The sequence below is a fragment of the Sphingomonas aracearum genome, from assembly GCF_003345355.1.
Lineage (GTDB): Bacteria > Pseudomonadota > Alphaproteobacteria > Sphingomonadales > Sphingomonadaceae > Sphingomonas > Sphingomonas aracearum.
Genome location: NZ_QQNB01000001.1, coordinates 888415 through 943411, shown reverse-complemented (window position 1 = coordinate 943411; position 54997 = coordinate 888415). Strand labels below are relative to the sequence as shown.

General features: G+C 69.5%; 55 protein-coding genes (2 of these 55 running past the window's edge). 31 read left to right on the top strand and 24 right to left on the bottom strand.

The features are described 5' to 3' along the window. The 6 genes from DVW87_RS04610 to DVW87_RS04585 form a co-directional block, all read left to right on the top strand. Positions 1-911 carry the 3' portion of a cell division protein FtsQ/DivIB gene (locus DVW87_RS04610; protein WP_114686536.1) on the top strand. Its footprint begins 16 nt before the window's first position, so the window shows 911 of its 927 coding nt (coding positions 17-927); its start codon lies beyond the left edge, outside the window; the stop codon is at positions 909-911. 49 nt (positions 912-960) lie between these two features. Then, a complete protein-coding gene (gene ftsA, locus DVW87_RS04605) occupies positions 961-2226 on the top strand; it encodes a cell division protein FtsA (protein ID WP_114686535.1) in 1266 nt (421 codons plus the stop codon). Positions 2227-2341: 115 nt separating this feature from the next. After that, positions 2342-3847 (top strand): cell division protein FtsZ, encoded by a 1506-nt coding sequence (ftsZ, locus tag DVW87_RS04600; protein ID WP_114686534.1) that lies wholly within the window; start codon positions 2342-2344, stop codon positions 3845-3847. Positions 3848-4080: 233 nt separating this feature from the next. Beyond that, on the top strand, positions 4081-6912 hold the full coding sequence (locus DVW87_RS18280) for an SPOR domain-containing protein (protein WP_239017749.1): 2832 nt from the start codon (positions 4081-4083) through the stop codon (positions 6910-6912). A gap of 16 nt (positions 6913-6928) precedes the next feature. After that, positions 6929-8095: a deoxyguanosinetriphosphate triphosphohydrolase gene (locus DVW87_RS04590; RefSeq protein WP_114686533.1), complete on the top strand. Its 1167-nt coding sequence runs from the start codon at positions 6929-6931 to the stop codon at positions 8093-8095. 302 nt (positions 8096-8397) lie between these two features. Continuing rightward, a complete protein-coding gene (locus DVW87_RS04585) occupies positions 8398-8589 on the top strand; it encodes a hypothetical protein (RefSeq protein WP_114686532.1) in 192 nt (63 codons plus the stop codon). A 72-nt stretch (positions 8590-8661) separates the two neighbouring features. Here DVW87_RS04585 and DVW87_RS04580 read toward each other — a convergent pair whose 3' ends face one another. Then, complete coding sequence (locus DVW87_RS04580) at positions 8662-9273, bottom strand: hypothetical protein (RefSeq protein WP_114686531.1); 612 nt, start codon at positions 9271-9273, stop codon at positions 8662-8664. Positions 9274-9319: 46 nt separating this feature from the next. Beyond that, positions 9320-10633 (bottom strand): adenylosuccinate lyase, encoded by a 1314-nt coding sequence (gene purB, locus DVW87_RS04575; RefSeq protein WP_114686530.1) that lies wholly within the window; start codon positions 10631-10633, stop codon positions 9320-9322. Positions 10634-10823: 190 nt separating this feature from the next. Between purB and DVW87_RS04570 the strand changes: the two genes are divergently transcribed. Continuing rightward, positions 10824-11414 (top strand): EF-hand domain-containing protein, encoded by a 591-nt coding sequence (locus DVW87_RS04570; RefSeq protein WP_114686529.1) that lies wholly within the window; start codon positions 10824-10826, stop codon positions 11412-11414. A gap of 97 nt (positions 11415-11511) precedes the next feature. On the opposite strand, the gene radC is transcribed toward DVW87_RS04570, so the two are convergent. Further along, on the bottom strand, positions 11512-12195 hold the full coding sequence (gene radC, locus DVW87_RS04565; protein ID WP_114686528.1) for a RadC family protein: 684 nt from the start codon (positions 12193-12195) through the stop codon (positions 11512-11514). 87 nt (positions 12196-12282) lie between these two features. On the opposite strand from radC, the gene DVW87_RS04560 reads away from it, so the two are divergent. The 14 genes from DVW87_RS04560 (at position 12283) to DVW87_RS04500 (ending at position 27532) form a co-directional block, all read left to right on the top strand. Then, a complete protein-coding gene (locus DVW87_RS04560) occupies positions 12283-15405 on the top strand; it encodes an intermembrane phospholipid transport YdbH family protein (protein ID WP_114687068.1) in 3123 nt (1040 codons plus the stop codon). Then, positions 15402-15590: a YnbE family lipoprotein gene (locus DVW87_RS04555; protein WP_114686527.1), complete on the top strand. Its 189-nt coding sequence runs from the start codon at positions 15402-15404 to the stop codon at positions 15588-15590. Before DVW87_RS04560 ends, DVW87_RS04555 begins: the two co-directional genes overlap by 4 nt. Continuing rightward, entirely contained in the window at positions 15590-15961 is a 372-nt protein-coding gene (locus tag DVW87_RS04550) for a YdbL family probable chaperone protein (RefSeq protein WP_114686526.1), read from the top strand. The genes DVW87_RS04555 and DVW87_RS04550 overlap by 1 nt, the downstream gene beginning before the upstream one ends. Before the next feature lie 176 nt (positions 15962-16137). Beyond that, complete coding sequence (locus DVW87_RS04545) at positions 16138-16425, top strand: AtpZ/AtpI family protein (RefSeq protein ID WP_114686525.1); 288 nt, start codon at positions 16138-16140, stop codon at positions 16423-16425. 20 nt (positions 16426-16445) lie between these two features. Next, positions 16446-17213 (top strand): F0F1 ATP synthase subunit A, encoded by a 768-nt coding sequence (locus tag DVW87_RS04540; RefSeq protein ID WP_181814754.1) that lies wholly within the window; start codon positions 16446-16448, stop codon positions 17211-17213. A 46-nt stretch (positions 17214-17259) separates the two neighbouring features. Then, positions 17260-17490, top strand: coding sequence for a F0F1 ATP synthase subunit C (locus DVW87_RS04535; protein WP_114686523.1), 231 nt, complete (start codon positions 17260-17262; stop codon positions 17488-17490). Between the two features lie 23 nt (positions 17491-17513). Next, a complete protein-coding gene (locus tag DVW87_RS04530) occupies positions 17514-18008 on the top strand; it encodes a F0F1 ATP synthase subunit B family protein (RefSeq protein WP_114686522.1) in 495 nt (164 codons plus the stop codon). 22 nt (positions 18009-18030) lie between these two features. After that, positions 18031-18561 carry a F0F1 ATP synthase subunit B family protein gene (locus tag DVW87_RS04525; RefSeq protein WP_114686521.1) on the top strand — a complete coding sequence of 177 codons (531 nt, stop codon included), beginning with the start codon at positions 18031-18033 and terminating at the stop codon, positions 18559-18561. A gap of 120 nt (positions 18562-18681) precedes the next feature. Continuing rightward, on the top strand, positions 18682-19047 hold the full coding sequence (locus tag DVW87_RS04520) for a hypothetical protein (protein WP_114686520.1): 366 nt from the start codon (positions 18682-18684) through the stop codon (positions 19045-19047). A gap of 59 nt (positions 19048-19106) precedes the next feature. Beyond that, positions 19107-21026 (top strand): excinuclease ABC subunit UvrC, encoded by a 1920-nt coding sequence (uvrC, locus tag DVW87_RS04515; RefSeq protein WP_114686519.1) that lies wholly within the window; start codon positions 19107-19109, stop codon positions 21024-21026. Positions 21027-21212: 186 nt separating this feature from the next. Further along, positions 21213-21365 carry a hypothetical protein gene (locus tag DVW87_RS18015; RefSeq protein WP_181814718.1) on the top strand — a complete coding sequence of 51 codons (153 nt, stop codon included), beginning with the start codon at positions 21213-21215 and terminating at the stop codon, positions 21363-21365. Positions 21366-21809: 444 nt separating this feature from the next. After that, positions 21810-24620 carry a DUF3857 domain-containing protein gene (locus tag DVW87_RS04510; RefSeq protein ID WP_114686518.1) on the top strand — a complete coding sequence of 937 codons (2811 nt, stop codon included), beginning with the start codon at positions 21810-21812 and terminating at the stop codon, positions 24618-24620. A gap of 155 nt (positions 24621-24775) precedes the next feature. Continuing rightward, entirely contained in the window at positions 24776-27031 is a 2256-nt protein-coding gene (locus tag DVW87_RS04505; protein ID WP_114686517.1) for an NADP-dependent malic enzyme, read from the top strand. A 261-nt stretch (positions 27032-27292) separates the two neighbouring features. Further along, a complete protein-coding gene (locus tag DVW87_RS04500) occupies positions 27293-27532 on the top strand; it encodes a hypothetical protein (RefSeq protein WP_114686516.1) in 240 nt (79 codons plus the stop codon). Positions 27533-27534: 2 nt separating this feature from the next. On the opposite strand, the gene DVW87_RS04495 is transcribed toward DVW87_RS04500, so the two are convergent. The 3 genes from DVW87_RS04495 to DVW87_RS04485 all read right to left on the bottom strand — a co-directional run bounded on the left by DVW87_RS04495 (position 27535) and on the right by DVW87_RS04485 (position 30058). Beyond that, positions 27535-28038, bottom strand: coding sequence for a PilZ domain-containing protein (locus DVW87_RS04495; protein ID WP_147276212.1), 504 nt, complete (start codon positions 28036-28038; stop codon positions 27535-27537). 178 nt (positions 28039-28216) lie between these two features. Beyond that, a complete protein-coding gene (locus DVW87_RS04490) occupies positions 28217-29506 on the bottom strand; it encodes an MFS transporter (protein ID WP_114686514.1) in 1290 nt (429 codons plus the stop codon). Positions 29507-29581: 75 nt separating this feature from the next. Continuing rightward, complete coding sequence (locus DVW87_RS04485; RefSeq protein WP_114686513.1) at positions 29582-30058, bottom strand: DUF2721 domain-containing protein; 477 nt, start codon at positions 30056-30058, stop codon at positions 29582-29584. Between the two features lie 85 nt (positions 30059-30143). On the opposite strand from DVW87_RS04485, the gene DVW87_RS04480 reads away from it, so the two are divergent. From DVW87_RS04480 to DVW87_RS04470, 3 genes are read left to right on the top strand one after another with little or no spacing between them, the layout of a single operon-like run. Beyond that, entirely contained in the window at positions 30144-31232 is a 1089-nt protein-coding gene (locus DVW87_RS04480) for a GNAT family N-acetyltransferase (RefSeq protein WP_114686512.1), read from the top strand. 32 nt (positions 31233-31264) lie between these two features. Continuing rightward, positions 31265-32569 carry a nicotinate phosphoribosyltransferase gene (gene pncB, locus DVW87_RS04475; protein ID WP_114686511.1) on the top strand — a complete coding sequence of 435 codons (1305 nt, stop codon included), beginning with the start codon at positions 31265-31267 and terminating at the stop codon, positions 32567-32569. A 40-nt stretch (positions 32570-32609) separates the two neighbouring features. Then, complete coding sequence (locus DVW87_RS04470) at positions 32610-33650, top strand: sodium:calcium antiporter (RefSeq protein ID WP_114686510.1); 1041 nt, start codon at positions 32610-32612, stop codon at positions 33648-33650. Positions 33651-33653: 3 nt separating this feature from the next. Here the strand turns inward: DVW87_RS04470 and trmB are convergent, their stop codons facing one another. Next, on the bottom strand, positions 33654-34334 hold the full coding sequence (trmB, locus tag DVW87_RS04465; protein ID WP_114686509.1) for a tRNA (guanosine(46)-N7)-methyltransferase TrmB: 681 nt from the start codon (positions 34332-34334) through the stop codon (positions 33654-33656). 80 nt (positions 34335-34414) lie between these two features. Here trmB and DVW87_RS04460 point away from each other — a divergent pair, with 80 nt between their 5' ends. After that, positions 34415-35023 carry a phosphatase PAP2 family protein gene (locus DVW87_RS04460; RefSeq protein ID WP_114686508.1) on the top strand — a complete coding sequence of 203 codons (609 nt, stop codon included), beginning with the start codon at positions 34415-34417 and terminating at the stop codon, positions 35021-35023. A gap of 54 nt (positions 35024-35077) precedes the next feature. Here the strand turns inward: DVW87_RS04460 and metK are convergent, their stop codons facing one another. Continuing rightward, entirely contained in the window at positions 35078-36289 is a 1212-nt protein-coding gene (gene metK / locus DVW87_RS04455) for a methionine adenosyltransferase (protein ID WP_114686507.1), read from the bottom strand. A gap of 71 nt (positions 36290-36360) precedes the next feature. Beyond that, on the bottom strand, positions 36361-37911 hold the full coding sequence (gene lnt / locus DVW87_RS04450; protein WP_114686506.1) for an apolipoprotein N-acyltransferase: 1551 nt from the start codon (positions 37909-37911) through the stop codon (positions 36361-36363). Between the two features lie 127 nt (positions 37912-38038). Between lnt and DVW87_RS04445 the strand changes: the two genes are divergently transcribed. Next, positions 38039-38455 carry a VOC family protein gene (locus tag DVW87_RS04445; protein WP_114686505.1) on the top strand — a complete coding sequence of 139 codons (417 nt, stop codon included), beginning with the start codon at positions 38039-38041 and terminating at the stop codon, positions 38453-38455. A gap of 10 nt (positions 38456-38465) precedes the next feature. After that, on the top strand, positions 38466-38768 hold the full coding sequence (locus tag DVW87_RS04440; protein ID WP_114686504.1) for a polyhydroxyalkanoic acid system family protein: 303 nt from the start codon (positions 38466-38468) through the stop codon (positions 38766-38768). Positions 38769-38898: 130 nt separating this feature from the next. On the opposite strand, the gene DVW87_RS04435 is transcribed toward DVW87_RS04440, so the two are convergent. The 4 genes from DVW87_RS04435 to DVW87_RS04420 form a co-directional block, all read right to left on the bottom strand. Further along, positions 38899-39309, bottom strand: a complete 411-nt coding sequence (locus DVW87_RS04435; protein ID WP_114686503.1) for a hypothetical protein — start codon at positions 39307-39309, stop codon at positions 38899-38901. Between the two features lie 34 nt (positions 39310-39343). Then, on the bottom strand, positions 39344-40669 hold the full coding sequence (locus DVW87_RS04430; RefSeq protein WP_114686502.1) for a PQQ-dependent sugar dehydrogenase: 1326 nt from the start codon (positions 40667-40669) through the stop codon (positions 39344-39346). Positions 40670-40721: 52 nt separating this feature from the next. Continuing rightward, positions 40722-40880, bottom strand: a complete 159-nt coding sequence (locus DVW87_RS04425; RefSeq protein WP_239017748.1) for a hypothetical protein — start codon at positions 40878-40880, stop codon at positions 40722-40724. Between the two features lie 68 nt (positions 40881-40948). After that, positions 40949-41533, bottom strand: a complete 585-nt coding sequence (locus DVW87_RS04420) for a DUF4142 domain-containing protein (RefSeq protein ID WP_114686500.1) — start codon at positions 41531-41533, stop codon at positions 40949-40951. 117 nt (positions 41534-41650) lie between these two features. Here DVW87_RS04420 and DVW87_RS04415 point away from each other — a divergent pair, with 117 nt between their 5' ends. Beyond that, a complete protein-coding gene (locus DVW87_RS04415; RefSeq protein ID WP_114686499.1) occupies positions 41651-42076 on the top strand; it encodes a DUF3597 family protein in 426 nt (141 codons plus the stop codon). Positions 42077-42173: 97 nt separating this feature from the next. Here DVW87_RS04415 and katG read toward each other — a convergent pair whose 3' ends face one another. The 8 genes from katG to DVW87_RS04375 form a co-directional block, all read right to left on the bottom strand. Continuing rightward, positions 42174-44375, bottom strand: a complete 2202-nt coding sequence (gene katG, locus DVW87_RS04410) for a catalase/peroxidase HPI (protein ID WP_114686498.1) — start codon at positions 44373-44375, stop codon at positions 42174-42176. Between the two features lie 105 nt (positions 44376-44480). Next, entirely contained in the window at positions 44481-45077 is a 597-nt protein-coding gene (locus DVW87_RS04405) for an outer membrane protein (RefSeq protein ID WP_114686497.1), read from the bottom strand. A 72-nt stretch (positions 45078-45149) separates the two neighbouring features. After that, positions 45150-46058 (bottom strand): hemolysin family protein, encoded by a 909-nt coding sequence (locus tag DVW87_RS04400; RefSeq protein ID WP_114686496.1) that lies wholly within the window; start codon positions 46056-46058, stop codon positions 45150-45152. Positions 46059-46066: 8 nt separating this feature from the next. Beyond that, on the bottom strand, positions 46067-46576 hold the full coding sequence (ybeY, locus tag DVW87_RS04395) for an rRNA maturation RNase YbeY (RefSeq protein WP_114686495.1): 510 nt from the start codon (positions 46574-46576) through the stop codon (positions 46067-46069). Beyond that, positions 46569-46979, bottom strand: a complete 411-nt coding sequence (locus tag DVW87_RS04390) for a type II toxin-antitoxin system VapC family toxin (RefSeq protein ID WP_114686494.1) — start codon at positions 46977-46979, stop codon at positions 46569-46571. Before DVW87_RS04390 ends, ybeY begins: the two co-directional genes overlap by 8 nt. Continuing rightward, complete coding sequence (locus DVW87_RS18275; RefSeq protein ID WP_114686493.1) at positions 46976-47248, bottom strand: hypothetical protein; 273 nt, start codon at positions 47246-47248, stop codon at positions 46976-46978. Before DVW87_RS18275 ends, DVW87_RS04390 begins: the two co-directional genes overlap by 4 nt. Continuing rightward, positions 47248-48246, bottom strand: a complete 999-nt coding sequence (locus tag DVW87_RS04380; RefSeq protein ID WP_114686492.1) for a PhoH family protein — start codon at positions 48244-48246, stop codon at positions 47248-47250. The genes DVW87_RS18275 and DVW87_RS04380 overlap by 1 nt, the downstream gene beginning before the upstream one ends. 61 nt (positions 48247-48307) lie before the next feature. Next, positions 48308-49333, bottom strand: coding sequence for a patatin-like phospholipase family protein (locus tag DVW87_RS04375; RefSeq protein ID WP_239017747.1), 1026 nt, complete (start codon positions 49331-49333; stop codon positions 48308-48310). Between the two features lie 158 nt (positions 49334-49491). Between DVW87_RS04375 and DVW87_RS04370 the strand changes: the two genes are divergently transcribed. Next, entirely contained in the window at positions 49492-50748 is a 1257-nt protein-coding gene (locus DVW87_RS04370; RefSeq protein ID WP_181814717.1) for an HD-GYP domain-containing protein, read from the top strand. A gap of 27 nt (positions 50749-50775) precedes the next feature. Here DVW87_RS04370 and DVW87_RS04365 read toward each other — a convergent pair whose 3' ends face one another. The 3 genes from DVW87_RS04365 to DVW87_RS04355 all read right to left on the bottom strand — a co-directional run bounded on the left by DVW87_RS04365 (position 50776) and on the right by DVW87_RS04355 (position 53667). Then, positions 50776-51444, bottom strand: coding sequence for an alpha/beta fold hydrolase (locus DVW87_RS04365; protein WP_239017746.1), 669 nt, complete (start codon positions 51442-51444; stop codon positions 50776-50778). Next, complete coding sequence (gene miaB, locus DVW87_RS04360; protein ID WP_114686490.1) at positions 51441-52760, bottom strand: tRNA (N6-isopentenyl adenosine(37)-C2)-methylthiotransferase MiaB; 1320 nt, start codon at positions 52758-52760, stop codon at positions 51441-51443. Before miaB ends, DVW87_RS04365 begins: the two co-directional genes overlap by 4 nt. Positions 52761-52842: 82 nt before the next feature. Beyond that, complete coding sequence (locus tag DVW87_RS04355; RefSeq protein ID WP_114686489.1) at positions 52843-53667, bottom strand: class I SAM-dependent methyltransferase; 825 nt, start codon at positions 53665-53667, stop codon at positions 52843-52845. Between the two features lie 188 nt (positions 53668-53855). Here DVW87_RS04355 and DVW87_RS04350 point away from each other — a divergent pair, with 188 nt between their 5' ends. Further along, complete coding sequence (locus DVW87_RS04350) at positions 53856-54737, top strand: UDP-2,3-diacylglucosamine diphosphatase (RefSeq protein WP_114686488.1); 882 nt, start codon at positions 53856-53858, stop codon at positions 54735-54737. A gap of 5 nt (positions 54738-54742) precedes the next feature. Continuing rightward, positions 54743-54997, top strand: the 5' end (the start) of a protein-coding gene (locus tag DVW87_RS04345; RefSeq protein WP_114686487.1) for a glycosyltransferase family 4 protein. Its footprint extends 765 nt past the window's final position; only the first 255 of its 1020 coding nucleotides appear in the window; its start codon is at positions 54743-54745; the stop codon falls past the right edge of the window.

Below are 54997 nucleotides of genomic sequence, written 5' to 3'. Positions count from 1 at the left end.
CGATCAAGCGCGGGGCGCCCAAGCGGGGTGCCTATAGCCGCAAGAAGCCGAAAACCTCGCAGATCGACCGGCTGCTCGCCAGCCTGCCGGTGGGCGAGGAAACGCTGCGCAAGGGCTTCACCTGGGCGATGCTCGGGGTGGGCGGGGCGGCGGCGATCGCGATCGTGACGGCGCTGGGCGTGCCCGGTGCGGTGGGCATGGCGCTGGCGGAGGGTGTCGGTCGCGCCGGCTTCCGGGTGGAGCAGGTGGAGGTGACCGGGCTCCAGCGCATGGACCGGATGAGCGTCTATGCCGTGGCGCTGAACCAGAAATCGCGCGCCATGCCGCTGGTCGATCTCGAATCCGTGCGGCAGAACCTGCTGCGCTATGGCTGGATCGCCGACGCGCACGTGTCGCGCCGCCTGCCGGACACGCTGCTGGTGCATGTGGAGGAGCGCAAGCCCACCGCGGTGTGGCAGGACCAGGGCAAGCTGGCGCTGATCGCGTCCGGCGGCACCTATCTGGAGCCGGTGCGCGCCGACGCGCTGCCCAACCTGCCGCTGGTGATCGGCCCGCATGCCAACGAGCAGGAGGCCGGCTACCAGGCGCTGATCGCGCGCGCGCCGCAGCTGCGCCCGCTGGTGAAGGCGGCGACCTGGGTCGGCAATCGCCGCTGGAACCTCCTGTTCTCCAGCGGCGAGACGCTGGCGCTGCCCGAAGGGGAGGACGAGGCGGGCAAGGCGCTGATGTGGTTCGCCGAACGCGATGACGCGAACCCGTTGCTCGGCAAGGGCTTCGTGCGGTTCGACATGCGCGATCCCGCCAAGTTCGTCGCGCGCAAGGGCGCGGTCGAGGCAGGGGCGGCGGAGACGAGTGTGGTGAACCGGCCCGAACCGGCACAATCTTCTTCCAATAACCAGATTTCGGCTTAAGATTCAAATCACTGGCCTTGCGGGGGCGGGGTCAACAGGGACACGGAACATGGCGAAGACGGCACCGGAAGGTCTCATCACCGCGCTCGACATCGGTTCGTCCAAGGTGTCGGCGATGATTGCGCAGAAGGGCGACGGCGGCGAGCTGATCGTGCTCGGCACCGGCCAGCGCGAAAGCCGCGGCGTGCGGCGCGGGTATATCGCCGACGCGGTGGCGACCGAGGCGGCGGTGCGCGAGGCGGTGGAACAGGCCGAGCGGATCGCCGGCACCAATATCGAGAATGTCTGGGTCAGCTTCTCGGCCGGCGGGCTCGTCAGCGATGTCGCCTCCATCGAATTCGAGCTGGGCGGGCACCGGGTGGAGCAGTCGGACATCGACGCGCTGTTGCAGGCCGGCCGCAACTCGATCGATCCCGCCGGGCGCATGGTGCTGCACGCGCAGCCGGCGCTGTACACGCTGGATGGGCTGACCGGGGTGAAGCGGCCGCTGGGCCTGCATGCGGACCGGCTGGGCGTGCACATCCATGTGGTGGCGGCGGACGGCTCGCCGGTGCGCAACCTGGGCCTGTGCGTCGCCAACGCGCACCTGGAGGTGAAGTCGATCATCGCCTCGCCGGTGGCGACGGGCATGGCGTGCCTGTCCGACGAGGAGCGCGAACTTGGCGTGGCCTTGGTGGAGCTGGGTGCGGGGATCACCAACGTCTCGCTGTTCGCCGGCGGCATGCTGGTGGGGCTGACCAGCATTCCGTTCGGCGCGCAGGACATCACCGACGACATCGCGTCCGCGTTCGGCACCAGCCGGGCGCAGGCCGAGCGGATGAAGTGCTTCTACGGCTCGGCCAACGCTTCCCCGCGCGACAATCACGACATGATCGACGTCGCGCCGATCGACGAGGAAGGGCAGGGCGACGGCAGCAAGATCACGCGCGCGCAGCTGATCGCGGTGATCCGCCAGCGGCTGGAGCATCTGGTCGGCGAGGTGCAGAAGGCGCTGGTCGACATGAAGTTCGCCGGGCCGGTCGGGCGGCAGGTGGTGCTGACCGGCGGCGGCGCCGAGATGAAGGGTATCGCCGACTATGTGCAGCAGACGCTCGGCCGCTCGGTGCGCGTCGGCCGCCCGCGCGGGCTGACCGGCCTTCCGGAAGCGCACTCCACGCCGGCCTTCGCGACGCTGGCGGGGCTCGCTTTCTATGCCGCCTCCGATCCGGTGGACCTGCGCAGCCTGCCGGGCGGATCGGGCCAGCAGACCGTGCACCGGGCCAAGGGCTTTGCGCTGGTGCGAAAGATGATCGCGATGGCGCGGGCGAATTATTGAAAAACTGCGCCGCCCCGATCCGTTGGGGGTTTCGGCGGCGGGATGATTGGTGCACAATCTTCAGTTAACGCGTACCTGTTTCGACGGGGGTGGGGCCCCGGTGGAGAAAAAGACCATGAGCATCGAATTTCTGCCGCCCGAGGTGGATGAGCTGACCCCGCGGATCACCGTGATCGGCGTCGGCGGTGCGGGCGGCAACGCCATTGCGAACATGATGCAGGCCGACGTGCAGGGCGTCGAGTTCCTGGTGGCCAACACCGATGCGCAGGCGCTGAAGCAGTCGGTGGCGCCGCATCGCATCCAGCTGGGCGCCAAGATCACGCAAGGCCTGGGCGCGGGCAGCCGGCCGGAGATCGGCAAGGCCGCCGCCGAGGAGACGATCGACAGCCTCGCCAAGCAGCTCGAAGGCAGCCACATGGTGTTCATCGCTGCCGGCATGGGCGGCGGCACCGGCACCGGCGCGGCCCCGGTCATCGCCAAGGCGGCCCGGGACATGGGCATCCTCACCGTGGGCGTCGTCACCAAGCCGTTCGCCTTCGAGGGCAATCGTCGCGCCAAGAGCGCGGACGCCGGCATCGAGGAGCTGCAGAAGTATGTCGACACGCTGATCGTCATCCCCAACCAGAACCTGTTCCTGGTCGCCAATGCGAACACCACCTTCAAGGAGGCGTTCCTGATGGCGGACGAGGTGCTGCAACAGGGCGTGCGCGGCATCACCGACCTGATGGTGATGCCCGGCCTCATCAACCTCGATTTCGCCGACGTGCGCTCGGTGATGCAGGAAATGGGCAAGGCGATGATGGGCACCGGCGAGGCGTCCGGCGACAGCCGCGCGATCGAGGCGGCGCAGAAGGCGATCGCCAACCCGCTGCTCGATGGCGTGTCGATGAAGGGCGCCAAGGGCGTGATCGTGTCCATCACCGGCGGCGACGACATGCGCCTGCTGGAAGTGGACGAGGCCGCCAACCATATCCGCGAGCTGGTGGACGAGGACGCGAACATCATCTGGGGCTCGGCGTTCAACCCGGACCTGGAAGGCCGCATCCGCGTGTCGGTGGTCGCCACCGGGATCGAGGCGGCTGCCCGCACCGAGCCGCAGCCGACGCCGAACCAGGCCGCCAGCCGCACCACCTTCAGCTTCTCCGCGCCGAAGAAGGCCGCGGAAGAGCCCGCCGCGTCCTCGATCCCGGTCGCGTCGGCGATCACCGAGGTGGAACAGGCCGCCGCCGCGCAGCCGGCCACAGAGGTGCGCACGCCGGCCCAGCCGGTCGCCACGCCGCCGCAGACCACCGCGCCGCTTGCCGCCCCGGCGGACGAGGACGAATTGGTGCTCGGCGCCGACAGCCTCGCACCGGAGCCTGCGCGGAGCTTCGCCGACGATGATCTTTCGGCACCGATCCCGGCGGCGGAAGCCGATCCGGCCAGCCCGCGTCGCCGCTGGCTGACGCCGGGTTCGGCGGCGGAGGACGGCGTTCCTGCGGCGCCGGCGCCCAAGGTGAAGCTGGGCGGCACGCTGTTCGAGCGCATGTCCAGCGTGTCCCGCGGCGCCGCGAAGGAAGAGGAAGGCGACGACAAGGGTCTCGACATTCCGCGCTTCTTGCACCGCCAGAACAACCAGTAAGCCTGGCCGGAACCCGGCTCGCTTGTGCGGGCCGGGAGAGGGCGCGTGGGCGCACCGACGACCATGACGCGTCCTGCGCCGGAAGCGTTTGCTGCGGCGGTCTGGCGGCGAGTTCGGGCGCAAGAGCAACGGCTTAGCGGGTGCCGCTTCGTCGCCGACGTGCGTCCTCCTGCCGCACCGCGCATGCCCGCTTCTTGTCGTGGTTACCGGATCGGGGCAGAACGGACACTCCCATGAGAACTTCCCGACTCACCGGTATTTCGGCCCTGGCGCTGGGGCTGTCGCTTGGCCCAGTGCCGCTTGTGATCGCCACGCCCGCCACCGCGCAGACGGCGTCGCCGCAGTTCGTGCAGCAAACGGAGAACCCGGAAGCGGACGAACTCGCTTCCCAGATGCGCGTGCTCGCCACCGAGCCGACCAACGTCGCCGCGCTGGTCCGCGCCGCCGAGATCACGACCGACCTGGGCGACCTGACCGCGGCGAAGGGCTTTCTCGACCGGGCCTCGCGCATCCTGCCGAACGATGGGCGGATGAAGGCGGCGCAGGGCGGCTGGCTGGTCGCCAGCGAGCGTCCGGGCGAGGCGTTGCAGCGTTTCGCCGAGGCAGAGCGGGCCGGCTGGCCGGTGCGCAGCTTCGCCGCACGCCGCGCGCTCGCCTGGGATCTGGTCGGCCAGCAAGGCCGGGCACAGCGCGACTACAAGCTGGCGCTGGCCGGCGGGCGCAACGACGAGACCGAGCGTCGCTACGCGCTCTCGCTGGCGATCGCCGGGCAACGCGATGCGGCGCTGGAGGTGATCGACGCGCAGCTCCGCCGAAGCGACCGCGCCGCCTGGCGGACGCGCGCGTTCATCCTGGCGCTGGGCGGCGACCAGTCCGGCGCGACGCGCATCTCCAGCAGCATGATGCCGGGTGCGATGGTGCAGGGCATGCAGGCGTTCTTCGCACGCCTGCCGACGCTGTCGCCCGCCGAAAAGGCGTTTGCCGTGCATTTCGGCGAGGTCCGCACCACGCCGCAGCGGATCGCCGACGCGCGGCTGGCGCCGGCGCTGCCGCAACTCGCGGTGGAGGTCGCGCCCACCCGCGCCGCGCCGGTGTCCGTTCCGGTGCAGGTCGCCGCCGTCTCGTCGCGCAAGAAAAAGAAGGACCGCAAGGTGAAGCCGGGCCGGGTGCAACTGGCCGGCCAGTCGCCGGCGCCGGTGCCCGCTCCGTTGCCCGCTCCCCCCAGCTATGCAGTGGCAAGCGCGCCGGTTCCCGTTCCTCCGCCGGCTGCGCTTGCGCCGACGCGCTTTGCCGGCGCGCAGGCGGTGCCGCCGGAGCGGAACGTGCGCGTTGCGGCGGCACCGTCCACTGGCCCCGCATCGCCCGCCGCGAACCCGCCCCGGCAATACGCCTATACCAGCGGCTCGCCGGTGACGCCGCCATCGTCGCCCGTTCAGGGGAGCGGCGCGGTGCAACTGGCCAGCGCCCTGCCGTCCCGCGCCGCAGCGCCGCCCTATGCCGCCACTCCGGCCGCGCGGCCGTCGTTGCCGGTGCAATCGGCCGTGCGGCCGTCGTTGCCGGTGCAAGTCGCGGGTGCCGCTCAGGGGGCGGGCTTGCCATCGAACACGGGCGCCGCGACGCAGGTTCGATCGCTGCCGGTCGAGCAGAACGTTCGGGTAGCGACCGGCGGCGCGCAGGTGCCGATCCAGCCGGCAACTCCGGCGCAGGTAGCGAGCGCAAGCCCTTCGACAGCCGTGCCGGCGACTCTGGCGCGCTCCCCGTGGGCCGCACCCGGTGCGTCCCTCCCGAACCCGGCGAACGGCGCACCCGCGCCCGGGGCGCAGGCGAGGGCGGCATTGCCGCAGCCCGGCTTCTCGCCTGCCGCGACCGCTTCGCCCGCACCGAGCGGAAGCGCGGGCGGGGCGCCCTCCGCGGCTCCCGCAGCGTCGCCGCCGACCTATGCGGCGGCGGTGCAGGCACTGGCCCAGGCGCCGACGCCCGCGGCGGAGGCGGACATGCGGGTCGCCGCCGTGGCACCGCCCACGGCCCAGCCTGGGACCGCCGGCGAAGCGTTGCCGCCGTCTGCTGCCGCGGCGGTGGCGCCGGCCACGCCGCAGCCGGGTATCGCTGCCGAGGCGGTGCCGCCGTCCGCTGTGGCCGACACGGCGCCGGCCGCGGGCACGGCCACCGCCGCCGCCAGCGAGGAAACGGTGATCGCACGTCTGGTGTCGCCGAGCGCTGCGGCGCAAAGCGCAGCGGCTCCGGCGGCAGGCACGGCGCCACGCCGGCCGGTACAGGTTGCCGCGGCAGCGCCGGTGCGCACCGCCGCTGCCGAGCCCGCGGAAGCGGCTCCGGCGCGCAAGCCCGCGGTGAAGGTGGCGACCGCCGATCCGGTTCCCTCCGCGCGAGGTACGCGGGGCGCGAGCGAAGCGGAGGAGCCGGCAGCGCGGCCTGCCCGCGGCAAGGCGCTGGCCTCTGCGGCGAGCAGCCGGTTGGCGCGGGCGCAGCGCGTCGTCGAGGACGCGGGCGACGATGCGGCGGTAAAGGGCAAGTCGCCGGCCGTCGCAGCGCGCGGCAAGCGAGCCGCAGCGGAGGAGGAGGAGCCCGTCGCGGCCAAGGGCAGGAGCAAGCCCGGCGCGGGTGCCGCCCGCTCGAAGGGCGCCGCAGCGGAGGAGGAGGATGCGCCGGCCGCGAGCAAGGCGCTCGCCTCCACGCGCGGCAAGCGGCGCACGGCCGAGGCGGACGAGCCGGCGACGTCCCGCACGCGGGCAGCGGCGGCGAAGGCCAAGGCGAAGGCGCCCGTCGCGAAGCCGGACCCGGAGCGCTACTGGGTGCAGGTGGCGGGCGGGGCCAACCAGGGCGATCTTTCCAAGGCGTGGAAGAAGGCGCAGGGGTCCAGCCCCGCGCTGAAGGGGCGGCAGGGCTATGCCACGCCGCTGCGCGCCACCAACCGCGTGCTCACCGGCCCGTTCAAGAGCGCGGACGAGGCGCAGGCGTTCGTCAACAAGCTCGCCGGCTCGGGCATGTCGGCCTTCACCTTCACCAGTTCGGCCGGCCAGAAGGTCGAAAAGCTGCCCACGCCATGAGCAGGGCGGCGCGCTGATGACCGGGCGGGCGCCCTGGGCCAGCCGGCCTGACGCCAGCCGAGGTCGCCTGCACAAGGAACAGAACGAGACCGAGCGGGGGCCGCGCGATGCCTTCCAGCGCGACCGCGACCGCATCATCCACTCGATCAGCTTTCGCCGGCTGCGCGGCAAGACGCAGGTGTTCCTGGCGCCCGATGGCGACCATTTCCGTGTCCGCCTGACGCACAGCCTGGAAGTGGCGCAGATCGGGCGCACCATCGCGCGCACGCTGGGCCTGAACGAGGATCTGACCGAGGCGCTGTGCCTGGCGCACGATATCGGCCACCCGCCGTTCGGCCATGCCGGCGAGGATGCGCTGAAGGCGGCGCTGCGCGAGCAGGGCGGGTTCGACCATAACGGCCACACCCTGCGCGTGCTGAGCGAGGTGGACAGCCCCTATCCGCGCTGGCGGGGGCTGAACCTCACCTGGGAGACGCTGGAAGGGCTGGCCAAGCATAACGGGCCCGTGCGGCACCCCGGCTGGGCCTTGCGCGAGGCGGATGCCGGCTTTCCGCTGGAGCTGTCGCAATGGTCCAGCCTGGAGGCGCAGGTGGCGGCGATCGCCGACGACATCGCCTATGACAATCACGACATCGACGACGGCCTGCGCGCCGGCCTGTTGACGCTGGACCAGATCCTGGCCGTGCCGGTGGTGGCGGCCGGGTGGGACGAGGTGCGCCGGCGGTTTCCCGACCTGGAAACCGGGCGTCTCGTCGGCGAGCTGATCCGCGGGCAGATCGGGCGCATGGTCAACGACCTGATCGCGGAAACGCGGCGGCGCGTGCGGGCGGCGGACGTGCAGAGCGCGGCCGAAGTGCGCGAGGCGGGGCAATGCCTGGCGGGTTTCTCCGAGGAAATGCGGCTCGCCGAGCGCGATCTGAAGCGCTTCATGTACGCCAATCTCTACCACCATCCCGTGCAGCTTGCCGCCGCGCAGGCCGCGCACGGCATCGTCGCCGGCCTGTTTTCCGCCTATCGCGACGATCCGCGCCGCCTGCCGGAAGGCTGGGCGGAGCGGCTGCCGCCCGAGGAGCCCTGGCGCAGCCGGCACATCGCCGACTTCATCGCCGGCATGACCGACCTTTATGCCATCGCCCGCTACCGCGAGCTGGTCGGCCCGATCGACCTGCCGGACGGGTTCTGACCGACCCCGCCCTGACTTGAACCTGGGTTGGCGCGCGGCGTGTCGCCATATGCTGTTCCGGTGAGCTGCCCAACCATGTCGTGGCGCGGGATGGCCTGATGCCGATGCGCGGACAGGACCGTGTTCCCACGCTCACACCGGAACGCGCATCGGGATTGTCCCAGTTTCTCCTGGAGCGCGCCGCCGAAGCCGCGGGCAGGGACGCCCGGCGGCGAAACTGAACCGCCCGGCTGCCGGCGCGTTGGTATCCGTCGCTTGATCCGCCTCCACGGTATCGGAGGATATAGTCAGGAAGGCCGGAAATGCCCGAGGTCGAGAAAGAGCCCAGCACGGTGACGGCCGAAGATGGCCATGTTTTGGTCAAAGGGCCGGATGCGGTGGCGGTGAAGATGGAGCCGGAGGCCGCCGTCGAGACGGCCAACCGCCTGGCGGCGGCCGCCGCCGAGGCCGCGGGACACCGGATGATCGAAGAGGAAGCCGACCGCCGTCGCTGACGGACGGCGAAAGCGACCGGTCGGGGTGCCGCCGCGAACTCGGAGCAGAGGGTCGCGCCCGGCCGCCCGCGGTCACCCGATGAGCGTACTCCAATATTCCCGGTGGTCGCCGTCATGCCCGGGCATGCCCGGCCGGGTCAGGTAGCCGCGCGCCTCCGGAATGTGGCTGTAGATCATGCGCAGCGGCTTTTCGTGCCATTGCAGGTGGAGCATCCAGCGCTGCGGAAAGAACTCCATCGACGAATAGGGCAGGTGGTCATGGATCCACCAGGCCAGCCGCTTCCAGTCGTCCGGCGCGGTGAAACGATCGGCAAAGGCGGGAACGATGATGCCGGCGGTGGCGCCCATCTGCCCCGCCGCGTCGCGCTTGTCCCAGATATGGCCTGCCAGCGAGCGCTCGTTCGACGCGGGGCCATAGGCCTTGGCGGCGCCCAGCGCGTTCACCTCGGCGGTGCGCAGGCCGGACACGATCTGCAACGGCCCGAACGCCTCCCGAAGGGGTTCGAGCAGGTCGGTGCACAGGCGCGTGCCGGCGGCGATCGCCAGGTCCGGATCGTCGGGCACGTTGGACAGGCCGTGCATGGCCGCGATCTCCGAATACAGGAAGTCGCGCAGGAGAAAGCCCTGCGACAGCTGCACCCGGCCGAGTTCGACGAGCTTGGCGACGGTTTGCGGTTTCTTCATGCGGTTCCTTCCGTCGCCACCCTAGCGCGCCATCGTGAAGGCCCGCCTAACTGCCGAACACCCGGGCGAAGATCGTGTCCACATGCTTGAAGTGGTAGCCGAGGTCGAACCGTGCCTCGATCTCGGCGGGCGGGAGCGCGGCGGTGACGTCGGGGTCCGCCTTGAGCAGGTCGAGCAGCGACAGCCGGCCGTCCGATTCCCACACCTTCATCGCGTTGCGTTGAACGAGGCGATAGGCGTCCTCGCGGCTGACGCCTGCCTGGGTGAGGGCGAGCAGCACGCGCTGCGAGTGGACGAGACCGCCCATCCGGTCGAGATTCTTCTGCATCCGCTCGGGATAGATGACGAGCTTGTCCATCACCCCGGTGAGCCGCGCGAGCGCGAAATCGAGCGTGATCGTGGCGTCCGGCCCGACATAGCGCTCCACCGACGAGTGCGAGATGTCGCGCTCGTGCCACAGGGCGACGTTTTCCAGCGCGGGCGTCACATAGCCGCGCACCATGCGGGCAAGCCCCGTGAGGTTCTCGGTGAGCACGGGGTTGCGCTTGTGCGGCATGGCCGACGACCCCTTCTGGCCGGGCGAGAAATACTCCTCCGCCTCCAGCACCTCGGTCCGCTGCAGGTGGCGCACCTCGGTGGCCAGCCGCTCGATGGAGGAGGCGATCACGCCCAACGTGGCGAAGAACATGGCATGCCGGTCGCGCGGGATCACCTGGGTGGAGACGGGCTCCACCGCCAGCTCCATCTTCTCCGCGACATGCGCCTCCACGCGCGGGTCGATGTTGGCGAAGGTGCCCACCGCGCCGGAGATGGCGCAGGTGGCGATGTCCGCCCGGGCATGAACCAGCCGCTCGTGGTTGCGCGCGAACTCGGCATGCGCCTGTGCCAGCTTCAGGCCGAACGTCACCGGCTCGGCATGGATGCCGTGGCTGCGGCCGATGGTGGGCGTGTATTTGTGCTCCATCGCCCGCCGCTCCAGCACCGCGAGCAGCGCGTCGAGATCGGCCAGCAGGATGTCGGCGGCGCGCGCGAGCTGCACCGCCAGGGTGGTGTCGAGCACGTCGGACGAGGTCATGCCCTGGTGCATGAAGCGCGCCTCGTCGCCCACCTGCTCGGCGACCCAGGTGAGAAAGGCGATCACGTCATGCTTGGTGACCGCCTCGATCGCGTCGATCGCCTCCACGTCGATCGCCGGCTCCGTCCTCCACCAGTCCCACAGCGCCTGCGCGGCGGAAGCCGGCACCACGCCGAGATCGGCCAGCGCCTGCGTGGCATGGGCCTCGATCTCGAACCAGATGCGGAGCCGCGCTTCCGGGGTCCAGATCGCCGTCATGGCAGGGCGCGAGTAACGAGGAACCATCGGAAATCCTTGGAAAAGTGGAAGGCGACGCCAATCGGACGAAGCGGGGGTTAGCAGGGACGGGACGAGGGTTCAAATCGGCTGGGGGGAACCCAAATACACAGTTGATGGTTGAATTGAGGCAAACGCGATGAAGTGCTGGCCTCATCAGCCTTCAGTTGCACAACAGTAGATCAGACGGAGAGAGGTCATGCTGAAATATGTTCTTCTTGCCGGCGCCATGACGGTTGCTGCTCCTGCTCTTGCGCAGAGCCAGACGCCCGGCGGATCGGCTGGCGCTACAACTGCCGCGCCGCAGCAGCAGGGCACGCCGGGGCGCGCGCCCATCGGCGGCGACTCGGCGCCGCCCGCCCCGGACAGCGCCACCGCGCCGACGCAGCAGGTGCCGGCGAACCCGGCAACCGGCGCCACGCCCGCCTCGCCATCGGCGGCGACGGACAATGCCCAGACCACCGACACGCCAAGCAGTTCGGGGGCGACCACCGGAGCGACGCCGGGCTCGCCGCAATCGTCCGCTGCGCCGGTGAACAAGGCCGATCAGGTCGCGCAGGTGGTGCAGGCCGAATTCCCGTCTTACGACAAGGACGGCAACGGCTCGCTCAGCAGCACCGAGTTCGGCGCGTGGATGGTGGCGTTGAAGAGCGCCAGCGATCCGAACGCCAAGGCCGACGATCCTGCCACCAGGACGTGGGCGGGCCAGGCCTTCGCCCAGGCGGACAAGGACAAGAGCAAGTCGGTGAGCAAGACCGAGCTGCAAGGCTTCCTGTCGCAAGCCGGCTAAGCGAGGCTTCTGTCTCAGGAGCGGCCGCCGTACCGATGGGTGCGGCGGCCGTTCTGTGTCTCCGGACGCGCCAAGTCCGGTTGCTTGCCGATGCCCCTCAGATCAGCCCCTTGGCGCGTAGCGAGACGTGCCCGCTGGTGCCCATGATGATGTGATCGTGCACCGCGACGCCCAGCCATTTGCCGGCCTCCGCCACGTTGCGGGTGAGGTCGATGTCCGCTTTGCTGGGCGACGGATCGCCGCTGGGATGGTTGTGAACCAGGATCAGGGCGGCGCTGCTCAGCTCCAGCGCCCGCTTCACCACTTCGCGCACGTAAAGCGGGGCGGCGTCGATCGAGCCCTCGGCGACCAGCTCGTCGCGGATCAGCATGTTCTTGGTATTGAGGTGCAGCACGCGGATCCGCTCGATCGGATGATGCGCCATGTCGGCGCGCAGATAGTCGAGCAGCGCCTGCCAGTTGGACAGGATCGGTCGCGTCTTCACCGGCGACTGGACGAGGCGGATGGCGGCACCCTGCGCGATCTTGAGCGCGGCGATCGACGTCTCGCCGAGCCCCTCCACCCGCTTCAGCTCGCCGGTATCCGCCGTCAGCAGCCCGGCAATGCCGCCGAACTCGTCGAGCAGCCGCTTGGCGAGCGGCTTGGTGTCGCGGCGCGGGATCGCCAGCGCGAGCAGATACTCGATCAGCTCGTGATCGAGCAGTGCGTCGCCGCCGCCATCGGCCAGCCGCTGACGCAACCGGGCGCGATGGCCGCTATTGTCGGGCTCGGAACCGTTCATAGGGCGTAACGATTAGATTTGCCGGGCCGGCCGTGCAATGATGCCGTGACGGTTGCGAAGGAGCAGAACGGGATTGCCGGGCGCGTGATGGAGACCGAGCACGCCGCCCCCGTTCGCTCCCGCCGCCGCGTCGTGGGCCGGGCGGTGCTTGTCCTTGTGCTGCTGGTGGTGGCGATCCTCGCGGTCGCCTGGATGGCGCGCAGGCCGATCGCCGCACGGTACGTGGACCGTTACCTTGCCGCGCATCATATTCCCGCGCGATACCGGATCGTCGACCTGGGGCTTTCCCGGCAGCGGCTGGAGGACGTGGTGATCGGCGATCCCGCGGCACCCGATCTGGTCGCCGACTGGGTGGAGGTGCGCACCCGGCTGACGCTGTCCGGCCTGTCGGTGCCGGACCTCCGTGCGGGGCGTGTCCGCCTGCGTGGGCGGTGGGCGAACGGGCGATTGTCGCTGGGCGCGCTGGATCGGCTGATCCCCGCCTCGACTGCGCCCGGCAGGGGCTTCTCGCTGCCGGCGATCTACCTTGACGTAGGCGACGCGCGAATGCGGCTGGAGACGCCGGCGGGCGCGATCGGCCTGAAGGCGAGCGGGCGCGGGCGGATGGACGATGGCTTCGCTGGGACGCTGGCGCTCGTCTCGGATCGGCTGGAGGCGGGGGCGTGCTCGGCGCAGAACGTCTCGCTGGCGGGAGACGTGCGAACCTCGCGCGGCGCCCCGCGTTTCGTCGGGCCGCTGCGCACGGCCGCCGCTGCCTGCGGCAGCACCCGCCTGCGCGGGCTGGCGGCGAGCCTGCGGCTTTCGACCGACGCGACGCTCCGCCGCTTCGCCGGGCAGGCCGAAGTCGCGCTGGCGGGCTTTGCCATGCCGCAGGGGGATGCGCAGGCGATTGCCGGCACGATCCAGGCGAGCGGCAGTGCCGCAGAGGTGGCTGCCGATATGTCCCTTGCCTCGGGCCGATGGGCGGCCGCAGGGGTGCGAGGCGGTGGGGCGACGGTGCGCGGTCCCATAGCCTGGAGCAGCGGGAGCGGCGTGCGCGTGGGCGGCGAGCGGCCCTTGCACCTGGCCGTGCGGGATGCGGCCCTGCCACGCGCATGGCTGGACCGCGTGCCCGATCTCGGCGGAGCGGCGCAGGGCACGCCGCTGGCGCCGCTCGCAGCCCGGGCCGACGCAGCCGTTCGCGCGGCGGGCCGCCGGTTCGACCTGCAGGCCGACCTGACCGGAAATGCCGGAGCCGTGGAGATCGCCGCCGCGCGCCTGTCGGCGGCATCGGGCGCGCAGGTCACGGCCGCCGGGCCGTTCCGGATTTCGCAAGGCCGCGTGCGGCTGAACGGCCGGATGGACCTGCGCGGCGGCGGCTTGCCGGCGGTGGCCTTGTCGCTGCGGCAAGCGGAAGCGGGCGGGCCGGTGTCGGGCGTGGCCGAGGTGGCGCCCTATGCGACGAACGGCGCGCGTCTTGCCCTCGATCCGGTCCGCTTCACCGCCACGCCGCGCGGCAACACGCATGTGCGCACGACGGTGACCCTGAGCGGACCGCTTCCGGGTGGGCGGGTGGACGGGCTGCGCGTGCCGGTGGATGCGATATGGGACGGTGGGCGGCGTCTGGTGGTTAACGCCGATTGCGCGCCGCTGTCGTTCGAGCGCTTCGCCCTGTCCGGCCTGCGCCTGGCCGCGACGCGAACCATGCTTTGCCCGCTCGACGGCGCGCTGGTGCGGGTGGAGGCCGGCCGGATCGGGGGCGGCGCACGGCTGGGCGCGCTGCGGCTGGCGGGGAGCATCGGCTCCAGCCCGTTGCGGATCGAGGCCGCGGGCGGGCGGTTGCGCCTGGCGGACCGGACGTTCGCGGTGGAGCGGCTCGGCGTTCGCCTAGGCGCGCCGGACCGCGAAACGCGGCTCGCCTTCGCCACGGTTGCGGGCTCGGCGGCGACGCTGTCGGGCTCCTATGACGGCGGGGGAGGCCAGATCGGCAACGTGCCGCTCCTGCTGTCGGAAGCCGCCGGCACCTGGCGGCTGCGCGGCGGCGCTTTCACCACCTCGGCGTCGCTGGCCGTCTCCGACGCCAACACCGCGTCGCCGCGCTTCGTCCCGATGCAGGGGCAGGGCGTCACGATGACGCTGGCCGACAACCGGATCGAGGCGCAGGGGCGTCTGGTCACCACAGGCGGTGCATCCGTGGCCGGTGTCGCCATCCGGCACGATCTGGGCAGCGGGCAGGGCCGGGCCGATCTCGACGTGCCCGGCATCTCCTTCACCCCCAAGGGCCTGCAACCGACCGACCTGACGCCGCTGACCAGGGGCGTGATCGCCGATGTCGACGGCATCGTGAAGGGCGCAGGGCATATCCGGTGGAGCGGGGAGGGCGTGACGAGCGACGGCACCTTCTCCACGGCGGGCATGAACCTGGCCGCCGCCTTCGGCCCCGCACAGGGGATCAGCGGCACGATCCGCTTCACCGATCTCCTCGCGCTGGAAAGCGCACCGGGGCAGGTGGTGACGATCGCCAGCGTGAACCCCGGCATCGCCGTGACGGACGGCACGATCCGCCTTCAGACGCTGTCCAATGCGCGCGTCCGCGTCGAGGAAGGGCGCTGGCCGTTTGCCGGCGGCGCGCTGGTGCTGGAGCCGACGCTGCTCGACTTCGGGCAGTCGGCCGAGCGGCGCATGACCTTCACCGCCACGGGCGTGAACGCCCGCCAGTTCCTCCAGCAGTTCGATTTCGAGAACCTCGATGCGACCGGCACCTTCGACGGCACGCTGCCGATGGTGTTCGACACGCGCGGCGGGCGGATCGAGCAGGGGCATCTGGTGGTGCGCCCCGGCGGGGGCTCGATCGCGTATCTGGGCGAGTTGACCCGGGAGGACCTGGGCGTTTGGGGCAATCTGGCGTTCCAGGCGCTGCGCTCGCTGCGGTATCGGAGCCTCGACATCGTGATGAACGGGCCGCTCGACGGCGAGATGATCACCGCCGTGCGCTTCGCCGGGGTGAGCCAGGGGGAGGGCGCGAAGAGCAACTTCCTGATCCGCCGGCTGCAACGGCTGCCGCTCGTGTTCAACGTGAAGATCGCCGCGCCTTTCCGGCAGCTGCTCGATTCGGCGCAAGGCTTCTACGATCCGCGCCGCCTGGTGGAGCGCAATCTGCCGACGCTGATGCAGCAACAGCAACGGGAGGGCTTGCCCGTTCAGCCCAAGGAAAGCAGGACTGTGCCATGAACAATTGCGTGATGCGGGGAGTCCTGGCGGTGCTGGTGGCGACGGGCGGGGGCGGATGCGTCAACGTTTCGGCGCCGGACAAGCCGATCGAGATCAACCTCAACATCAACGTCAAACAGGAGGTCGTCTACCGTCTCGACGGCGAGGCAAAGGCGACCATCAAGGAAAATCCGGGGATCTTCTGATGAAGCACCTTCTCCTCACAGGCATGGCCCTGCTGGCCGCTGCGGCGGCACCGGCGCTGGCGCAGCGCGATCCCGCCTATCAGGCGGCGCGCGCGGCGGGCGAGATCGGCGAGCAGCCGGACGGCTATCTGGGGTTCGTCGGCACGCCCTCCGCCTCGCTGCGGGCGCTGGTGAACCAGATCAACATCCAGCGGAAGGCGACCTATACCGAAAAGGCGCAGGCGGCCAACGTGACGGTGGCGGATCAGGCGTTCACCTTTGGCTGCAACCTCATCCAGCAGACGCAGCCGGGCGAGAAATACCGCACCCCGGCGGGCGAGTGGAAGACCCGCACGGGCGCCGCGCCGGAGCGGGATCCGCGCTGCCTCTAGCCTGGGTTGCAGCGGAAGCAGCGGGTTGCTCCGGCGATCGGGCCGGAGCGGTCGCACGCCGGTTGACTTGACCCGGTGCTGTTCCTAAACGCCTGTCGAACGGGGGTCTTTCGATCCCCGGCTGTTCGCCCCGTCGCCGGTGTTTCCGGCGACGTTTTCTTATCAGGAACTGCCGCTTGGCCGACGATTCGCCCCTTCACGATCTCGACAACCGCATCGCCCGGGCGCGTGCGGCCGAGGACGTGCGCGCGGGCGCAACGCCGGCGCCCCCTGCGAAGGGCTATTCGCAAGGGTCGCGCGTGCTGGCGGAGCTGATCGGCGCGCCGCTGGGCGGGGGCATCATCGGCTGGGCGCTGGACAAGTGGTTCGGCACGTTTCCCTGGTGCTTCCTGGTCCTGCTCGTGCTGTCGATCGTCGTGGCGGGCCGCAACATCTACCGCATTTCACAGGAGCGCGCGGAGTGAGCGCCGGCAAGATCAATCCGATGGAACAGTTCGAGGTGGCGCCGATCTTCGGCCAGCGCCTGTCGCTGTTCGGCTACGACGTGTCGTTCACCAATTCCGCCCTGTTCATGGTGGTGGTGTTCGTGCTGCTGGCGCTGTTCATGTCCGGGGGCATGAAGCGGCAGCTGGTGCCCGGCCGCTGGCAGATGATGGTCGAGGGCGCCGTGGGCTTCATCGACAATCTGGTGCAGGTGAACATCGGCAAGGGCGGCAAGAAGTTCGCGCCGTACATCTTCTCGCTGTTCTTCTTCATCCTGTTCGCCAACCTGGTCGGCATCCTGCCGCTGGCGGTGATCCCCGGCCTGCACACGTTCGCCGTGACCAGCCACATCACCGTCACCGCGGTGCTGGCGTTCGTGTCGTTCGGCATCGTGCTGTTCGTCGGCCTGGCCAAACATGGCTTCAAGTTCTTCTCGCTGTTCGTGCCGCACGGCGCGCCCGGCTGGCTGATGCCGGTGATCGTGCCGGTCGAGTTCATCTCGTTCATGGTGCGCCCGTTCAGCCTGGGCCTGCGACTGTTCGTGGCGATGACCGCGGGGCACATCCTGCTCGAGGTGTTCGGCAGCTTCGCCGTGCAGGGCATGTCGGCCGGCACCAGCGGCAGCCCGATCGGCTGGCTGGTGTGGATCGCCAGCATGGCCATGATCATCGGCGTGTCGGCGCTGGAACTGCTGGTCTGTGCGATCCAGGCCTATGTGTTCGCGCTGCTCACCTCGCTGTACCTTCACGACGCGGTGCACCTGCACTGAGTTCGAAGACACAAAGATAATCGTTCGTTTTCCTGGGAGTTTTGAAATGACTGATCTTGCTGCGGTTTACATCGGTGCCGGCCTTGCGGCGATCGGCTGCGGCCTGGCTGCGCTGGGCGTGGGCAACGTGTTCGCCAAGTATCTCGAAGGCGCGCTGCGCAACCCGGGCGCGGCCGACAGCCAGCAGGGCCGCCTGTTCATCGGCTTCGCCGGTGCCGAGCTCCTGGGCCTGATCTCGTTCGTGGTCGCGGTCCTGATCCTCTTCGTCGTCCGCTAAGCGACGCAAGAGGAGGTTCGTTTATGCCGCAGCTATCCCAGATCGGCGAGATCTACGCGTCGCAGGCTTTCTGGCTCGCGATCGTGTTCGCGCTCATCTATTTCGGGATCGGCAAGGCCATGGTCCCCAAGATCGAGCGCACGATGGAAGATCGCAGCGCCCGCATCTCCGGTGACCTGGCCGCGGCGCAGGCCGCGCGCGACAAGGTGCGCGGTGACGAGGAAGCCTATCAGCGCGGGCTGGACTCCGGTCGCTCCCGCGCCCTGCAACTGACGGGCGAGGCCAAGGCGCAGGCGAGCGCCGCGGCCGAGGCGCGGGTGAAGGCCGCCGATGCGGCGGCCGAGGCCCGCGCCAGCGAGGCGGCGGCGCGCATCGCCGCCACCAAGCGCTCCGCCCTGGCGGAGATCGAAGGCGCCACCGCCGATGCGGTAACCGAGATCGTCGCCAAGCTTTCGGGCGTGACGATCGACCGGGCCGTGGCGGAGCAGAAGGTAAAGGCGGAACTGGCGCATGGCTAATCCTGAGACAGGACACGGCGCCATGATCGCCCGGACCGGCACCGCCGAGCTGCACCACGAGCCGACCGCGCTGGGCATCTCGGCCCCGGGCTGGGTGGCGCTGGCGATGCTGATCGTGGTGGGCATCGCGCTGTGGCAGAAGGTGCCGGCGCTGATCGCCCGCATGCTCGACGGCCAGATCGATGCGATCCGGCGGCAGCTGGACGAGGCGTCCACGCTGCGCCGCGAGGCGGAAGCGGCGCTCGCCGAGGCGCAGGCCCGCAACACGGCAAGCCGGGGCGATGCCGCCGCCATTGTCGAACATGCCGAGGCGGAAGCGCGCGCGCTCCTGGCCAAGGCGGAGGCCGATGCGGCCGATCTGATCGCCCGCCGCCAACAAATGGCGGAGGACAAGATCGCCGCGGCCGAGCGCCAGGCGGTGGCCGAGGTTCGCGCCCGTGCGGCCGATGCCGCGGCCCGGGCGTCGGCAGCGATCATCGCCGAGCGGCATGACGCGGCGGCCGACCAGGCGCTGGTCGACCGCACCATCGCCGGCATCGCCCGCGCGCACTGACCGGCGGGCCCGTTCGGGCGCGCGCCGGCTCGCCAATCAACGGCTTTCGCCGCGACCGGCGGTCGGCTACATCCCCTCTGCGGACGGCATTCCCAGCCGTTCCCCGGAGGGGATTTCCATATGAAGCGTGCTCCTATCGCCGTTCTGCTCGCCGTGACCGCACTTCCCGCATTCGCGCAGACGGCGGCTCCCGCGCCGTCGCCGGCGCCCGCAAGCGCTGCCCCGACCGCAGCCTCGACACCCGCCCCGACTTCGGCGTCGTCGGCCGCGGCAAAGGTATCGCTGGACACGCCGATCGAGGCGATCGTCGCCGATCCGAAGGCGAAGGCCGTGCTGGACAAGGACTTCGGCGGCGACCTGACCCAGCATCCGATGTACGACAGCTTCAAGGGCATGAGCCTCAACCAGGTGGCGCCGATGTCCGGCGGCAAGGTGACGCCCGAACTGCTCCGGAAGCTCGACGCCGACTTCAAGGCCATCAAATAACGGTCGAAATCCGGTCGGGGGTGCTGGCTCAACGCGCCTCCAATCCCTAGATTCAGGGCATGTCCGCCCCGAATGCCCCCGACCGTTTCAACGAAGAGAAATCCACCTTCACCATCCGCGGCAGCGGCGACACGCCCGACCTGAAGGAGGGAGTGGCGGCGATCCGCAACGTGCTGAAGACACTGCCGCTCAAGCCCGGCGTCTACCGCATGCAGGATGCCCGCGGCGACGTGCTGTATGTCGGCAAGGCGCGCGCGCTGAAGAACCGGGTGGCGAACTACACCCAGGTGGAGCGGCTGCCGAAACGGTTGCAGCGCATGGTTTCGCAAACGCGGTCCATGACGATCGTGACGACCAACAACGAGGCGGAAGCGCTGCTGCTCGAGGCGCAGCTCATCAAACGCTATCGTCCCGCGTACAACGTGCTGCTGCGCGACGACAAGAGCTTCCCCTTCATCCTGCTGCGTGCCGATCACGACTTTCCCCGCATCCAGAAGCATCGCGGCGCGCGGCGGGCGAAGGGCAATTACTACGGCCCCTTCGCCAGCGCCGGCAGCGTCAACAACACGCTGAACGCGCTGCAGAAGCTGTTCCTGCTGCGGTCATGCACCGACAGCTTCTTCCGCACGCGCGACCGGCCGTGCCTGCTGCACCAGATCAAGCGCTGCTCCGCGCCGTGCGTCGGCCGCATCGACCAGGCGGGCTATGCCGAGCTGATCGAGGACGCCAAGGACTTCCTCGCCGGCAAGTCCACCAAGGTGCAGGCGAAGCTGGGCGACCAGATGCAGGCGGCGGCCGAGAACATGGACTTCGAGCTCGCCGCGGTGCTGCGCGACCGATTGAAGGCGCTGACCTTCATCCAGGGCACGCAGGCGATCAACGCGGAAGGGGTGGGCGATGCCGACATCTTCGCGCTCGCGGCAAAGGACGGGGTGATCGGCATCCAGGCCTTTTTCATCCGCGGCGGGCAGAATTGGGGGCATCGCAGCTTCTTTCCCGCGCATACCGCCGACGTGCCCGAGGAGGAGGTGCTGAGCCTGTTCCTCATGCAATTCTACGAGGAGGTGCCGCCCGCCCGCACCGTGTTCGTCGACCGCGAGCTGCCCGAGGCGGAGGCGCTGACCGAGGCGATGAGCGCGCAGGCGGGGCGCAAGGTGGAGCTGTCGGTGCCGCAGCGGGGCACGCGGCGGCGCCTGCTCGAACAGGCGACCCGCAACGCGCAGGAGGCGCTGGAGCGGCGGCTGGCCGAGTCCACCACCCAGGCCAGGCTGCTGCGCGAGGTGGCCGACCTGTTCGACCTGCCCGAGCCGCCGAACCGCATCGAGGTCTACGACAACAGCCATATCCAGGGCACCAACGCGCTAGGGGCGATGATCGTCGCGGGGCCGGAGGGGTTTCGCAAGGGCCAGTATCGCAAGTTCAACATCAGGCAGGCCGCGACCGACGACGATTTCGCGATGATGCGCGAGGTGTTCGGGCGGCGCTTCGCTCGCGCCCAGGCGGAGGACCCGGACCGCGACAGCGGCGACTGGCCGGACCTGGTGCTGATCGACGGCGGGCGCGGGCAGCTGAACGCGGTGCGCGGCGTGCTGGAGGATCTGGGCATCGAGGACGTGCCGCTGGTCGGCGTGGCCAAGGGGCCGCATCACGGCCGCGAGGGACGGGAAGTGTTCCACCTGCTCGACGGCCGCGAGATCACGCTGCCGACCAACGCGCCGGTGCTGTTCTACCTCCAGCGGCTGCGCGACGAAGTGCACCGCTACGTGATCGGCGCGCACCGGGAGAAGCGCGCCAAGGCGATGGGGGCGAGCCCGCTGGACGAGGTGCCCGGCATCGGGCCTGCCCGCAAGAAGGCGCTGCTGATGCATTTCGGCACCGCCCGCGCCGTGCGCAACGCGAGCCTGCGGGACCTGCAGCAGGCGCCGGGCGTATCGGCCGCGGTGGCGCAGCAGGTGTACGATTTCTACCACGCGAAGTGAGGGGTGGTCCCGAGGGGCCGCCCGGGTCGGAAGACCGGGTGTGCCGGGTGGAGAGCGGAGCGTCCGCTTGCGCACGGACGCTTGGGGTCGCTGCCGTCCCGAAAATGGGTGGTGAAATGGGAATGGCTCTGGTGAGTTGAGGCCCGGTCGGTAGGAGGGGGTAAGCCAAAGCTGACTGGATCGGACATGCCTCTTATCGATCGTTATGTCGTCCATGCCGATTTTCGGGAGCGCCACGCGACCAACGTGAACGCCGATGGGAAGATCGTGTTGGCAAATGCCATCTCCAACAGGACGGAAGACGATCCTTTTTTCAGGAGAATGATCGGTCTCCGGTAACTCCCCACGCGGATGACACGGAAGATTTTTGGTGGAGCTGGCGACAGTCAAGGAGGGTGGGTTCTCGCGAAGGCGCGAAGGCGCGAAGACGCGAAGAGAAGGGGCAGAAGAAGAGGGTTCACGCGGAGGCGCGGAGGCGCGGAGGCGCGGAGGAGGTTCGGTGTCGGGTGAGCGGGTGGCCGTCCTCATCGCATTTCTGACGCGCTTTGCGCGTCGACTCCCATCCTCTCTCTCTCTCTCTCTCTCTCTCTCTCTCTCTCTCTCTCTCCCTCTGCGCCTCCGCGCCTCCGCGTGAACAAACCTTGTTCGCGCCCTCGCGTCGTCGCGTCTTCGCGCGAACAAACCTTCTCCGCCTCGCCTTCGTGCGAAATGTCGGCTGGCTCCGCTTGCCCCCGTTAGCGGCTTCGCTATCCTGCGCGGCGGGGAAAAACAGGGGGTTGCACGATGAAGCGTCTGGCGTTGGTCACCGGGCTGTTGCTCGCGAGCACGGCTGTCGCTTCGGGGGCGCAGGCCAGCGACAAGCCGCTGTATCAGCCTGCGCCCGCCTGGGTGAAGGCGGGGCCGCCGATCGAGGTGGCGAAACTGCCCAAGGACGCGCCGGTGCTGCTCGTGATGGACAACCAGCAGAAGCTGGAGGACGGGCAGGTGTGGACCTACATGGAGACGGCGACGCTCGCTTCCTCCGCGCAGGTGCTGGGCGCGATCGGCACGATCCAGCTGCCGTGGCAGCCGGCGCAGGGCGACCTGATCGTGCACAAGGCGGAGATCCTCCGCGGGGCCGAGCATATCGACCTGCTGAAGGGCGGCGCACCGTTCCAGGTGCTGCGCCGGGAGGAGCGGATGGAGCAGCGCATGCTCGACGGCATGCTGACGGCGACCATGCCGGTGCAGGGGCTGGCGGTGGGCGACGTGCTGCACCTGGCGGTGTCGATCACGCGGGCCGACCCCACGCTGAAGGGCGACCTGCAGACCTATGCGCCGCTGATGTTCCAGCCGGTGCGCTCTCAGTTCGCGCGCGTGCGCCTGTTGTGGCCGGCCAAGTCGGACATCCGGTGGAAGGCCTATGCCGACAAGCTGGACGCAAAGCCGGTCGACCTGCCCGGCGGCTATCGCGAGCTTGCCATCACGCTGCCGCTGGACAAGCAGCCGGAGATCCCCGGCGACGCGCCCACCCGCTTCCAGAAGCTGCCGATCCTGGAGGCGACGTCGTTCGCCAACTGGGCAGCGGTGTCGAAGGTGATGGCGCCGCTGTACGCCACCGAGGGGCTGATCGCGCCCGGCAGCCCGCTCGCCGCCGAGGTCGCGCGGATCAAGGCGGCCTCGGCCGATCCGATGACGCGGACGGCGCAGGCGCTCGCGCTGGTGCAGGACAAGGTGCGCTACCTGCTGATGGGCATGGACACCGGCAACTACGTGCCGCAGCGGCCGGCGGACACCTGGACGCTGCGCTATGGCGACTGCAAGGCCAAGGCGCTGCTGTTGCTGGCGCTGCTGCGCGCCCTGGATGTGGAAGCGGAGCCGGTGCTGGTGAGCGCGCAGCTGGGCGACCTGGTGCCCGAGCGGCTGCCGGGGGCGGGGGCATTCAACCATGTGATCGTGCGCGCCACCGTGAACGGCGAAAGCCTGTGGCTGGACGGCACGGCCGGCGGCACGCGGCTGGCCGACCTGCGCGACACGCCGCCGTTCGCCAACGCGCTGCCGGTGCGGCCGGCCGGCGCCGAGCTGATCAAGATCGCGCGGCATGCCAATGCCCGGCCGGACACGGTGCTCGACCTGCAACTGGACGACAGTGCCGGGATCGGCATGCCGACGCTGTTCCATGCCGACGTGACGGTGCGCGGGCAGCTCGCGGAGATGATGAACGCGGCCGGCGCGCAGGCCAGCGACAAGGACAAGCGCGACATGGTCACGCGCATGCTGTCCGAGACGATCGGCGAGGCGCAGATCGGCGACTGGGCGCTCGCCTACGATCCCGCCGCCTCGATCATGAAGGTGACGGCGGCGGGCGTCATCACCACGCGGTGGAAGAAGGAAGGCCAGCGCTATCGCCAGTCGCTGGACACGGCGGTGACGCAGATCGACTTCTCGCCCGACCGAGCGCGGCCCGCATGGCAGGCGATCCCGGTGGCCACCGGCGGGGTCAACAGCGCCGTGTATCGCACCACGCTGAAGCTGCCGGCGGGTGGCGCGGGCTATGCGCTGGAAGGCGACACGAAGCTGCCCGCGACGCTGGGCGGCGTGCAGGTGGCGCGCCGCGCAGGGCTGGCGAACGGCGTGGTGACGGTGGAGGACCGGCTCGATTTTGTCGGGGCGGAGATCGCGCCGGCCGATCTGGTGGCGGCGCGCACCGCCTTTGCCGGCGCCAAGGCGCGGCAATTGCGGGTGATCGCGCCGGCCGATGCGCCGTCGCGGGTGGCGGTGGCGCTGGCGGCGGCGAAAAGCGGCGCGCTGAAGCCGATCGAGGCGATGTTCGCCAAGGCGATCGCGGCGAACCCGGAGGAGGCGAGCGGCTATCGCTCGCGCTACAGCTTTCGGGTGGGCACGCTGGACCGCAAGGGCGCGATCGAGGACCTGACCAGGCTGATCGCGCTGGAGCCGCAGGCGGGCGACTATCTCGCGCGCGCCAGCCTGTATGAGGCACAGGGGCAGAAGGACAGGCAGCGAGCCGATATCGAGGCCGCGCTGAAGCTCGATCCTGCTTCGGTGTGGGCGATCGGCTCCATGGCGTCCTTCAAGGCCGATGGCGGCGACGTGGCCGGCGCGCTGGCGCTGCTGGACGAGCAGATCGCGAACGGCGGCGAGAACAAGACGGGCTATTTGTCGCAAAAGGCGACGCTGCAGGCCGAGCACGGGCAGAAGGAGGCGGCGCTCGCGACATTGGAGGCGGCGCTGGCGGAGAAGCCGGGCGACCCGGTGCTGCTCAACGATCGCTGCTGGATCAAGGGCACGCAGAACGTCGCGCTGGACACCGCGCTGAAGGACTGCACCAAGGCCATCGAGCTGGCCGACAATCCCGCGGCAATCCTCGACAGCCGGGCGATGGTCTATTTCCGGCTGGGCCGGATGGACGATGCGCTGGCGGACCTGGACGCGGCGCTGGCCGCCGAGCCGACGATGGGCGCGAGCCTTTACCTGCGTGGCGTGGTGCAGCGGCGGATGGGCAAGGCGGCGGCCGGCGATGCCGACCTGCTGCTCGCGCGTGCGATCAACCCGTTGTCCGACGAACGCTACGGCAAGTTCGGCATCCGGCCCTGAGCTGCTCCTGCCGCCGTTTGTGTGGTTTTCCGCACACCGGGCGGCGGCGCTGGACGGAGACGGTGGCAGGTCCGGCGTCGCGCCAAGGGCAGGCGCCGGGTTGATCCCGCGCGTCCGCTCCGCCACACACGGGCCGAGCCCCGGGAGTGAAGTGCATGTCCGAAACCAACGTCCAGTTCTCCGAACGCGAGGCGCTGCTGTTCCATTCCGAAGGGCGGCCGGGCAAGCTGGAGATCGTGGCGTCCAAGCCGATGGCGACGCAGCGCGACCTGGCGCTGGCCTATTCGCCGGGCGTCGCCGTGCCGGTGCAGGCGATCGCCGACGATCCCGCCGCGGCCTACGACTATACCACCAAGGGCAATCTCGTTGCGGTGATCTCCAACGGCACCGCGATCCTGGGCATGGGCAATCTCGGCGCGCTTGCCTCCAAGCCGGTGATGGAAGGCAAGTCGGTGCTGTTCAAGCGCTTCGCCGACGTCGATTCGATCGACATCGAGCTGAAGACGGAGGACGTGAACCGCTTCATCGACGCCGTGGAACTGATGGAGCCGAGCTTCGGCGGCATCAACCTGGAGGACATCAAGGCCCCCGAATGCTTCATCATCGAGCAGACCCTGCGCGAGCGGATGAACATTCCGGTCTTCCATGACGACCAGCACGGCACCGCGATCATCACCGCCGCCGGCCTCATCAACGCCTGCCTGCTGACCGGCCGCAGCCTGCAGGACGTCAAGGTGGTGGTGAACGGCGCGGGGGCCGCGGCGATCGCCTGCACCGAGCTGATCAAGGCGATGGGCGTGCGGCAGGACAACGTCATCATGTGCGATCGCACCGGCGTGATCTACCAGGGCCGCGACGACGTGAACCAGTGGCAGTCCGCCCATGCCGCCGCCACCGACCGCCGCACGCTGACCGAGGCGCTGCACGGCGCCGACGTGTTCCTGGGCCTGTCCGCCGCGGGCGCGCTGAAGCCGGAGATGGTGAAGGACATGGCGGCCGCGCCGATCATTTTCGCCATGGCCAATCCGGAGCCGGAGATCCGCCCCGAACTCGCCAAGGCGGCGCGCCCCGACGCGATCGTCGCTACCGGCCGCTCGGATTATCCGAACCAGGTCAACAACGTGATCGGCTTTCCCTTCATCTTCCGCGGCGCGCTGGACGTGCGCGCGACGGGCATCAACGACGAGATGAAGATCGCCGCCGCCCGCGCCATCGCCGAGCTCGCCCGCCAGCAGGTGCCGGAGGAAGTGGCGATCGCCTACGGCACGCAGCACAGCTTCGGCCCGGAATATATCATCCCCGCGCCGTTCGATCCGCGGCTGATGGAGCTGGTGCCGTCCGCCGTCGCCCGGGCGGCGATGGATTCGGGCGTCGCCCGCAAGCCGATCCTCGACATGCAGGCCTATCGCCAGCAGCTGCGCGCGCGCCTGAACCCGACCACTTCCGTGCTGACGCTGGCCTATGAAGGCGCGCGCGCGCATCCCAAGCGGGTGCTGTTCGCGGAGGGCGAGGAGGAAGTGGTGCTACGCGCCGCCATCGCCTTTCGCGACGGCGGTTACGGCACGCCGGTGCTGGTCGGCCGCGAGGACGTGTACGACCGGCTGGCGGCGCTGGGCGTTTCCGATCCGCAGAGCTTCGAGGTGCACAACAGCCGCGTCTCGCCGCTGGTGCCGCGCATGGTGGACTTCCTCTACGCCCGGCTCCAGCGCCGCGGCTATCTGCGCCGCGAGGTGGAGCGGATGGTCAACCAGGACCGCAACATCTTCGGCTCGCTGATGCTGCAGCTGGGCGAGGCCGACGCGATGATCACCGGCATCACGCGCACCTGGGCGCAGACCATGCGCGAGGTGAAGCGCGTCATCAATGCCGAGCCGGGCCGCACCCCGTTCGGCATCCACCTGCTCGTCGGGCAGAGCCACACCGTGTTCATCGCCGACACCACGGTGAACGAGCGGCCGACCGCCGAGGAGCTGGCCGACTTCGCCGAACAGACCGCCGCCGTGGCCCGCCGCATGGGCCACGAGCCGCGCGTGGCGTTCCTCAGCTATTCCACCTTCGGCAACCCCAAGGGCGAGTGGCTGGACAATGTGCGCGACGCGGTGACCGTGCTCGACGGGCGCCAGGTCGGCTTCGAATATGAAGGCGAGATGCCGCCCGACGTGGCGCTCAACCCGCGCCAGCTGGCCAACTACCCCTTCGCGCGGCTGTCCGGCCCGGCCAACGTGCTCATCATGCCGGGCCTGCAATCGGCGCATATCTCCGCCAAGCTCCTGCGCGAGCTGGGCGGGGACAGCGTGATCGGCCCGATGCTGATCGGCTTGGAAAAGCCGGTGCAGATCGCCCCCATGACCTCGACGGCGGGCGAGCTGGTGACGCTGGCGGTGCTGGCGGCGGGCGGCATCGCCCGCTAGGGCGTGTACTCATAACCGGCAACGGTCGGGACGGAGCCGATTTTGGCGCCAGGCCAGGAGCAAGGAGAGAGCGATGCACAAGCATCGTGATCGACGCGCGACGCCGCCTGGCGCCAAAAGCGGCCCGCCGCGAAGCGGTCGCCCGAGAAGGGCCATTGCCGGTTATGAGTACACGCCCTAGGGCGCGCCGTCCCGGGCCGGGACGCGGTTAACCACAGGACGCGCGGGGCAGAATCGTAAACGAGGCGTTAACGTCTCACCATGCCGACGCACTTCACGCCTCGCTCCGCCGCCTCCGGTCACCCGTTCCGCCACCGGCTCGGGAAGCGCGGCCACCCGTTTCGCCGCACCGTGCGCGGCGGGGGGCACCCGATGCGCCGCCTGCTGAAGAACAAGCGCGGCGGCGTGTCGCTGTCCACCCGCGACGAGGATCAGGACCTGAAGCTCTTCGTGCTGAGCTTCACCGCCTTTTTCATCTGCTTCGCGACGTTCATCTTCTGAACCTAGCCGGCGGTCCCGGCCAGGGCGGCGGTCACCCGGCCCAGCGTTCCGCCGAGAAGGCGCAGCATCTCCGTGGCGAGCAGCAGCGCGCCGCCCCCCACCGCGCCGGTCAACAGCACGAACTGGAACAGTCGCGCCGTCGTGCGGCTGCGCTCCGCGCGCTCGGCGATGTCACGCTGCGTCAGCGCGCGGGAGGTGTTGCGCCGCTCGGCGTCCTCCTGCACGGCAGGAGGACGATCCGGCGCCCGGGCGGCGATGATGCCGTCGATGTCGATCCGGTCCTGCGTGCGCACGCCGACGGAGCGGCCGCGCGCCCACACCACGCGCCCGATGATGATGTGGTGAACGCGGCGGATCTCGATCACGGCGCCCGGACGCAGGGCGCGCGCGCAGCTTGCCAGCAGGCCGCGGGAGGACATGTTGTGGATCACCACGTCGGTCCAGTCCGCGCCATCGCGCATCCGCGCCTTGACCAGGCAGGGGCGGCGGGGCTCGCGCTTCTTCACGGCCCCGGCCTTCGCCGACGGGCGCAAGCATGGCGGTGGCGACCTTCGCGCAGCTTTCCGACGAATGTACGCGCGCCCATCGCTGTTACACCCAGACCACCGACAATGGTCTGTTTTTGCAGCGGAAACCTAAGGAATTCTTGCGTTTGGGACCGGATCGGCCACGGCGGCGGGCGGCTCAGTCGCAGGCGCGGTGGAGCTTCTGCGCGAGCCAGGCGGAATACAGGCACATGGCGGCGACTAGGAACAGCATGTCCTCCGGCTTCACGCCGAACCCGGTGATGATGAGCACCGCCGCCGCCCCCAGCGTCATGGCGCCCGAATTGACGACATTGTTCGCCGCCACGGTGCGCGCGGTCTGGTCCTTGGTCACGGTGGTGGTGAGAAAGGCGTAGAGCGGCACCACGAACATGCCGCCGGTGATCGCGATGGCCAGCAGGACCAGCAGGATGCCGACGGCGCGCGGCTGTGCCAGGAACTCGGCCACGCCGTAGAAATGGCCGGGCGCGGCGGGCGTCCAGCTGCGCGCGATCAGCGAGAACAGCACCACGAAGGCGCCCATCATCAGCACGCTGGCGGGGGCGTATTTCGCCGAAACCTTGCCCTTCAGCATGGTGTTGATGACCACGGAGCCGATCGCCACGCCGACGGAGAAGATCGCGATGGTGAGGCTCGCGACGCGTTCGTCGGCGGTCAGCACGTTCTTCACCAGCGGCGGGAAGATGATGATGAGCACGCTGCCGATCGTCCAGAAGAAGCTGATCGCGCAGATCGCCAGGAACAGGCGGGGAATGTGCAGGGTGGCGCTGATGAGCCGCCAGGAGGAGGTGAGCGGGTTGAAGTTGATCTTCAGCTCGGCGCCCTCGCGCGGCGCGGAGGGCACCATCCGGCCGGTGAAGAAGCCGACCACCGCCACCAACAGCACGGCCACCGCGGCGACATCGGTGTTGATCCAGCCGGCCAGCACGGTGCCGGAAAGGATGGCGAGATAGGTACCCGCCTCGACCAGGCCGGTGCCCGCCAGCACCTCGTCCTCGCGCAGGGCCTGGGGCAGGATGGCGTATTTGATCGGGCCGAAAAAGGTGGAATGCACGCCCAGCAGCAGCACCGCGCCCAGCATCAGCCCCATGCCGAGCTGGCCATGCCCGGCCCGCGCCAGCACCAGCCCGCCCGCGCCGACCAGCATGATGCCGATCTCCGCCAGCTTCACCAGCCGGATGATGCGGGCCTTGTCCGTCGTGTCCGCCAGCTGGCCCGACAGGGCCGACAGGAGGAAGAACGGCAGGATGCCGAGGCCGGTGGCCAGCGCGTTGAAGTTCGATTCCTTGCCCGGATCGTTGAAGATCTCATAGGTGGCGAACAGCACCATGGAGGTCTTGAACAGGTTGTCGTTGAACGCGCCCAGGAACTGGGTCGCGAACAAGGGCAGGAACCGGCGCTCCTTCAGCAGGCCGAGCGCATTGAGCATGGGGGAAGGAGGGCCTTTGATCGTGGCGATGCTGGGCGCGTGTCTAGCCGAGCCGGGCCGGCGGGGGCAACTTCTCTATTCGCGCCGGTCGCGTTCCAGTTCGAGCTCCAGCAGATCGCGGCGGATGCGGATGGCCGACAGCGACAGCCGCACCTCGATCAGGAACGCCGCGAGCGCCGCGACGAGCAGGCCCATGGCGACAATGAAGCTGAGCGCGATAGCCGTGCCGATATGCAGCTTCACCAGCTCCGCCAGGAACATCATCGCCACCAGGATGCAGGTCATGATCGCGGAGGAAACGCCCAGCACCAGCGAGCCGTTGATGACGCTCATCCGCCGATCGAGCAGGCGCAGTTCCCGGACATGGCGCTCATGCTCGCGCCCTTGCGTGCGCGGGTGCAGGTCCTCCAGCGCGCGGGCGCGGTCCACCACGCGGGAAAGCCGGCCGGCGAGCACGTTGATGAGCGCGCCGATGCCCGCCAGCATGAACACGGGGGAAAGCGACAGCTGGATCGCCTGCTGGATGGTGGAAATCGCCGGCGTGGAGAACATAAGCCGGGAGGATGCGAAAGCGCGGGCGCGGATGCAAGCCTTGCACACCCCGGTAAGGATTCGTTGCTAGCGCCGGCGGTGGATCATGACCAAGCCGATGCGCCTCGAGGAGTTCACCCGCCTGCGCCCGCTGGTGCGCGGGCAGGTGGTGGATGGCCTGTCCGGGCTGATCGACCGGGTGGCCGCCGCCGCGCCGCCGGCCTACCGGTTCCTGCGCTTCCAGTGGTTCGCCGCGGCGCTTGCCGCCTATGGCGGGCACGCGCGAACGGTGCTGGTCGAGGCGGAAGGCGAGCCGATGGCCGCGCTGCCGGTCGTGGCGGTCGGCCCCGCCGTGCTGCGGATGGGCGCCGTGCCCGGATGCTATTGGCCGTTTCGCGGCTTTCCGGTGGCCCGCCATGCCGATCCCCGCGTCTTTGCCGTCCTGGCGGACACGCTGGCGCACGAATGGCGCGCGGTGCGGCTGGGGCCGGTCCAGGACGGCGATCCGGCGGCCGAGGGGCTGCTGGCGGCGGCGCGCGACCGCGGCTGGGCGGTGCTCGACCGCTTCGTGGCGGACAGCTACCTGCTCGACATGGCCGCCGCCCGGGCCGAGGGGCCGTGGCCGCGCACGTCCACGCTGAAGAAGAACCGCTTTCACGAGAAGCACCTCGCGAGCCATGGCGCGCTCGACTGGTCGTTCGTGTCCGGCGCGGACTGGAACCACGATCTGTTCGATGCGCTGGCCGCGGTGGAGGCGAAGAGCTGGGTCGCCGCGCGCACCTCCGGCCGCGATGCCAAGTTCACCGACACCGGGCATGGCGCGTTCTGGCGCGCGGCGGCGACGGATCCGGTGCTGGCGGACATGATGTGGGCCGCGGTGCTGCGCATCGACGGCCGCCCGGCGGCGTTTTCGTTCGATCTCAACGCCGGCGCGCTGAAATACGCGATCGCCAACAGCTACGATCCGGATGTCGCCAGGCATTCGCCGGGGAAGCTGCTCTACTGGCGCAACCTGGTGCGGGCGGCGGAGGATGGCATCACGGCGGTGGACTGGGGCGCGGGAGACAGCGGGTACAAGAGCGTGATCGGCGCGACCGCGGGGCCGGCCCTTCGCGACTGGCTGTTGCTGCGTCCGGGCGTGCCGGCGCTTGCCGGACGGGCGCTGGGCGGACTGTGGCGGCGTTCTGGACGGTGACGCGGCGCTAGTCGCGGCCTAAAGGCCGGATCATGCCCGTGACCGACATCGCCACCCGCGTCTGGAACCACAATTGGCGGCTCGATCCGATCGTCCGCTCGCTGCTGGACACCGACTTCTACAAGCTGCTGATGCTGCAGATGATCTGGCTGAAGCATCGCGAGGTGCAGGCGACCTTTCAGCTCATCAACCGCTCCACCCATGTGCGGCTGGCCGACGAGATCGACGAGGGCGCCCTGCGCGAGCAGCTCGACCATGCCCGTACGCTGCGGCTGGCGAAGAAGGAGCTGATCTGGCTCGCCGGCAACACCTTTTACGGCGAGACGCGGATGTTCTCGCCCGACTTCCTCGCCTGGCTCGCCGAGGTGCAGCTGCCCGACTACGAGCTGCGCCGGGTGGACGGCCAGTACGAGCTGCGCTTCGCTGGCCCGTGGACGCACACCACCTTGTGGGAGGTGCCGGCGCTCGCCATCGTCAACGAGCTGCGCGCCCGCGCCGTGCTGAAGGACCGGGCGCGCTTCGAGCTGGACGTGCTGTACGCGCGCGCCAAGGCCAAGCTGTGGGAGAAGGTGGAGCGGCTGCGCGACCTGCCCGATCTCGTCCTGTCCGATTTCGGCACCCGGCGGCGGCACGGCTTTCTGTGGCAGCGCTGGTGCGTGGAGGCGCTGAAGGAAGGGCTCGGCAGCCGCTTCATCGGCACGTCCAACGTGCTGCTGGCGATGGACAACGACCTGGAGGCGATCGGCACCAACGCGCACGAGCTGCCGATGGTGCTCGGCGCCCTGGCCCCGGACGATGCCGCGCTGCACGCCGCGCCGTACCGGGTGCTGGAGGAGTGGCGGCAGCTGTACCGCGGCAACCTGCTGGTCGTCCTGCCGGACGCGTTCGGCACCGCGGCGTTCCTGCGCGACGCGCCCGACTGGGTCGCGGGCTGGACCGGCTTTCGCCCGGACAGCGCGCCGCCGATCGAGGGGGGCGAGCATATCCTGTCCTGGTGGCGCGAAAAGGGGCAGGATCCGCGCACCAAGCTCCTCATCTTCTCCGACGGCATGGACGTGGACACGATCGAGCAGACGTACCGGCATTTCCACGGTCGCGCGCGGATGAGCTTCGGCTGGGGCACCAACCTGACCAACGATTTCCGCGGCTGCGATCCGGCCGGCGGGCACATGCTGGAGCCGATCTCGCTGGTGGCAAAGGTGGTGGAAGCGGACGGGCGCCCGGTGGTGAAACTGTCCGACAATCCCGCCAAGGCGACCGGCCGGCCCGACGAGATCGCCCGCTACCTGCGCGTTTTCGGTGCGGAGGGCAGGGCGGAGCGCCGCGTGGAGGTGTGACGCGGCCGGAACATCGCCGGCGACCCCTCGTTCGCCGGGAATGCCGCTAGCCAACACCGCTTCCTACCCGATCTGGGTCAACGTCCTCCTGTTCCTCGCGGCGGGGCTCGTCATCTGGTTCGCCGGCGGGCGGCTGACCACGGCGCTGGACGCGGTGGCGGCCAAGACCCGGCTCGACCATGCGTTTGTCGGCATGCTGCTGCTGGGCGGCATCACCTCGCTGCCGGAGGTGGCGAACACGATCACCGCCGCGTCGATCGGCAAGCCGGCGCTGGCGATCAACAACCTGCTCGGCTCCGCGGCGATCAACGTGCTGCTGCTGGCGGTGGTGGACGCGTTCATCGGGCGCCAGGCGGTCACCTCCATCGTTGCCAAGCCTTCCACCATGATGATGGCGGCGACGTGCATGATCGTGCTGATCGTGATCGCGGGGCTCATCACGGTGGGCGATGTGCCGGTGGCGGGATTGGGCGCGGGCAGCATCGCCATTGCCGTGCTCGCGGTGCTGTCGTTCTGGCTGTCGGCCAGCCACGACAAGCGCTCGCCGTGGATGGTGGACGAGGACGGGGACGGCAAGCCGGACACGGCGGAGGACGATCCCGCGCCGCAGGCCAGCCTGACGCGGTTGTGGGTGGAGATCGCGATCACCGGCGCGGCGATCTTCGCGGCGGGCTACACGCTGTCGGAGGTGGGCGACGGCCTGGCGACGCAGCTCGGCCTGACCAGCGCGGTGGTCGGCTTTGGCCTGATCGGCACCGCGACCTCGCTGCCCGAGCTGGTCACCATCATCGCCGCGCTGAAGCTGAACCGCCCGGAAATGGCATTCGGCCAGGTGCTCGGCACCAATTTCGTCAACCTGGCGCTGTTCCCGCTGAGCGACGCCTTTTTCCGCGGCGAGCCGGTCATCAACACGCTGGGCAAGTTCGAGACGGTGTCCGCCCTGCTCGGCGCCACGCTGATCGGCATCTTCATGGTCGGCCTGCTCGAGCATCGCGACCGCACCATCTTCAAGATGGGCGTGGATTCGGCGGCGGTGATCGTCGTGTTCCTCGGCGGGCTGGCGGTGCTGGCGCAGCTGTAGCGATCAGAGCCGCGTGTAGCGGAAGTACCACACCTCGTGCCCCTTGCGGCGCGCCTTGCGCTCGTAGCGCGTTTCCGGCCAGTCGGCGGGGCGATCGAGAAAGTCGCGCGGGGTCTCCGCCCGCCACTCGAAGTCGCGACGCTGGTCCATGACCATCATCGACCAGCGGCAATAGGTCGGGTCGTCGGTGCCCAGGCGGAACTCGCCGCCCGGCTTCAGCTTCCTTGCGACGAGGTCGAGGGGCCCGTGGTTCATCATGCGGCGCTTGGCATGGCGGGCCTTGGGCCAGGGATCGGGATGGAGCAGGTAGAGCCGGTCCAGGCTGGCATCGGGCAGCCGCTCCAGCACCTCCAGCGCGTCGCCCATGTGCACGCGGACGTTCTCGAGGTTCTCGTCGCGCACGTGCAGCAGCGCGCCGACCACGCCGTTCAGGAACGGTTCGCAGCCGATAAAGCCGGTATCCGGGTTCGCCTTGGCCTGGCCGGCAAGATGCTCGCCGGCGCCGAAGCCGATCTCGAACTGGAGCGGGCGGTCGCTGCCGAACAGGCGTGCCGCGTCGAGCGGGCCGTCCTCCGGCACGCTGATGCGCGGCAGCAGTTCCTCGACCAGCCGCGCCTGTCCCTCGCGCAGCTTGTGTCCCTGGCGGCGGCCGTACAGGCGGCGGATGGTCGTCGGATCGTTCATGGCGCGGGGGTTTAGCGCCCGCGCGGCACAGGGCAACCGCCAACGCCGCCGCCGGTTATGCAAGGAGGCAGGAGACGCGCATGACCGACAAGCACCGCAAGAAGAGCAAGGCGGAGAAGCTCGACGCCGCGCTGTCCGACCGGCTGGCCGCGTCGGACGCCGCGGTGATCCGGCTCGGCGGCGCGGCGAGCGAGCTGACCGACCAGCCGCCGCTCGTCCTGCTGTCGCTCGGCACGGCGGCGGTGGGGGCGCTGCGCCGGGATCCGGCGATGGTGCGCGCCGGCGCGCGCATGCTGCTGGCCCATGCCATCGCCACCCAGGCCAAGGCCGCGATCAAGCGGCGGGTCGATCGCACGCGCCCCGATGCCGCGAGCGAGCGGGGGACAAAGGGAAAGCTGAAAAAGGGCCGGCGGTACGAGCGCAACGAGAACGCCTTTCCGTCCGGCCACACCGCCGGGGCCGTGGCGGTGGCGCGGGCCGTGGCGCGGGACTATCCGGCCGCCGCGCCGCTCGCCCATTCCGCCGCCGTGGCGGCCGCCGCGATCCAGGTGCCGCGCGGCACGCATTACCCGGGCGACGTGCTGGCGGGCGCGCTGATCGGCCTTGCCGCCGAGCCGCTGGCAAGCCGGCTGGTCGACTGGGGCGAGCGCGCGCTGCTGCGGGTCGCCCGCCGGCGCCGGCCGTCCTGAACGCAGAAGGGCGGCCCCGCAGGACCGCCCTCCATGTTCGCACCGGCCGTGCGGTCAGCGCGCCAGCGCGGCCTTCAGGTCGTCGGCCAGGTCGGTGCGCTCCCAGGGGAAGAAGTCGCCTTCCGGCTTGCGGCCGAAATGGCCGTAGGCGGCGGTCGGCCGGTAGATCGGCTTGTTGAGGCCGAGATGCGTGCGGATGCCGCGCGGGGTGAGGCCGCCCAGCTTGTCGATGCCCTTGATCGCATCCTCGATCGCGGCATCGTCCACCGTGCCGGTGCCGTGCGTGTCGACATAGAGCGACAGGGGCGCCGCGACGCCGATCGCATAGGCAAGCTGGATGGTGACGCGCGTGGCGAGGCCCGCCGCGACGATGTTCTTCGCCAGATAGCGGGTGATGTACGCGGCCGAGCGATCAACCTTGGTCGGGTCCTTGCCGCTGAATGCGCCGCCGCCGTGCGGGCTCGCGCCGCCATAGGTGTCGACGATGATCTTGCGGCCGGTGAGCCCCGCATCGCCGTCCGGCCCGCCGATCTCGAAGCTGCCGGTGGGGTTGATGTGGTACACGGTGTCGCCCGACAGCAGCTCCGCGGGCAGGATGTCGGCGACGACCTGCTTCACGTAATTCTTGAGCTCGGCTTCCTTCTCGCCCTCGTCATAGCCCCTGGCATGCTGGGTGGAGACGACGATCGCGGTGGCGGCGACCGGCTTGCCGTTGTCGAAGCGCAGCGTGACCTGGCTCTTGGCGTCCGGCTCCAGGAAGGGCGCGGCACCCGAATGGCGGTCGGCGGCCATGCGGGCCAGGATCTTGTGGCTGTAGTCCAGCGTGGCCGGCATCAGGTCCGGCGTCTCGTCGCAGGCGAAGCCGAACATGATGCCCTGGTCGCCGGCGCCCTCGTCCTTGTTGCCGGACGCGTCCACGCCCTGCGCGATGTGGGCGGACTGGGCGTGGAGGTTGTTCTCGAAGCGGAAGGTCTGCCAGTGGAAGCCGTCCTGCTCGTAGCCGATGCGCTTCACCGTCTCGCGCACGGTGCGCTCGATCTCTTCCTGCGCGCCCTCGGCCCACTGGTCGTTCTCGTACACGCCCTTGCAGCGGATCTCGCCTGCCAGCACCACCAGCTGCGTGGTGGTCAGCGTCTCGCAGGCGATGCGCGCCTCGGGATCCTTGCTGAGGAACAGGTCGACAATGGCGTCGCTGATCTGGTCGGCGACCTTGTCCGGATGGCCTTCGGAGACGGATTCGGACGTGAAGAGATAGTTGGAACGCATCGGATTTCCTTCGTTTCTGTGGAAAGCCGCGGCCGTTGCCATGCCGATATAAGGCTTTCCTTATATGTGCCCTAGAGCCGGCGGCGGCGCAGCGCAACCGCCAGCGCGGCGAGCGCCAGGACGGCCGCCACGCTCATCCACTGGCCCGCGCGCGCGAACAGCGTGGGCGGCAGCGGCTGGGGCATCGGCATCTGCAGCGCGCCGGCGCGGTTCAGGGGCAGCGCGCCGAGCAGCGCGCCATTGGCGGCGATCACCGCGGAAATGCCGGTGGGCGTCGCGCGGACGATCGGCAGCCCTTCCTCGATCGCGCGCAGCCGTGCCTGGGCGAGATGCTCCGGCGGTCCCCAGGAGCCGAACCACGCGTCGTTGGAGGGGTTGAACAGGAGGCGCGGGCGGTGCGCCTCGTCCACCACCTGCCCGGAAAAGATGATCTCGTAGCAGATCTGCACGCCGACCGAACCGAAGCCGGGCACGGCGATCGCCCGCGGGCCGGGACCGTCCGCAAAGTCGATGTCGCCCGGCACCAGCCGCGACAGCCCGATCGCCGACAGGATCGGGCGCATCGGCAGATACTCGCCATAAGGGACGAGGTGCGCCTTGTCGTAGCGGCCGTGCAGCCGCGCGTCGGCGCCCACCGCGAACACCGAGTTGGTCGCGCTTTCGATCTCGTCGTCGCGGGTGAATTGCAGGGCGGTGGACCCGGCGAGCAGCACGTCGCGCGGGCCGAGCAGCCGGGAAAGGCGCCGCCGGGCATAGCGCGGGGTCAGCCCCTCATAATACCAGTAAGGATAGCCATCCTCGAGATATTCGCGGATCACGCCTTCGGGCCACAGCACCAGCCGCGGCACCGCGTCGGGCCGGCCGGACAGGGCCGCCAGGCGTGCGTGCATCACCTCGCCGTCGAACTCGCTGCGCTCGTTCTGGCCGATGTTCGGCTGCACCACCCGCAGCAGCGGCGCGCCGGCAGGGGACGGCGGTACGGCCGGTCGCGTCAGCAGCAGCGCCGCAAAGCCGACCGCCAGCGCGCCCGCGCTCGCCAGCATCCGCCGCCGGTTTCCCGATGCCGCCAGCAGCAGGCCGGCCAGCAGCACCGTGAGCCCCGACAGGGCATAGGTGCCGATCCAGGCCGCCAGCGAGGAAAGGGGCGGGAGCGGCACCCAGATCACCGCCAGCGGGTTCCAGGCATAGCCGGTGAACATGGTCGCGCGCAGCCATTCGGTGGCGATCCAGCCTGCGCCGAACACCGCGGCGAAGGCGGCATCCGGGCGCGCCGCGCTCCGCCCGAAGCGCCAGGCGAGGCCCGCCGCCAGCATCGGATAGATGGCCAGGTACAGCGCCAGCGCGACCACCGCGAGATAGCCGAGCGCGGGCGGCATCGACTGCTGGAAATCGAAGGCGTGCTGGATCCAGTTGTTGCCGATGGTGAAATGGCCGACGCCGAACAGCCAGCCCGTGAGCAGCGCCTTGCCCAAGCCCGGCGCGCGGTAAACGAGCAGCAGCCATGCGCAGAAACAGCCGACCGTCACCGGCCAGAGATCGAGCGGCGCGAAGCCGGTGGCGGACGCGGCGCCCAGCGCCAGCGGCGCAAGCCACGCCCAGCGGCCATCGAGGAAACGTGCCATTGCCACTCCGTCATGCCGGACTCGTTCCGGCATCCACCGGGCCACGCACCGGGCGGCTTATGCGGCACGGTGGACCCGGGAACAAGTCAAGGGTGACGCGCAGGTGTGGCGGGTCTATGACACACCCATGCTCAGACCCTTCCACCTCGCCTTTCCCGTCCACGATCTTGCCGCCGCGCGCGCCTTTTACGGCGGGGTGCTCGGCTGCCCGGAGGGCCGCTCGTCCGACCAGTGGATCGACTTCGACCTGTTCGGCCACCAGATCGTCGCCCATCTCGATCCCGCCGCAAAGCCGCTGGCGGTGGCGAACGAGGTGGACGGCCACCATGTGCCGGTGCCCCATTTCGGCGTCGTCCTGACCCTGCCGGACTGGCACGCGCTGGCGGATCGCGTGAAGGCGGCGGGCGTCTCCTTCGGCATCGCGCCGCATGTCCGGTTCGCGGGGCAGGTCGGCGAACAGGCGACCATGTTCTTCCACGATCCCAGCGGCAACGCGCTGGAGTTCAAGGCGTTTGCCGACGACGCCTTCCTGTTCGCGAAGTAAGGACACCTTTATGGCCGAGCCGATCACGCTGGACATCCCCCACAAGCTGGGCCGCGACGCCGCGCGCGCGCGGATCGAGGCGGGGAGCGGGCGGATGGCGTCGTTCATCCCCGGCGGCACCGTGACCGACCATCGCTGGGAAGGAGACAGCCTGTTCTTCACGGTGGCGGCGATGGGGCAGACGGTGGCGACGCGCCTCGACGTGCACGAGGACAAGGTGCACGCGGTTCTCGACCTGCCGCCGCTGCTCGGCATGTTCGCCGAGCGGATCCGCGCCAAGTTGCAGAAGGACGCGCCCAAACTTCTGGAGTGATTCTGCCAGGGGATGGATGCGCGGCGGCGGAGGGCCCGACATAGCGCGCCGGCGTCGCCATTCCGGCACGCGCTCGACAAAGCGGGGAGGGACCGGCCGGTCGTCGCCATCGGTCCCGAGCCGGCCTATATCAGGCGTTCAGCGCCGAGAAGTCGTTGGGGGCGACGCGCTGCCGCACTTGCGGCGGAATGCAGCTGCCGCCGCCGACATGGTTCTTGTAGGTCTCCCGCGCCTGCGCGTTCGTGAGCAGGTAGAAAGTCGGCGCCAGGGATCGCAGGTCCAGTTCGATGAACAGGAAGAAATCCGCATCGCCCTTCGTCTTCATGTCGACGGGCCAGCGGGTGATTTCCGACGCGCGGTTCAGGAACTGGCGGGTCTTCACCTCGATCGACAGGGACCGGCCGGCAACCACGACGATCACGTCATGGCCGGGCGCGCCCTCCGGGCTGATATACGCCGCATGACCGAGCGAGTTCAGCCTGGCCACGGCCAGCAGCTCGCCCAGCGTGCCCGATTGCAGCGAGGACAGCTTGGTCAACATGCGGCGACCGGATCAGGCTCGCGCAGGCGCCGGATCAGCCCGCCCGCACGCGCCAGATCACGTTGCCGACATCGTCCGCGACCAGCAGCGCGCCGGCCTTGTCGGTGATGACGCCGACGGGGCGTCCCTGCGCCTTTTCATCCTTGGTGAGAAAGCCGGTCAGCACGTCCACGGGCTTGGCGCCCGCCGCCGGAAAGCCGTTCTCGCCGAAGGGCACGAACACCACCTTGTAGCCGGACAGCGGCTCGCGGTTCCACGAGCCATGCTCGCCGATGAACGCCCCGCGCGCGAATCGCTGCCCGAGCTTCGCGTCGTTCGCGAAGCTGAGGCCCAGCGCCGCGACATGGGGGCCCAGCGCATAATCGGGGCGCTTGGAATATTCCTGCAGCGCCGGGTTCGGCGGGTCGACGCGGCGGTCCGGATAGCCGCCCCAATAATACCAGGGCCAGCCGAAATGGTCGCCGAACTCCACCGCGGTCAGGTAATCGGGCGGACCGTCCGAGCCGATCATGTCGCGCTCGTTCACCACCGTCCAAAGCCGGCCGGTCTGCGGCTCGAACGCCATGCCGTTCGGGTTGCGCAGGCCCGCCGCAAAGATGCGCGCGGTCTTGGTGGCGGGCTGCACCTCCAGGATGTCCCCGCGATATTTCTCCGCCGCGATGCCGTTCTCGGCGATGTTGGAGGAGGAGCCGACCGACACGTAGACCAGCTTGCCATCGGGCGAGGCCAGCACGTTGCGCGCCCAGTGATTGCCGCCGCCCGGCAGCTTGACCACCCGTTCCGGCCGCGCGGTGATGCGGGTGTCGCCGTCCTTGTAGGGCACGCGCACCAGCGCGTCGGTGTTGCCGACATAGAGATAGCCGCCGGCCAGCGACATGCCGAACGGCGAGTTCAGGCCCGTGAGGAACGGCGTCTTCACCTCCGCCACCCCGTCGCCATCGGCATCGCGCAGCAGCGTGATGCGGTTGGCCGAAGCGACGCCGGCACCGGCCCTGCCCAGCAGCTTGCCCATCACCCAGCCGGTGATGCCGCCGCCCTCGCGCGCGGGAGAGTTGCTTTCCGCCACCAGCACGTCGCCGTTGGGCAGCCGGTACAGCCAGCGCGGATGGTCGAGCCCGGTCGCGAAGGCCGCCACCTGAAGCCCTGCGGCGGGCACCGGCCGGGCGCCGTTCTGCCAGCCGACCACGTCGGCCACGCCAACCGTGGGCAGCGTCTGCTCGCGCGGCGCGTCGATCCGCGGGCGCTGGCCCGTGACCTCGGCGACCGACCGCTGCGCCTTGTCGGGCCAGGCAAGCCACGCAACAACGCCGCCGCCGATGACGAGAACGGCGAGGAGGGCGATCAGGATTTTTCTCAGCATGGCCCCTACATAGCGCGGCCGGCGGGCGATGCCATCGGCATCGGTGCGGCGCTTACCCGGCTACCGCCGGCGGACCGGGCCGCCGCGCGCGGCGAGCGGCGGCACCCTGCTCGGCGATGGCGACGATGACGGCGGTGGAGAGCAGCACGCCTGCAACCAGGCCGCCGATCGCCAGCACGCCGCCGCTCGTCACGTCCACCCGCGCGCGCAACCAGTCCCGCCCGATCGCCAGTTCGGCGACCTGGCGGTCCTGCTTGCGCTTCTTGCCGGCGGAGGGCTTCAGGCCTTGATGCCCTTGGCCATGTTGAGGTGCGCGGTGACGATCGGCACCAGGCCCGACGCGAACGTCTTGAGCGCGGGCACGTCGCCGCTGGCCGCATAGGCCTTCAGCAGCTCCAGCGTCTCGGCATGGCCGGTCGCCTGCGCGGCGAGATAGGCGCGGTCGAAATCGGCGCCGGTCTTGCCCTTCAGGCCGTCGATCAGCTTCTGCTGCTCGGCATTCAGCGCCGGCACCGGCGTGATCGCCGGCGAGAGGCTGGCCGTGGTGCTCTTCAGCTTGGCCGTGGAGTCGGTGTGCGCGTCGATCATCTTCTGCGCAAAGGACTTCACCGCGGCCGAGCTCGACGAGGCGAGCGCCATCTTCGAGGATTCGATCTCGAACGCATCGCTTGCCGCGGCCGAGTTCGCAAACGCCTGGCCCGGCGTCACGGCCGGCGTTTCGGCGCCCATCGCAGTGGCGTTGCCGGTTTCCATCTCATTTGCCGCGCTGGTGTTCGCCGCGGTGGTGTTGGGCGCTTCGGAGCGGCCGCAGGCGCCGAGCGCCAGAGCCGAGGCGGCAGTCGCCAGAATAAGCAAGTTCTTCATGGTACATCGCTCCCCTTGGATCGTTCCTGCGCCAGAACGAGCGGGCGCGCGCGACGTTCCGCCGGACCCTTGGCCCGCCTGTTACGTTCAAGCGGCCGACCCCAAAGGAGCAAGGCAATGAGCATCTTCGGCAACATCATGGGCAAGATCTTCCACCACAAGAGCGCCGCCCCGGCGCAGGGGGCGCCCGCCGCGCCCACGCCGGCGCCCTCGGCACCCGCCGCCCCGACGCCGGCGCCATCGGCTCCCGCCGCTCCTGCGGCCGCCCCCGCCGCGGCGCAGCCGCAGGTGGATGTGGGCGCCGTGCTGTCCGAAATGGCGTCGCTCAAGAACGGCGGCGGCAATTACCAGACGTCCATCGTCGATCTGTTGAAGCTGCTCGACCTCGATTCCAGCCTGGCCGCGCGCAAGGAACTGGCCGACGAACTGGGCGTGCATGCCGCCGAGGCGGGCAGCGCGGAGCAGAACATCGCGCTGCACCGGGCGGTGATGGCGAAGCTTGCGGAGAATGGCGGCATGGTGCCGGACAGCCTGCGCGGCTGATCCTCGCCCGGCCGTGCCTCGGCAGAGACGGCGGCAAGCAAAAGCCGGCGGTGCCTGGTTGCACCGCCGGCTTCGTTTTTGCCCGAAGGCGAGGCGCTTACTTGTCGATCAGGTCGAAACGATCCGCGTTCATCACCTTGGCCCAGGCGGCGACGAAATCGCCCACGAACTGGTCCCGGGCGTCGCCGCAGGCATAATATTCGCTGATCGCGCGCAGCTGCGAATTGGAGCCGAACACGAGATCGGTGCGGCTGGCCGTCCACATCTCCTCGCCGGTGTGGCGATCGGTGCCCAGGAACTCCTCGTCGCCACTGTCATCGATCTGCTTCCAGGCGGTGGCCATCTGGAGGAGATTGATGAACCAGTCGTTGGTCAGCGTCTCGGGCCGCGAGGTGAGGATGCCGTTCCGGCCGCCCTTGGGATGCACGACGCCGAGCACGCGCAGGCCGCCGACCAGCACCGTCATCTCGGGCGCCGACAAAGCGAGCAGCTGCGCCCGATCGACCAGCAGCTCCTCGGTCGGAACCGAATGCTTGGTCGACAGGTAGTTGCGGAAGCCATCGACCTTGGGCTCCAGAACCGCGAAGCTCTCCACATCGGTCTGCTCCTGCGTCGCATCGCCGCGGCCGGAGGTGAACGGCACGGTCACGTCGTGGCCGGCCGCCTTCGCCGCCTGCTCGACGCCGACATTGCCGCCCAGCACGATCAGGTCGGCGATGCTCACCGTCCCGTCGAAATCGGCCTTGATGCGCTCATAGACCGCCAGCACCCGGGCGGTTTCGGCCGGCTCGTTGGCTTCCCAGTCCTTTTGCGGGGCCAGCCGGATGCGCGCGCCGTTGGCGCCGCCGCGACGGTCCGACTGGCGGAAGGTGGAGGCCGAATACCAGGCGGTCTTGACGAGCTGCGTCACTGACAGGCCGCTGTCGGCGATCCTGCCCTTCAGCGTTGCGACATCCGCGTCGGACAGGGCCACGCCGGCGGGGATCGGGTCCTGCCAGATCAGGTCCTCGGAGGGCGCTTCCGGGCCGATGTAGCGGGTTTTCGGGCCCATGTCGCGGTGGGTGAGCTTGAACCAGGCGCGGGCAAAGGCATCGGCGAAATAGGCCGGGTCGGCGCGGAACCGCTCCAGGATCGCGCGGTAGGCCGCATCGTCCTTGAACGCCTTGTCGGCGGTGGTCATCATCGTCGGCACCTTCTTGCCCGCGGTGTGCGCGGCAGGCGCCAGCGTTTCCTCGGGATTGCCGACCGGCTGCCACTGGTTCGCGCCCGCCGGGCTCTTCACCAGCTCGTATTCATGGTCCAGCAGCATGTCGAAATAGCTGTTGTCCCACTTGGTCGGCGTCGGCGTCCAGGCGCCCTCGATGCCGGACGTGATCGTGTCGTCACCCATGCCGCTTTCGTGGGTCGACTGCCAGCCCAGGCCCATGTGGGCGATGTCCGAGCCCTCCGGCTCGCGGCCGACCTTGGAGGCGTCCCCGGCGCCATGCGCCTTGCCGAAGGTGTGGCCGCCGGCGGTGAGCGCCGCGGTTTCCTCGTCGTTCATGCCCATGCGCTTGAACGTTTCGCGCAGGTCGCGGGCCGAGCCCTTGGTGTCCGGCTTGCCGCCGGGTCCTTCGGGGTTCACGTAGATGAGGCCGTGCTGGATCGCCGCCAGCGGGTTTTCCAGCGTCAGCCCCGCTTCCTCGTCGATGCGGGTCTGGCCGAGCCATTCCTCCTCGGTGCCCCAGTAGATGTCGCGCTCGGGCTCGAAAATGTCCTCGCGCCCGCCGGAGAAGCCGAACACCGGGCCGCCCATCGATTCGATGGCGACGTTGCCCGCCATGATGAACAGGTCGGCCCAGGACAGCGCGCGGCCGTATTTCTGCTTGATCGGCCAGAGCAGGCGACGCGCCTTGTCGAGATTGCCGTTGTCCGGCCAGGAGTTGAGCGGGGCGAAGCGCTGCGACCCGGAGGTGGAGCCGCCGCGCCCGTCGCCGGTGCGATAGGTGCCGGCCGAATGCCAGGCCATGCGGATGAAGAACGGGCCGTAATGCCCGTAATCGGCCGGCCACCAGGGCTGGCTGTCGGTCATCAGCGCGGTCAGGTCGCGCTTCACGCCTTCGTAATCGAGCGCCTTGAAGGCCTGGCGGTAGTTGAAGCCTTTGGGATGGGGGTCGGTGGAGACGCCGCCTTGCGTCAGGATGTCGATCGACAGCGATTCCGGCCACCAATGCTTGCTGGTCTGGCCCAGCAGCGTGCGCAGCGCGGCAGGCTGTTTGTTCGGATCGTTGATCGGGCTGTTCTCGGCGATCGCGTCCATGTTCTGGCTCCTCTCGAAACTACGCGCAGGCTAACCGAGCGGCGGTAATCGCCCAAGCGCGAAAAATGCGCGTTGTTGATCGCCTGAGACGATCAGCACGGCCTGTCAGAAGCGGATGGGCACCCCGACGAACACACGCCAGGTCTGGTTGTCGACATGGCGCCCATCGACGCGCAGGCCGATCCTGTCGGCGAGACGGAACTCGGCACCGGCGCCGACCAGGAAGCTGCTTCCCCATTCAAGCTCGGCGCTGTTCCCGAGGCGCGCGGTGTCGCGGACGCGATAGGCGTTGCCGCCATAGCCGGCGGCCGCATAGACCATGGCGGACGGAGCCAGCACATATCCGGCGCGCACCGCCGCCGACGCCCCGAAGCGAGGCTTCAGCGAGAGGCTGCCGAAGCTGCCGAGATCGGCCGTGTTGGTGTCCCCGCCGGCGGTGGCGCCCAGTTCCAGGCCGAGCCGCCCGCGGTCGGAAATCGCCCAGTCGTATCCGCCGAACACGCCACCGCCCACGCCGTGGCTGCGGTAATAGCGCGATTGCCGCGCCACCAGCGTGTCCGCCGCGTCCCTTTGCTCGAACTCCAGCGAGAAATGATGCTCCAGGTAACCGCCCTCGATTCCCACGACCGGTCCGGTGAACGGCCGATCCTGTGCATGGGCGGGCAGGGCGACAAAGGCGACCAGAACGGCGGCACGACGCATGAGAATTCTCCCGGCGCGCGGAACGGCGCGGGCGCTTTATTGCGCCTCCGAAATGAACTGAGGATGAGCGGCCTATTCGATCTCGGGTTCGGGCACCGGCGGATGCAGGCGCACGCGCTCCACCCTGCGCGGATCGGCCTCGATCACCTCGATGGTCCACCCGCTCGGGTGCGCCACCCGCTCGCCCACTGCCGGGACGTGGCCGGCGAGCACCGCCGTGAGGCCGCCGATCGTGTCGACGTCGTCCTCCACGTCGGCGATCTTCGGATCGATCGCTTCCGCCACGTCCTCCAGCTCGGCGCGCGCATCCGCTTCCCAGGCGCCGCCGTCCAGCGGCACGATCAGCGCGATCGGCGCGTCGTCATGCTCGTCCTCGATGTCGCCGACGATCTCCTCGATCAGGTCCTCGATGGTCACGAGGCCCTCGGTGCCGAAATACTCGTCCAGCACCACGGCCAGGTGGACCCGGCTCGCGCGCATGTCGGCGAGCAGGTCCAGCACCCCGCGCGACATCGGCACGAACAGCGGCTGGCGGATCAGCGGCTCCAGCGTCGGCGGCGGCGTCGCGCCGGTGGCGAGGATCGCGAACACGTCCTTCACGTGCACCATGCCGATGATGGTATCGAGCTTCTCGCGATAGACGGGCAGGCGGCTGTGCCCCGCCTCGGCAAAGGCCTTGACCAGCGCCTCGAAGCTGATGCCTTCCTCCACCGCGATGATGTCCGCACGGGGCACGCCGACATCGCCTGCGTTCCTCTCGGAGAAATGCAGGAGGTTGCGCACCATGGTGCGTTCGATGGGGGAAAGGTCGCCGGCCGCATCGGGTCCGGGCTCGCCCTCATGCGCGTCGATCACCTCTTCCAGCCGCGCGCGCAGCGACTCGTCGCCCTGCTCGCCGAACAGCAGGGACTTCAGCCCCCGCCATATGTTGCCGTCGTTGCTACTGTCGCCTTTCCCGGCGCTACTGGGGCCCTCGGGCATGGTGTTCGTCAGTCCTCGCGGATGAGATAAGGGTTGGAAAGGCCTAGCGAAGCGAGCGCGTCGATCTCGATCGCCTCCATCGCGTCCGCCTCGGCATCGTCGATATGGTCATAGCCGAGAAGGTGCAGCGTGCCATGCACAATCAGGTGCGTGGCGTGCGCTTCCACGCTGATCCCGCGCTCTGCCGCCTCCGCCTCGCACACGCCGTGCGCGAGCACGATGTCGCCGAGCAGTACCTCGCCATCGTCCGAATTCTGGGTGACGGTGTCGAGCAGGTCGGGCTGCACCATCGGGAAGGACAGCACGTTGGTCGGCTTGTCCTTGCCGCGATACTGGCCGTTGAGCTGGCGCACTTCGCCGTCATCGGTGAGCCGCACCGAAATCTCAACCGCGGCGGGCAGGGTGAGGAGCTCGCCCTGCGCCGTCCGCTCCATCGCCGAACGCGCCGCGCGCGCGGCAAGCGCCGCCCAGTCGGCCTCGGGCCACGGTTCCTCCCGGGAGAGTTCGATCTCAAGCACGATTGACTGTTCCCAAATCGGTTTTGCTGAAATCGTCCCCCTTGAACAGGAGGTCGGCATTCTGTGCACTGGCGCAGCCGTAGGCGAAGCAGTCGCCCATGTTCAACCGGGCCGGGTGCTTGCCCTTGCCGTAATTACCAAACGCATTCAGCGCCAGCTGGCCCTCGCGCTCGCCGATGGCGGTCATGCGCACCGCCTGGAGGTGAAGCAGCGCATCCACGCTTTCCTCGGCATAGCGCCAGTCGTAATGGTGCGAACGGTGCAAGCCGACGATGGCCTCCCAACGCGCAACAGGCGACGTAAGCCGCTCGCCATAGCGATCCAGCCGCAACGCCAACTCGTCCGCGCCTTCTTCCCCCGCGATGATCGCGACGATCGCCGACGCATCCACAAACAGCTTCATTCGTCGTCTTCATCGTTCAGCGAGTCGTAGAATGCCTTGTCTGCCACGAGCCCGGTGGAGGGGGGCAGGGGGTGGTCTCGCCAGTAGCGGACAAGCCACTCGGGCGCGGCCGGATTGCGTTTGGTGCGGTTCAGCCCCTCCTCGAACTCCCGAAGGCCGAAGCGCACAGCCTCCACTTCGGTGACGCCGAGCCGCCGCGCGAGGCGGGCAACGATGCCGCTCGTCTCGGCATCAACCTGCAACGGCCTGGACGGATCGGACTCGGCCATCAACCAGCGCCCTCATATGCCTCGACGATGCGGCCGACGATCGGGTGGCGGACCACGTCGCCGCGGCCGAAGCGGCTGACCGAGATGCCTTCCACGCCCTCCAGCCGACTGACGGCGTCGTTGAGCCCGGACCCACTGACGCCGCCGGGAAGATCGGTCTGATTCGGGTCGCCGCAGATCACCATGCGGCTGTTCTCGCCGAAGCGGGTGAGAAACATCTTCATCTGCGCCGGGGTGGTGTTCTGCGCCTCGTCCAGGATGATGAAGGCGTCGGCCAGCGTGCGTCCGCGCATGAAGGCGATGGGCGCGATCTCGATCTCGCCGCTGGCGATGCGCCGCTCCACCTGCTCGGCGGGCAGGCAGTCGTTCAGCGCGTCGTAGAGCGGGCGCAGATAGGGATCGACCTTTTCCTTCATGTCGCCGGGCAGGAAGCCGAGCTTTTCGCCCGCCTCCACCGCCGGACGCGACAGGATCAGCCGCTGCACCGATCCGGTGATGAGCTGGGCCACCGCCTGCGCCACCGCGATATAGGTCTTGCCGGTGCCCGCCGGCCCCAGCGCGAAGATCATGTCGTGGCTGGTCAACTCGCGCATATAGTGAGCCTGCGCAGGCGTGCGCGGCACGATCGTCTTCTTGCGCGTGCGAATCATCACGGAGGGCGCGCGGTCGCCGGCGTCGGCGCGCACGATGCCGTCCAGCGTCGGCTCCGCCGCCATGGCGATGGAAGCGTCCACCAGCCCGGTGTCCACGTCCTCGCCGCGCGCGATCCGTCCGTAGAGATCGTTCAGCACGTCGCGCGCCATGGCGACCTGCTCGGCCGATCCTTCCAGGCCGATGCGGTTGCCGCGCGCGGTGATGTAGACGCCCAACCGGCTTTCCAGCGCGATCAGGTTCCGGTCGTACTGGCCGAACAGCTGGGCGAGCAGCTGCGGCTTGTCGAACACCAGCTCCACCCGGCTGCGGTCACCGGTCTGGGCGGGAACGGGCTTGCGGCTCATGCGGTCCTTTCGTCGGGGTTCACGACGCAAAGGTGGCGCTTGCAAGCGACAGGAGCAAGACTCATTTGCCGACGAGTTCCACCCGGTGCACCGCCAGGCCCGGCGCGCCGAGCGGCACCGCGCCGGACGCGATCCGCGCCAGCCCTTCGCGCATGTCGCGCGCGCCGGTCTGCCAGCGCTCCCGGACGCTCGCCGGGGAAAAGTCCATCGACTTGCCCGCAACCTCGCGCCGCTGATCGGTATAAAGGACGTGCAGCAGCGTCACGGACGGCAGCGGATCGCCCGCCCGCTCCTTGAGGTCGAAGATCGTCTGCCATGCTTCCAGGGCGCGCCGCCCCTGCGTGGCGAAGCTGAGATCCTGCATGCGCTCCACCACATTGCCCAGCGTGGCCGGCCGCGGCGCCGAGAGCGGAAGGAGGTCGATCGCCACCAGCAGCAGCGGGCGCTCGCCGGTCCCGCGCGTCAGCACCGCGTCGATCGGCAGGTTGGCCGAAAGGCCCGCGTCGCCGAGCAGCCGGCCCTCGATCTCCACCGGCTGGAACGCGGGCAGCAGGGCGCCGCTCGCGCGGACGTGATCGGGCGTGATCCGTGTCTCGGCGCTGTCCAGCAGCACGTCGTCGCCCGTCTCCAGATCCACCGCGCTTGCGACATAGCGCATCGGCCCGGCGTTCAGCCGATCGAAATCGGCCAGGTGCAGGAGCGTGTCGCGCAACGGGCGGCTGTCGAACAGGCTGGGCAGGTCGGGCGTTCCGAGCAGTCCACGCGGGTGGAACAGCTGCGGACGGCCGGCCGCGATCGACCAGGCCACGGCGGCACTGCGCCGCCAGCTGTCCAGCGGGCCGTCCGCGGCGGCGTCGGCAGTCGCCGGCTGCCAGAAGGCGCGCAGCCGCGCGAGCCGCTCCTCCCGCGCATTGCCCGCGATCAGCGCGCCGTTGATCGCCCCCACCGAGGCGCCGGAGAGAAAGGCCGGCTCCAGCCCGGCCTCGTGCAGCGCCTGGTAGGCGCCGGCCTGATAGGCGCCCAGCGCGTTGCCGCCGCTCAGCGCCAGCGCAAGGGTCATGTCGGTCAACGGGAGGGCGATGCTCATCGCCCCCAAGCGCCGCACCGCGCCTTCGGGTTCCACAGGCAAGGAGCGGCTGGGGCGCGAGAGGAGCCGGGAATGGGACATCGGCAATGGCCCGGATGCCTGCCCGGAACGGCTTGTTAACCGTGCTGCGCCAAATTCCGCCGAACAGGGGGGTGACGATGCTGCGCAGGATTGATCGCGACCAGGCAAGGCTGGGCATGTTTGTCCATGATTTCGACGGACCATGGCTGCGCCATCCCTTCTGGCGGCCTCGATTTCTCCTCTCCTCTCCGCGGGATCTCGCCCGCGTGCTCGATTCCGCGCTGGAAACTCTCGTTATCGACGAAAGCCGGGGCGCCGCGCTTCATCCCGATGCTGTCGCAGGAGAGCCGCCGGCCCGTTCGGCCCGCCCGGTCACGGCGGCACCCGCGTCCTTCGCCAGCGGGATCGCGCGCGAGCATTCGTGCAGTTTCGAGGAGGAGCGGCCGCGCGCGGCCAAGCTGCTGAAGCAGTCGACGCGCGAGATGAAGCGCCTGTTCGGGGAAGTGCGCGCGGGCAAGGCGATCCGCTGCGACGACTTTGCGCCTTTGGTGGAGCAGATCTGCGCCTCCGTCACGCGCAACAGCCACGCGCTGATCAGCCTCTCGCGGCTGCGCTCGCGCGACGACTACACCTATGTGCATTCGGTGGCGGTCAGCGCCCTCATGATGCGCTTCGCCCGCAGCCTGGACATGGCGCCGGATGCGGTGTTCGATCTCGGGCTGGCCGGCCTTCTCCACGATGTCGGCGAGATGATCGTGCCCGAGCGGATCCTCACCAAGCCGGGCTCGCTGTCGGACGAGGAATTCGCAGTGATCCGCTCGCACCCGGAACAGGGCTATCGCCTGCTCAGCGGCGCTGCGGAACTGCCGGAGGTGGTTGTCGACGTGTGTCGCCACCATCACGAGCGGTCTGACGGTTCCGGCTATCCCCTTCGCCTTGCCGGGGAGGAGATCAGCGTCGCCGCCCGGATCGCGGCGATCTGCGACGTCTATGACGCGCTGACCTCCGACCGTGCGTACAAGGCCGCCTGGTCGCCCGCCGAAGCGATCACGCGCATGCACGGCTGGGCCGGGCATTTCGATCCGGAGCTGTTGTTCCGCTTCATGCGCACGCTGGGGCTCTTCCCCGAGGGGCTGCTGGTGGAGTTGCGCTCCAACCGGCTGGGCGTGGTGCTGCCCAACGGGCGGCGCGCCTCGCGCCCGCTGGTTCGCGCCTTCTTCTCGACCCGGGAGCGTGCCGCCATGCCGCTGGAGGATGTGGTGATCGACGACAGCCTGGCGCAGGACCAGATCATCGCCATCCGCGATCCGCTGGCCTGGGGCTTTCCCGACTGGGCGGTCCGGGCCGAGCAGCTGATGACGGCCACCCTCCGTCAGCCCGCCCGCGCGGCCTGAGGGCCGATCAGGCGGTCAGCCACGCTTTCAGATGCGCCGCCACCGCCGCCGGCTGCTCCATTGTCGGCAGGTGTCCCGCTTGCGGCACGATCGCCAGTGTCGCGCCCATAATGCCTGTCGCGATCTCCTCGGCGAAGGCGGGCGGGTCAGCATGTCCTGTTCGCCGACCAGCACCAGGGTGGGCACGGTGATCGTCCCCAGGGTGGAGCGCGAGTCCCTGCGGCCGATGATCGCGGGCTGCTGCGCCGCGTAGCGATGCGGCCCCACCCGCACCGACATGGCGACCACCGCCTCGCGCACCGCTTCCGGCGTGTCGGGGTGCAGCAACTGGTCGAGGCCGAACCGCGCCAGCCGGGCGAAGTCGGCATGGCCCTCGGCCGTGGCGATCGCCTGCCGTCGATAGGCGGTCTGTTCGGGCGTGTCGGGGCGGGCGGAGGTGTCGAGCAGCGCGAGCCGCAGCACCCGCTGCGGTGCCTGGCGCCAGATCTCGAACGCCAGATAGCCGCCCATGGAGAGCCCGGCCAGCGCGAACCGGTCCGGTGCGGCCGCCAGCACGCGGGCGGCCATGGCGGTCAGGTTGTCGTCGTTCAGCGTGTCGCCGATGCCCGGATGCGCGACGTCGGCAAGATCGCGCACCTGTGCGGACCACAGCGCATGGTCGCTGCCGAGACCCGGCAGCAGGACCAGCGGGATCATGCGGCGGCGCGGATGGTGGGGGCGGCGACCAGCGAGTTGGGGCCGGCGGAGGCGATCTCCACCTCCACCAGTTCGCCGATCGCGCCCGTGCCGGCCACGATCACCGATTGCAGCCAGGGCGACTTGCCGAGCAACTGCCCCGGCAGCTTGCCCGGCCGCTCCAGCAGCACCTGGCAGGTCCTGCCCACGGTGGCCGCGTTGAACGCCGCCTGGTGGCGGTTCAAGGCCGCCTGCAAGCGGGCGAGCCGGTCCTCCATCACCGCCGGCGCGATCTGGTCGGCCATGTCGGCGGCCGGGGTGCCCGGGCGGGGGCTGTACTTGAAGCTGAAACACTGGGCATAGCCGACTGCGTCGACCAGGCTCAGCGTGTCGGTGAACTCGGCCTCGGTTTCGCCGGGAAAGCCGACAATGAAGTCGCCCGACAGCGCGATGTCCGGACGCGCCGCGCGGATGCGATCGATCAGGCGCAGATAGCTGTCGCGCGTGTGGCTGCGGTTCATGGCCTTCAGCACGCGATCGTTGCCCGCCTGCACGGGCAGGTGAAGGAACGGCATCAGGCTTTCCACGTCGCGATGCGCGTCGATCAGGCCCTGCGTCATGTCGTTGGGATGGCTGGTGGTGTAGCGGATGCGGGCCAGCCCGGGAATGCGGTCCAGCGCCCGGATCAGATGGTCCAGCCCGCCTTCCGCGCCCGACCATGCGTTGACGTTCTGCCCGAGCAGCGTGATCTCGCGCGCGCCGGCGTCCACCAGCGCCTTTGCCTCGTCGACGATCGCCGCGAAGGGCCGGCTCACCTCCGCGCCGCGGGTGTACGGCACCACGCAATAGGTGCAGAACTTGTCGCACCCCTCCTGCACGGTGAGGAAGGCGGACGGGCCGACCTTGCGGCGGCGGGGCAGGCTGCCGAACTTGCTGAGCACCGGCATGTCGGTGTCGAGCGCGGCCTTGCCGTCCGCCGCCCTGGCGACGAGCTCGGGCAGGTTGTGATAGGCTTGCGGGCCGACCACCACGTCCACCTGCGCGCGGCGCACGATCTCCTCGCCCTCGGCCTGGGCGACGCAGCCGGCCACCGCGATCATCGGCTTGCGGCCGTCTGCCGCTTGCGCCTTTCGCACGCGGCCGATGTCCGAATAGACCTTTTCCGTCGCCTTTTCGCGGATGTGGCAGGTGTTGAGCACGACCAAGTCGGCACTGTCCGCATCGCTTGCCGCGGTGAGGCCCTGCGCGGCCATCAGCTCGGCCATGCGCTCGCCGTCATAGACGTTCATCTGACAGCCGAACGACTTGACGTGAAAGGTTTTCGGGGAGGATCGCATAGCCGGCGCCTGTAGCCGGAAACGAGCGCAACGTCACCCCGCCCACGGGCTGGCGCCACGGGCGCGGGGCACCGGGCGGCGATCAGTTCGAGGATCGGCGGGCGATGAAATAGCACCAGCGGCTGTTGCGCGGCCGTTCTTCCTCGCCGACGGGGGTGCCGTCCTCGCCATGCACCCGCTCCACCGCGAAGCCCGCCTCGACCAGCTGCCGGGTCATTGCCGGCACCTGCGAGAACATGAGCAACAGGCTGAAATCGTGGACGGGAGGTTGCAGCAGCGCGAAACCGGGCGGAACCCGATCGCGCATCCTTCTTGCGCGCAGGTGGACGGCGGGCCCGTTCACCAGGCAGCGTGCGGCCCAGAGCGGCAGTCCAAGCACGTCCTTGACGAAGCGCGCCGGGCCGCTTTGCGTGCGCACCGGTAACTCGATCCGGGTGCGCGCCGAGGGGCCATCGAGATTGAGGCAGGACAGGATGAAGCGGCCCCCCGGCCGCAACACGCGGCGCACCTCCGCCAGGATCAGCAGCCGCGCGTCGGCATCCACGGAATCGAGGCCGTTGAACGAGAAAACGGCGGCGTCGAAGCTTTCGTCCCGCCAGGGCAGCGCGCGCGCGTCCGCGACGTACAGGTCCGCGCCGGGATGCTGCGCGCGGGCGACGGCGATGTTCTCCTCGATATAGTCCACCCCGAAATAGCGATCGCAGCGCGGCGCCAGCAGCGGAATGGTGCGCCCCCCGCCGACCCCGATGTCGAGGAGCAAGTGCGGCGGCTCTTTCTCGAGCGCGGCAAAGGCCAGCCGCTCGCCCGGGTCCATGAAATCCTGCGCCGAGCCGTAATGCCGCACGACGTCGGACCGCCGAAAGCCGCGCCGGTTGATGTCGTCGATCGAACTGGCAATGGCCGGCACGGATGCTCTCCGCGAAAAGGGACGGGCGGCACGCTACCATGACGGTGGGTGATCTCCGCCGTTTCTTGCGGGGTAGTCCAAGAGGTTTTCGCAACCTTCCGTAACCGTCGCTTCACAGCGCGGCCGCCAAAGTGTAACGGCTTTCGGGCATGGCATGTCGCATCCACACGGGCTGCGGGGGCACGGCAATGGAAACTGTCACCAGGATCGCCAATCTGCGCGAGGTCGCCGACCTTGCGGACTTCGCCAATTCCAAGCCGGCCTTTCCCGAACGGGAGATCGAGGGTCGGGCGCAATATCGCACGATCTGGATCTCGGACGTGCACCTGGGCACACGCGGCTGCAACGCCGGGATGCTGATCGACTTTCTCGACCATGTCGACAGCGACACCATGTACCTGGTCGGCGACATCGTCGACGGATGGCGGCTGAAGAAGAAGTTCTACTGGCCGGCCAGCCACAACGACGTGATCTGGCGCATCCTGAAGCGGGCCAAGCGCGGCCAGCGGGTGATCTACATCCCCGGCAACCATGACGAGGTCATGCGGCAGTGGTGCGGCCTCGATTTCGGCGGCGTGGCGATCCGCCGCCGCGCCATTCACGAAACCGCGGACGGCCGCCGCCTGCTCGTGCTGCACGGCGACGAGTTCGACGCGATCACGCTTGCCCATCGCTGGCTCGCCCATGTCGGCGACGCGGCGTACAACTTCATGATGTTCCTGAACCGCGGCGTGAATGCGTGGCGGCGGGCGTTCAACATGCCCTATTGGTCCCTGAGCAAATACGCCAAGGCCAAGGTGAAGAAGTCGGTGGAGTTCATCTCCGATTACGAGGAAGTGATCGCCGAGGCGGCCGCCGCAGAGGGCGTCGACGGCGTTGTCTGCGGGCATATCCACACCGCCGAGATGCGCACCATCGCCGGCGTCGAATATTACAACGACGGCGACTGGGTGGAGGGATGCAACGCGCTGGTCGAGCATTTCGACGGGCGCATGGAGTTGCTGCACTGGCCGGAGGTGATCGCCGCCCGCGAGCGGGTGGCAGCGGAAATCGCGAGGTTGGCGGCCTGAAGCCCGTGCGCATCGCCATCGCTACCGATGCATGGTCGCCGCAGGTGAACGGCGTCGTGCGCACGTTGCAGTCGGTGCGCGCCGAGCTGGAGCGGATGGGGCACCAGGTGATGGTGATCTCGCCGGACCTGTTCCATTCCTTGCCGTGCCCGACCTATCCCGAGATCCGGCTGGCCTTTGCCACCACGGGGGCGGTGGGCCAGCGGCTGGAGGAGTTCAGCCCGCACGCCATCCACCTGGCGACGGAAGGGCCGATCGGC

Excerpts from the sequence above, each read along its gene's own strand:
- DVW87_RS04480 (WP_114686512.1), top strand. The coding sequence starts at position 30,144 with ATGACCAAGCCGATGCGCCTCGAGGAGTTCACCCGCCTGCGCCCGCTG.
- pncB (WP_114686511.1), top strand. The coding sequence starts at position 31,265 with ATGCCCGTGACCGACATCGCCACCCGCGTCTGGAACCACAATTGGCGG.
- DVW87_RS04520 (WP_114686520.1), top strand. The coding sequence starts at position 18,682 with ATGAAGCGTGCTCCTATCGCCGTTCTGCTCGCCGTGACCGCACTTCCC.
- DVW87_RS04505 (WP_114686517.1), top strand. The coding sequence starts at position 24,776 with ATGTCCGAAACCAACGTCCAGTTCTCCGAACGCGAGGCGCTGCTGTTC.
- DVW87_RS04540 (WP_181814754.1), top strand. The coding sequence starts at position 16,446 with ATGGAACAGTTCGAGGTGGCGCCGATCTTCGGCCAGCGCCTGTCGCTG.
- DVW87_RS04350 (WP_114686488.1), top strand. The coding sequence starts at position 53,856 with ATGGAAACTGTCACCAGGATCGCCAATCTGCGCGAGGTCGCCGACCTT.
- purB (WP_114686530.1), bottom strand. The coding sequence starts at position 10,633 with ATGGTTCCTCGTTACTCGCGCCCTGCCATGACGGCGATCTGGACCCCG.
- DVW87_RS04440 (WP_114686504.1), top strand. The coding sequence starts at position 38,466 with ATGGCCGAGCCGATCACGCTGGACATCCCCCACAAGCTGGGCCGCGAC.
- DVW87_RS04485 (WP_114686513.1), bottom strand. The coding sequence starts at position 30,058 with ATGTTCTCCACGCCGGCGATTTCCACCATCCAGCAGGCGATCCAGCTG.
- radC (WP_114686528.1), bottom strand. The coding sequence starts at position 12,195 with ATGAACGGTTCCGAGCCCGACAATAGCGGCCATCGCGCCCGGTTGCGT.
- ftsZ (WP_114686534.1), top strand. The coding sequence starts at position 2,342 with ATGAGCATCGAATTTCTGCCGCCCGAGGTGGATGAGCTGACCCCGCGG.
- DVW87_RS04550 (WP_114686526.1), top strand. The coding sequence starts at position 15,590 with ATGAAGCACCTTCTCCTCACAGGCATGGCCCTGCTGGCCGCTGCGGCG.
- DVW87_RS04525 (WP_114686521.1), top strand. The coding sequence starts at position 18,031 with ATGATCGCCCGGACCGGCACCGCCGAGCTGCACCACGAGCCGACCGCG.
- trmB (WP_114686509.1), bottom strand. The coding sequence starts at position 34,334 with ATGAACGATCCGACGACCATCCGCCGCCTGTACGGCCGCCGCCAGGGA.
- DVW87_RS04510 (WP_114686518.1), top strand. The coding sequence starts at position 21,810 with ATGAAGCGTCTGGCGTTGGTCACCGGGCTGTTGCTCGCGAGCACGGCT.
- DVW87_RS04420 (WP_114686500.1), bottom strand. The coding sequence starts at position 41,533 with ATGAAGAACTTGCTTATTCTGGCGACTGCCGCCTCGGCTCTGGCGCTC.
- DVW87_RS04380 (WP_114686492.1), bottom strand. The coding sequence starts at position 48,246 with ATGAGCCGCAAGCCCGTTCCCGCCCAGACCGGTGACCGCAGCCGGGTG.
- DVW87_RS04430 (WP_114686502.1), bottom strand. The coding sequence starts at position 40,669 with ATGCTGAGAAAAATCCTGATCGCCCTCCTCGCCGTTCTCGTCATCGGC.
- DVW87_RS04585 (WP_114686532.1), top strand. The coding sequence starts at position 8,398 with ATGCCCGAGGTCGAGAAAGAGCCCAGCACGGTGACGGCCGAAGATGGC.
- DVW87_RS04470 (WP_114686510.1), top strand. The coding sequence starts at position 32,610 with ATGCCGCTAGCCAACACCGCTTCCTACCCGATCTGGGTCAACGTCCTC.
- DVW87_RS04590 (WP_114686533.1), top strand. The coding sequence starts at position 6,929 with ATGACCGGGCGGGCGCCCTGGGCCAGCCGGCCTGACGCCAGCCGAGGT.
- DVW87_RS04580 (WP_114686531.1), bottom strand. The coding sequence starts at position 9,273 with ATGAAGAAACCGCAAACCGTCGCCAAGCTCGTCGAACTCGGCCGGGTG.
- DVW87_RS18015 (WP_181814718.1), top strand. The coding sequence starts at position 21,213 with ATGCCTCTTATCGATCGTTATGTCGTCCATGCCGATTTTCGGGAGCGC.
- miaB (WP_114686490.1), bottom strand. The coding sequence starts at position 52,760 with ATGCGATCCTCCCCGAAAACCTTTCACGTCAAGTCGTTCGGCTGTCAG.
- metK (WP_114686507.1), bottom strand. The coding sequence starts at position 36,289 with ATGCGTTCCAACTATCTCTTCACGTCCGAATCCGTCTCCGAAGGCCAT.
- DVW87_RS18280 (WP_239017749.1), top strand. The coding sequence starts at position 4,081 with ATGAGAACTTCCCGACTCACCGGTATTTCGGCCCTGGCGCTGGGGCTG.
- DVW87_RS04445 (WP_114686505.1), top strand. The coding sequence starts at position 38,039 with ATGCTCAGACCCTTCCACCTCGCCTTTCCCGTCCACGATCTTGCCGCC.
- uvrC (WP_114686519.1), top strand. The coding sequence starts at position 19,107 with ATGTCCGCCCCGAATGCCCCCGACCGTTTCAACGAAGAGAAATCCACC.
- DVW87_RS04570 (WP_114686529.1), top strand. The coding sequence starts at position 10,824 with ATGCTGAAATATGTTCTTCTTGCCGGCGCCATGACGGTTGCTGCTCCT.
- DVW87_RS04415 (WP_114686499.1), top strand. The coding sequence starts at position 41,651 with ATGAGCATCTTCGGCAACATCATGGGCAAGATCTTCCACCACAAGAGC.
- DVW87_RS04490 (WP_114686514.1), bottom strand. The coding sequence starts at position 29,506 with ATGCTCAATGCGCTCGGCCTGCTGAAGGAGCGCCGGTTCCTGCCCTTG.
- DVW87_RS04530 (WP_114686522.1), top strand. The coding sequence starts at position 17,514 with ATGCCGCAGCTATCCCAGATCGGCGAGATCTACGCGTCGCAGGCTTTC.
- DVW87_RS04560 (WP_114687068.1), top strand. The coding sequence starts at position 12,283 with ATGGAGACCGAGCACGCCGCCCCCGTTCGCTCCCGCCGCCGCGTCGTG.
- DVW87_RS04500 (WP_114686516.1), top strand. The coding sequence starts at position 27,293 with ATGCCGACGCACTTCACGCCTCGCTCCGCCGCCTCCGGTCACCCGTTC.
- DVW87_RS04405 (WP_114686497.1), bottom strand. The coding sequence starts at position 45,077 with ATGCGTCGTGCCGCCGTTCTGGTCGCCTTTGTCGCCCTGCCCGCCCAT.
- DVW87_RS04555 (WP_114686527.1), top strand. The coding sequence starts at position 15,402 with ATGAACAATTGCGTGATGCGGGGAGTCCTGGCGGTGCTGGTGGCGACG.
- DVW87_RS04435 (WP_114686503.1), bottom strand. The coding sequence starts at position 39,309 with ATGTTGACCAAGCTGTCCTCGCTGCAATCGGGCACGCTGGGCGAGCTG.
- DVW87_RS04375 (WP_239017747.1), bottom strand. The coding sequence starts at position 49,333 with ATGAGCATCGCCCTCCCGTTGACCGACATGACCCTTGCGCTGGCGCTG.
- DVW87_RS04365 (WP_239017746.1), bottom strand. The coding sequence starts at position 51,444 with ATGATCCCGCTGGTCCTGCTGCCGGGTCTCGGCAGCGACCATGCGCTG.
- DVW87_RS04460 (WP_114686508.1), top strand. The coding sequence starts at position 34,415 with ATGACCGACAAGCACCGCAAGAAGAGCAAGGCGGAGAAGCTCGACGCC.
- DVW87_RS04535 (WP_114686523.1), top strand. The coding sequence starts at position 17,260 with ATGACTGATCTTGCTGCGGTTTACATCGGTGCCGGCCTTGCGGCGATC.
- ftsA (WP_114686535.1), top strand. The coding sequence starts at position 961 with ATGGCGAAGACGGCACCGGAAGGTCTCATCACCGCGCTCGACATCGGT.
- DVW87_RS18275 (WP_114686493.1), bottom strand. The coding sequence starts at position 47,248 with ATGGCCGAGTCCGATCCGTCCAGGCCGTTGCAGGTTGATGCCGAGACG.
- DVW87_RS04400 (WP_114686496.1), bottom strand. The coding sequence starts at position 46,058 with ATGCCCGAGGGCCCCAGTAGCGCCGGGAAAGGCGACAGTAGCAACGAC.
- katG (WP_114686498.1), bottom strand. The coding sequence starts at position 44,375 with ATGGACGCGATCGCCGAGAACAGCCCGATCAACGATCCGAACAAACAG.
- DVW87_RS04390 (WP_114686494.1), bottom strand. The coding sequence starts at position 46,979 with ATGAAGCTGTTTGTGGATGCGTCGGCGATCGTCGCGATCATCGCGGGG.
- lnt (WP_114686506.1), bottom strand. The coding sequence starts at position 37,911 with ATGGCACGTTTCCTCGATGGCCGCTGGGCGTGGCTTGCGCCGCTGGCG.
- DVW87_RS04370 (WP_181814717.1), top strand. The coding sequence starts at position 49,492 with ATGCTGCGCAGGATTGATCGCGACCAGGCAAGGCTGGGCATGTTTGTC.